The organism is Streptomyces sp. NPDC006476 (genome assembly GCF_040612015.1).
Taxonomy (GTDB): domain Bacteria; phylum Actinomycetota; class Actinomycetes; order Streptomycetales; family Streptomycetaceae; genus Streptomyces; species Streptomyces griseorubiginosus_B.
In genome coordinates this window covers 1-54699 of the sequence record NZ_JBEXPK010000018.1, presented here as the reverse complement: position 1 = coordinate 54699, position 54699 = coordinate 1, and the positions used below count along the sequence as shown (strand labels likewise).

The following is a 54699-nucleotide window of genomic DNA, read 5'->3' as shown; positions in this document are numbered from 1 at the left end:
TGGTCGCCCGGGCGCCGGCCGACACCAGGCAACTGCTGGAGCGGCGTGCGGACCCCGCGTACCGACCGGAGGTATTCGGCGCTTTCGGAGTGCGGTCCGTCTCCGAGCCGGGTGCCCGCTGGGCGCTGGAGCGGGGACTGCTGGTCCAGGGGCGTTACGACTACGGCCCCGCGCACATGCCCGCGGAGGTGGCTCTCGCACTGCGCGGGCCGGGCTGGCACGCTCCGTTCGACCCCACACCGCCCGTCCCGCTCCTTGCCCCCGTCACCCCGGCGGAGGTCGACAGCGAGGCGGCCTCCGCGGCCACGGCGTTCGCCGCACACGCCGCCTCGGTGTTGTCGGTGTGCGCGACGGCTCCGCCCGCCCGGTTGAAGTCCGGCGGTGTCGGAGCCCGCGAACTGGCCCGGCTCGGCAAAGCGGCACGCTGCGAGGACACCGTCGTGCGCCTCACCCTGGAAACGGCGTACCAGGCCGGACTCCTGGCCCGTGACGGTGACCGGGTCACGACGACGGACGCCTACGACACCTGGGCCGAGGCGGAACCCGCAGAGCGGCTACCGGTGTTGCTGCACGCTTGGTGGACGCTTGGACTCACTCCTTCGCAGACCCGGGACGAGGACAACAAGACGCTGGCAGCCCTGGCCGGTACTCACTCCTGCGTCGGTTGTCTCCAGGCCCGGCAGGGGCTGCTCACCGCCGCTTCCCATCTGCCGGCCGGGCAGGGCGCGAAGGACGCGGCCGAACTGGGCCCCCTCACCCACTGGTCACGGCCTCTCGCCGAGGTCCTGCCGCAGGACACGACACCGTTCGCCACCGCGATCCGGGAGGCCGAGCTGCTCGGCGTCCTGGCTCGCGGAGCGTTGTCCCCGATCGGCGCCGCCCTGCTGGCCGACAGCACCGAAGAACTGGCCACGGCCTGCGATCGGCTGCTTCCCACCGCCACCACAACGGCCCGCTTCGGCAGCGACCTGACCGCCGTCGTCACCGGCACACCCGCCGCACGTCTGGTCACGCTCCTGGACTCGGTCGCCGAGCGGGAGACCAGTGGTACAGCCTCGACGTGGCGGTTCAGCCCGGCAAGCGTCCGCCGCGCCCTGGACGCCGGCCGCAGCCCGGACGCCATCCAGGCCGACCTCGCCGCCGTAGCCGCCAACGCGCTGCCCCAGCCCCTGGCATACCTGATCACGGACACCGCACGCAGCCATGGACGAATCCGCGTCACCTCGGCCGCCTGCGTCATCCACGGCGAGGAACCCGCCCTTCTCACCGAGATCGCCGCCCATCGCAAACTCGCCAAACTGGGCCTGCGGCACCTCGCCCCCACCGTCCTCGTCAGCCGCACCCCGCTCGAGAAAACCCTCACGGCACTGCGCGCCGAGGGATACGCGCCCGTGGCGGAGGCGGCCGACGGAACCGTGCGCGTCGAACGACCCCGCAGCCACCGGGCCACGTCGTCGGTACCGACCCAGCGCACAGCGATCGGCGGACCCGGTGTCCGGTCCCGCACGACTGCCGCCCCACAGCGGGCCGAACTGACCGCGCTTGCCACCCGGCTGGCGGACGCGCCACTCGCCCAACCCGCCCCGGACCCGCGCAACGACGCCCCCTTCGCCACCGATACCGAAGAGATCATCGCCGGGCACGCGACCCACCTCTCCCACACCGACGTCCGCCAACTCGCCCACGCCGTCGACAACGACACGGCGATCACCATCGATTACGTCGCCGCCTCGGGCAGCCGCACGATCCGCACTGTCAGCCGCCTCGAGCTCGACCTTCCGTATCTGTACGCGTGGTGTCATCTGCGCGACGACGAGCGGGTGTTCACACTGTCCCGCATTCACGGGGTGATGCCCCCGGCGTAGTGCCAGGCGGCGGAAACCGGGCGCGATCGACTGCACCTACTGAAGCCGCCACTTCTGGTTGGCGGCGCCTGTGCAGCTCCAGATCTGCGCTCGGGCGCCGTTCGCCGAGGAGTTGTCGGTGACGTCCAGGCACTTGTTCGCCGCGGTGTTCACGACGTCCCCGGTGGCAGAGTTGTACGACCACTGCTGGGCACCGGTGCCATTGCAGTCGTACAGCTGCACCTTGGCCCCGTCCGAGGTCGACGCGGACGTGACGTCGAGGCACTTGCCCAGGGCGCGGACCGACCCGTCGCCCTGGACAGTCCACTGCTGGGCTGCGGAGCCGTTGCAGTCGTAGAGCTGGATGGCCGTGCCGTTCGCGCTCGAACCGCCCGCCACGTCCAGGCACTTGCCGGCCAGGCCCACGAACGAGCCGCTCGTGCCGCCGCCGCCGGACTGGGTGCCGTTCCAGGTGAAGGTGGCCGAGGTCTTGCCCGGCAGCGAGTAAGTGGCGTGCTGCGAGCCCCAGTTGATGGTCACCGTCTTGGCACTGGAGGCGTCGTTGTAGGCGATCAGCGCCTTGGAGCCGTCGGGGTTGCGCCAGGCCACGTTCGGCACGCTCGTGGACGCCGTGGAGGCGATGCGCTGAGCGCCGGGCCGGACGAACTTCGTCAGCTGGCCCATCGTGTAGTACTCGATGGTGTAGTCGACGGTCCCGCCGGCGCCGTCGCCGTTGTGCACGGTGATCAGTCCGGTGCAGGTGCCGCAGCCGCCGTTGTGCGGGCCCATGTTCTGGTCCACCGCGAGAGACCATTTGGTCACCGACTTCGCCCAGTTGCGGGTGTAGTCGATGATGTTGTTCATGTCCTCGCGCTGCTGGTTGGCGATCCAGGTGCCGCCGGAGTGCTCGGTGCCGAACGCGTCCAGGCTCGGGTACTGGTTGTGCACGGCGCTCTGCTTGGAGACGTCCCCGCCGTAGCCGTGCCAGGCGATGCCGCCGAAGTTGGGGTGGTTGCGGATCGCGGCGTCGTCGACGGACGCGGCCGCGTAGGAGTCGTAGACGTCCCAGTTCCAGTCGTGCGCGAGGACCTTGGTGGGCAGGCCCGCGGACTGCAGCTTCGGCAGCAGTTCGCTCTTGAGGAAGTACTGGATGCCGGAGGCGTTCCAGCTCATCGACGGATAGCCGGAGCAGCAGGTGGGCTCGTTCTGCGGGGTGACGTAGGAGACGTTGACGCCTTGGCTCCTGTACGCCTGGAGGTACTTCACGAAGTAGTTCGCGTAGGCCCCGTAGTCCTCCGCCTTCAGCCAGCCGCCGTTGAGCGAGCCGCTGTCCTTCATCCAGGCCGGAGCCGTCCATGGTGAGGCCATGACAGTCAGAGAGGGGTTGAGCTGGAGAGCCTGCTTGGTCAGCGGGACGACGTCCGCGAGGTCGTGCGCGATGGAGAAGCTGTTCAGGTTCGGGTCGGTCTGCCCGGTCGGGACGTCGTCGTAGGTGTAGCCGTAGCGTGCGAGGTCCGAGGCTCCCATCGGATTGCGCAGGAACGACAGCCCGATGCCGTCCGTCGGCGAGAACAGCTTCTTCATGGTGGCGTCGCGTGTCGCCTGCGAGAGCGCGCCGCTGGAGTTCATCAGCCAGGCCGCGGTGTCCGTGAAGGACGCGCCACCGCCGGTGAAGGTCTGGTACCGGGTGTTCTCGTCGACGGTGATGTTCTCGCCTCCGCCACCCGTTCCGGACTGGAAGGCGAACGGCGCCTGCGGCTGAAGTCCGCGCGTGACATGGCGTCCGGCTGAGTCGTCGGTGGTGGTGAGCCAGGCGGTGACCTGTTCACCGGCCGCGTGCGCGGGGGGAACGAACGCGGTGAAGCCGGCCGCGGAGAGCACGCCGGCCAGCAGCAGCCGCAGTGCGTGTGGGGGTCTTCTCACGGGGGCATCCCTTCCTGACGGTACGTCCTGACGGGTCTGCGGGCAGAGTTAACTCATGACATGAACAAAGTGATGAGTGAACTGCTCGAGCCAGAGTGAACCAGAGCGGCAAGAAAAGGTCCATACCAAGAACCGAGGCCGCAGCCGTGTCCGGGCCCTCCACGATTTTTAGGTCAGGACGGCAACGGCCCCTGGCAGCCAAGCCGTCTCACGGCAGGAGAGGTCGGCGGCGCCGGAGTTGACGTAGGTCGGTCAAGGACAGTCGTAGGTGAAGTGGGCGGTGGCTGCGCGGGCGGCAGGGGCGAGGATGCGAAGATCGGCCTGGGCCGTGCGATGTCCCCGCCCTTGATACGTCCACCGCAGGTGCAGACGCGCGTGTGTCTGCCCGCGGACCATCACCTCATGCAGGACGCCGGACGACGTGCCGTCGCTTCGAACCCAACGGTAGGAGAGTGTGCCGGGACGACCGTTGGTGGTGACGAGGCCGACGACATCCGCGGTGTTGTCGCATCGCAGAACTGTCGGCCGGGCCGTGACCCTCACCCCGGTGACCTCAAGGGAATGCCCGAAGCGCTGCCAGGCCAGGAACGCCAGGACGGCTGCCACCACGAGCGCCGGCAGAACGTGTCGGCGCAGCTTCCGACCGGCGAGAGGGGGAGGCGACGACACAGTGGACGGTGTCTGCCCGGTCCGGTGGGCGACGGCGGCTGTCACACCGGGACCGAAACGCAGCACGCTCCCCTCGACGCGATCCGGCCGTACCGAGGGAACGCTCGCCGACGGCCGGTCGACGAGAGTGTCGCCCGACTCGGGGCGCTGGATCCAGTGGCTGGCAAGCACGGTGGCGCTGTATTCGCCGTCGGAGGAAGAGGAGGAGGATTCGACGACCGGTGCGCTGCCGTCAGCAGGGCCGAGGTGGAGGGTGGCGCTGTGCGCGTCGACGGGCGCGAGCACCCGGGTGGACTCCTCCGCCTCCTCCGGGGACGCGGAACCGGTGTCGTTCTGAGCGGTCATCGGATCTCGCACTGTCTGGTAAGGATCTGCTGGGAAGCACCACCGGACGCGGGCGCCGGACTGGTCGTGGCCTGAACGGTCCAGTAGCAGCCGTCGTTCTGGAAGGTGTGGTCGACGGTGATCGAGTACTGGGTGGCACCGCTGCGCTCGAAGGTCTGGGACGTACCGTCGGCAGAGCCGGGCTGCCCACTGGTGCTGCCCGTGAGCCACGAGACTGTGACGGACAGCGGTCCGGTCCCGTCCGTGGTGACGGTGATGGTCGCGGTGGCGGTCGTGGGACCTGTCTGCTGGAAGGCCGACACCGCGACATCCTTGACGGCGGGGCCGGCCGGCGTGGTGGCGGTGGTGACCGTCGGTGTCGCTGTCGTCGACGTGGTTGCCCCGCCGGGCGTCGTCCCGTCGGTGGGAGGCGTGGTGGCGGAAGTCGGGGGCTCACCGGTCTCGGTGGTCGGCGCGCCCGAGGGCGAGAGGCCGGGGGACGAAAGGCCGGGTGACGGCGACAGGTCGGACGGCATGGTGGGCGTTGCGGGCGCTCCGGTGGGTGCCGCCGAGTCGGTACCGGACTGCGCTGCGGTGGTGGCCAGAGCCTCAGCGGTTCGTTGCGCGGCGCCTGCTTGGGCCTGGTGGATGCCGTACGTGAGCAGGATGCCCAGGAGTACGACGGCGCCCGAGACGAGCATCCCGGCTCGGCCGGGTAGCCACGACCGGGTCCAGTGGTGGCGTGGGGGCTGAGTCAGGACCGTGCGTGCGGTGTCCGTGGTGCTGCGGGGGGCGCGGGCCGAGGGCAACAGCAGTGCCAGCAGGGCCACCAGGGCAGCGAGCCGGGCCCGGCCGCGTTCCTCCCAGTCGGCACCGTAGGCGGCACCTGCGACCGTCTCCAGTTCTCGCACGAAGGTATCGGCGTCCGCCGGCCGCTCCTCCGGTGCCTTCGCCAGACCGCGACGGACCAGTTCACGGACCGCTTCTGGAACCTGTTCGACAGGGACGGGTGCGTCGACGTGCTGCAGGGCGAGTTCGGCGATGTTGTCGCCCGAGTACGGTTTGTGGCCCGTCAGGCACTCGAAGAAGGTCGCAGTGGCCGCGTACACGTCCGCGGCGCGAGACGCGGGGGCGCCTGTCCACTGCTCGGGAGCCATGTAGGACGGGGTCCCGGCCACGCCGGCGCTCGTACCGGCATCCACCGCGATTCCGAAATCGACCAGCTTGGACGATCCGGCCGTTTCGACCAGGACGTTCTCGGGCTTGTAGTCGCGGTGGACGACCCCGACGCGGTGCGCGTCGGCGAGGCCGAGCAGCGACCCCTTGAGAAGAACGAGTGCGGCCTCGGGATCGAGCGGTCCCTGACGGGTCAGCAGCGTTCGCAACGAGACGCCGTCCACCAGTTCCATCACAATGGCGGCACCGTCCGGACTCTCCACGTACTCATAGAGGCCGGTCACGTACGGGCTCTGCAGCCCACCAAGCAGACGCGCCTCCGACCGGAACTCGTACACGAAACCCGGCCGGGTACGCAGAGACTCACTGAGGTACTTCACCGCGACCGGCACGCCGGTCTCCGCGTGCACGGCCAGCACTACGCGACCGCTCGCTCCCGCCCCGAGCTCAAGAGACTCGGTGTATCCGGGCACCACCCACGTGCTCACATCATCCCCCCGGCCGGTGTACCGCGGTACGTGACCGACTCCGCAGCGCTGGAACCTTGGATTGAGAGACACAATTTCAGCCACCGCGGTTGCCGGCACAGGACCTTACTCCTCCCCCGGTCCACGCATCCCGCCTCACGAGCCAAGTACAGAAGGTGGAATCCCGGCGGCGGCAGCGAGGGTGTCGCGGAGGGGCTGCCGTTTCACGAGCTCAGACAGCAGGTTTCCGGGGAGCGGCTCAGTGCTGTGATCCGGATTCCGCCGCGGGCAGCCCCTCCGGCGCCGTGCCGTCCGTGACGCTCAGCTCCTGGGCCCCTACGACGGACAGCAGTTGCAGCTGTTCGGCTCCGCGGCTTCCGGGCGGGGCGGTGAACCACAGCAGCCGTTGCCGTCCGTCCTCGCTGAGGAGGTTGTAGCAGTCGAGTTCGATGACGCCGAGCAGGGGGTGGATGATCTTCTTGCGGTCCATTCGACGCACCGCGACGTCGTAGGTGTCCCAGAGCGTCGAGAACTCCTGGCTGCGGCGGCGAAGGACGGCGATCATCTTCGCGACCTCCGCGTCCCGGCCGCGCCGGCCGGCTGCCGCCCGGAGGTCGGTCACGAACACCCGGGAGTGGTGCGGGTGATCCTCGGGCGGGTGGATCTCGCGTGTCCGCGGGTCGGTGAACCAGCGGTAGACGAAGCTCGCCGTCGGCCCGCGGTGGGCGGGGGACCCGCCGAGCAGGTTCCGGGCCAGGTCGTTTTCCACCAGGGTCTCGTGCAGGTCGGTGATGACGCGTGCCGGTGTGTTGGAAAGGCGGTCCAGCAGGCCCAACAGCGCGGGCTCTACATGGGCCGATGGTCCGTGCGTCGACCGGGGGATCGGCCGTTCGGCGAGGTGGAACAGGTGGTCGCGCTCATCGCCGTTCAGGCGCAGTGCTCTGGCGAGGGCGGCCAGGGTCTGGGCCGAGGGCTGCACGCCATGCCTGCCGCCGCCGCGTTCCAACTCGGTGTAGTAGTCGGCCGACAGCCCTGCGAGCTGGGCGACTTCCTCGCGGCGCAGCCCGGGGACGCGCCGGCGCGGGCCGTGGGGAAGACCGACGTCGGCGGGGCGGATGCGGTCGCGGCGGGTCCTGAGGAAAGCACCGAGTTCGGGAAGGTTCACCCCTCCATGGTCGTAGACGCGCAGGACCGTAGCCAGGGGGTGGCAACCCCTGGGTGGACGCAGCCCTGGTTGAGGGTGAGGAAGGAGGCGATCGTGGAGGACGCAGCAGGGGCGACGGCAAGCACCTCGTCGCCCTCGCGCCTCCACCACCCCTCTCGCATCGATCACAGGAGTCAGCCATGCCCACCCGCACGTCCCTCGACCGGACCGCCAACCCACCCCGTGTCGCGATCGTCACCGGCGGCTCGCGTGGCATCGGCCGCCGGACCGTCGGTCGGCTGGCCGCCGACGGGTACACGGTCGTGGTCGGCCATGCCGGCAACCAGGAGCAGGCCGAAGCCGCCGTGAAAGAGGTCGTCGAGGGCGGCGCCCAGGCGATCGCGGTGCGCGCCGACGTCGCCGACGAACGCGCCGTCGCGGCCCTGTTCGATCTGGCCGAAGCGGAGTTCGGCGGTGTCGACGTCGTCGTGCACGCGGCCGGGCGGGCTCAGATGGCGCCGATCGCCGAGTTGGACCTGGCCGTTCTGGACGACCTGCTTCGCACCAATGTTCGCGGCACCTTCGTCGTCGTTCAGCAAGCCGCCCGCCGGGTGCGCCCCGGTGGCGCGATCGTGATGTTCTCCACGTCCGTGGTGGGGCTTGCGTTCCCGGCCTACGGCGCGTACTCCGCCAGCAAGGGCGCGGTCGAGGCGCTGACGCCGATCCTGGCCCGGGAACTGCGGGGACGGGACGTCACCGCGAACACCGTGGCACCCGGCCCCACGGCCACCGACATGTTCCTGGACGGCAAGGACGAGGAGACCATCGCCCGCCTGGCCGCCCAGCCCCCGCTGGAACGGCTCGGCACCCCGGCCGACATCGCCGAGGTCGTCGCGTTCCTGGCCTCCCCTGCGGGCCACTGGATCAACGGGCAAGTCGTCCGCGCCAACGGCGGAATCATCTGAATCGCCCTCAACGACCCACCCCCATGGGCGATTTGGGCAAGCGCCTCGCCGTGCTCACCCTTGCGGCGCGACGCGACCGAGGTCGCTGAAGCCGTCGTAGCGACTGGTCGCGACGAAGCACGGCACCGGGCCCTGCGCACCCGCATAGACCCCAGCCGAGACGGCAACGAAGTCGTCTCCGCGGTGGCCGACCGCCTCCGCGCGGACTTCTTCCGCCGGCATCGGACTGGACAGCCTGCTCACCGCGGGCAGCTCCCTGCAACACCCAGTTGAGAGAAGGAACGACCAACCATGCCCTTCGCGAACTTCAAGGTCCCCGAAAAGACCCTCACCCCGAAGCAGAAGGAGGAGATCGTCAGCCGGACCACCGAGCTGTATGTCGAGATCTACGGCGAGCGCGCCCGCAACAACACCATGGTTCTGGTCGAAGAGGTCGCCGACGGCGGCTGGGGCATCGCCGGCAACGTGCTGACCCTCGCCCTGCTCGGCGAGGCGGCACCGACCGACACCAGCGGAGCCTGACCGAACCGGCTGGGTCGCTGAGATCAGCGAAGCCCTGATGTGTCCCCGTACCCGATCGGCCGACAGTGTCACCCGGGTACGGGGACGGGGCACGATCGCGGTCAGCCCCAAGTCGAGCCGCTTGTCCCTGCCACGCGAAAGGTTGCCGGTGGCGGCTCCGGGCGCGTGCTGTTGCGCCCGGCAGGAGGGGGAGTCGATGTTCACCGTTCCCTCCTGCCGGGGCACTGCGTCGGTACCTCGACGATTAACCCACTCATTCCAAGAGCTCCCTTGCCGGTTCCTTGCGGGCGGCGTGTGGATCGTGGGGCTGTCGCCTGGGCCGGAGCTCCCTGCCGTATCGGCTGGGTAAACCGCTGTCGGGCAAAAGGATCAAGATGTTAGAACTACCGCCGTGCACAGGACTCTGGAGTTTCCCGTTCTGCTGCGGCTGATCGACTAACGCGCAACCGCCTTCCGCGCCGCGATCGCCGCCGCGCCCATCCTCGACCCGCCGGTGCCGACCTGCCCGGGGTGGACGCTGTCCGACCTGGTGCAGCACATCGGCGAGGGCCGCCGCCGCTGGGCCGCCACGGTCGCCGCTGGGCCGGACGCCACGTCCAGGACCCCGGCCCAGGTGACGCGGTCGCGCCGCAGGAGCGCGAAGCCGTGCCGGCCTGGCTGGCCGCCTCGACCGAGCTGTTGCCGGCGGCCCTGCGGCAGGCCGGTCCGGACCAGGGCTGCTTCACCGGCTGAGGCAACACGCAGACGCCGCACACCGCCGGTGGCGTCGCCCGGCACCAGGTCCAGGAGATCGCGGTGCACACCTACGACGCCCAGCTCACCGTGGGCGAGCCGCTCCCACTGCCGGTCGAGGTGGCCGCTCCTCGCCTGACGGCCGACGGTGACGGTGCGCGGACCACCCGGCTGCCCGCTGCCGCCGAGGACCCCGACGCGGCAGGCGTCTCCGTTCGCGGCACGGCCAGTGACCTGGTGCTCTACCCGTACGACCGCATTTCGGCGGACTCCCTGCACTCGACGGGGACCGGCAGCTGCTGGACCTGCTCCGCGCCTGGGAACCGGAGGACTAGGCGCAACGGCACTCCACCGCGCACAAACCATCCGCTGCATCGCGAACGGTCTCGTACCGAACGGTGGCGGTTTCACCGGATGATCGATCCCAAGGGTCGGCCGCGCGCATGAGACGAGGGAGTCCACAGTCAGGTTGTGACGCCGGACATGGGCTCCCTCGCGACGGCACTCTCCGTCAGGAACGACGACGTCGTGCGGGATTCGCCGCAGCTCGCCTCGCGCGGCGCCCGGAGCTTTACTCCACTTCTGCTACCACACCGTCCGCGTCCATGAACCAGCTTCCGGTCTCAACGCCGTACACCTTCTTGTCGTCGAGCCACTTCCAGGACATCTGCTGCAGCATCTGGTTGGGCCGGCGTTCCCAGACCGGCTGGTGGTCCCAGCCCTCGACCCGGATCATCAGCTTGTCGGCGCCCGGAATCGCCTGGTAGAGGTCCGGAACCGAGAAGTGCAGCACGGGCCCCAACTCCACAGCCGTATTGGCCGTCTTGTCCTGGTCTCCGTAGACGATGCACACCGGCACAGCGGTGCCGAGCGTGGAGCCGTACGGTACGGTGCTCGAGTTCCAGCCCCACCAGTAGGAGTTACGCCACCGCATGACACCTTCCGGTGCCCCCGCGGTGTTGCCGCCCCACTTCTGGCCGACGCTGTCGCAGTCCATGATGGACTGCCACACGTGGCCGGCCAGCTCCTTGTCGCTGATGGTGGCCTGCAGGCTGGCCTTGCTGGTCAGGTTCATCGGGAAACCGAAGACCGCGGCCGGCTTGGACTCGGGCTGCTTGGGCAGGCCCGTGCCGGGAGGTGGATCGAAGGGTGCCTCGGGGTGCGTCGACCAGCGGCCGGCCGGAGGGAAGATGGGCGCGAGAAGGAACATGCTCGCCACGTCCCCGGGGTGCTGCAGCGCGTACGGGCCCATGACGAACGAGGCCGCGGACCAGCCGATGAAGGAGACCTTCTCGTTGTTGCACCGCGCCCTGATGAACTTGACGACCGTGGCCAGTTCGTCCCATTCGCTCTGGGAGTTGCCCAGTTGGTGCGGGTAGGGCGCCGTCGGGGAACAAGTCCCGGTGCCGGGATTGGTCTCCAGCAGGCCCCGCTGGGCGGGGTTGGCGTTGCACGGCTCGTCCATCTTCGGGCGGGGGGAGAGCCCGGAGCCTTGGAGGTCCATGACGTAGACGTCGTAGCCGTTGCCCGCCAGGAACTGGGCCCAGCTGTAGCTGGTGTCCGGGTGCGTGGAGCCGCCCTTGGGAGGGAGCACGAGGTCGAAGCCGGGAAGGGCCGGAACGCTCCTGCCGTGGAGCATGAGGACCGGCTTGGGGGTGCCGGCGGGCCCGGTGGCCTTCTTGTATTCCCGTACGAAGAGCTCGATCTCTACGTCGACGTTCGCCGGGACGGTCGATTTGTGCTTGACCTTGTGGTCAAAGGTATCCAGTTGCACCATGGTCGCCTCCGATGTCTGTTCGACCCGAGGAACGGTTGTTCCCCAGGGGTTGTCAGCATCTCCGCGTCCCGCGGGCCGTACAGGAAGCACGATGGCGTGGCGCACGGATAGTGACTGATCGGGTGGGCGCCGCTCCTCCGATCGGCGGGGCGCACCCAGGGGGTGCACGCCACAGACTGCGCTGCCAGTCCAGTCGGCTCGAAGGCCAAGCCGAACCACCAGGGCCAGGCCGCGGTCGCCTCGCCCACCAGCTCGTGGATCTCCTTCGCGGACAGCGCCATGCACAGCCGGCCTCATCTGTCCGCCCGGCGTGTGCCTTCTCGGCGGGGACGGCCTCCGTCCTCACATCCCGGTCGTACCGCTACCTGTGAGTCCCGGAGCCAGCGCTGGAACCCAAAAGACGGCAACGGCCAGAGCGATCGAGGCGACCCCCACAGCACGGGCCACAAGGCGGCCGGCCGGAGCGAGCTTCTCGGTGGTGATCACGGCGGTCAAGGCCACCATGGCCCACAGGTTCATCACACCGAACGCCGCCAGCAGCACCATGAGCGACCAGCAACAGCCCAGGCAGAAGGCCCCGTGGTGAGCTCCTGCGCGCAGGTCGCGCGAAGGCCCCGGGTACGAGGTGTAGCGCAACATCAGCCCGATCGGTGAGCGACACCTCGCCAGGCAGCGGTCTTTGAGGGGCGTGAGCTGGTAGACGCCGTTGACCGCGAACACGCCCGCGGCCAATGCGGTGCCCGCAGCGGCGGGAAGGCTCACCGCCAGTTCCAGACCGACAGCCAGCCTGTATGCCGGCAGCCCGGCCGCGGCCCAGACCAGCAGGTAGGCGACGGTGAAAACGACCATGCGCGGGGCCCGGTGCACGACGATGGTGCGTGCGTACAGCGCGGCGACGGGCGTGGTGGCGGGCAGCATCATCGCAGCCATCATCAGCGTCCACACGGCCAGGAAGGCGGGTAGGCCCAGGCCCATGGTGCCCGGCATCGCCTCCATGCCGCCCCAGCGCGCCACCACCCAGACCCAGGCTGCAGCCGCCACGACCAGCAGCAATCCGGCGGGGCCCACCCCGTGCCGGACGGTGACCGGCCGACCGGTCACGCCGACCACGTGAAGGGCGCCGCGTGTCCGTTGCCGCCGGAGAAGTCCCAGGACCGGCCGTACACGCCGTCGCCCGTCGCCCGGGTGGAGCGGGCAATGGTCAGCGTGCTGTTCACCGGGTGGAACATGCCGGTCAGGCTCATGACCGGACCGTCCTCGCCGAACTGCGGGGCAACCTGGTCCACGATCTCGACCACTACCTGCTGATGGTCAAGGCCAACCAGCCCGCCCTGCACCGCGCGCTGCGCTCACTGCCCTGGACCCAGGTCACCGCCCGGCACTACCAGCGCGGAAGCGGACACGGCCGCCGCGAGACCCGGGTGACTCGCATGCTGACCGTCACCGACCTGGGGCTGGACTTCCCCTACGCCGTCCAGGCCGCGAAGATCACCCGCTATCGCACCGACCTCAAGAGCGGGAAACGGACCAGGCAGACCGTCTACGCGCTCACCGATCTGTCCCACCTGCAGGCCTCACCGAAGCGCATCGGCAAGCTCGCCCGCTCGCAGTGGGCCATCGAGAACAGGCTCCACTTCGTCCGCGACACCGCCTTCAGGACGCCTCCCGGGTCCGCACTGACCACGGCCCGGAGATCATGGCCACCCTGGGCAACCTGGCAATCAACACCCTCCGCGACCACGGCCACACCAGCATCACCGCCGGCCTCCGCCACATCTCCTACGAGCCCTTCACCCGCCCCCTCGACCTCCTCGACATCCCGTGACCAGGACAGATGCAAGATCATCAGCACTTTGGCCTGGAGCACCTCGATGTCGCCGGCTGCCCGGAGATCGCGTCGGGGGAACGGGCGACGCTCGGTCGCATTACTTGTCGTAGGCGGACGGCGATGACCCTGCGTTGTTTCCAGATGTCGCCAACGACCGCCACCAGTCAGCGCCAGCCATCATCTCCCTGAGCTGGGTGTCGGTGAGGTCAGGATGAGCCTCGGCGGCGTGCGCCTTGATATGTCCGAACAGCTCCTCGTCATCCGCCCCGGTGAAATCGATCCTGCCGTGCGACGGATCTACGCAGTGGAATCCGCGCATTGCTCCTCCTTCACGAAGCGTCATTTGATTTTAGGCCACGATGGCGTTAACGCGCGCGCCCAGGGACATTCCCGCACGCTCGACCATGCATTACGTCTCCCTTCCTCCGTCCCGGGCCCAGTACCCAGGGATTTTCTCCTGATGATCTTGCATCTGTCCTGGTCACGGGATGTCGAGGAGGTCGAGGGGGCGGGTGAAGGGCTCGTAGGAGATGTGGCGGAAAGGCCAGCGGTGATGCTGGTGCGGACCCGAGAGGCGTCCTCGCCGAAGGCGGTGTCGCGGACGAAGTGGAGCCTGTTCTCGATAGTCCACTGCGAGCGGGCGAGCTCAGTCACCCCACCCCGGAGCCTCGGTGCATCGGCAACGGCCCGACGCCACCCCATCACACCACCGTGACCTGGGCGTCCACATGATCACAAAGACTTTGAATCAGCCCTGGCCCACCGGCCTGGCCGGAGAAGACCTTGCCCAGCGCATCCGCCTGGCCGTCGTCAGCCCCACCGTCGAGATACAGCGCCACCTGCCAGCCGCCCTCCGCCATGACCCGGGGCGCGTCGATGAAGACGGCGACGCTGCGGTCGGAGACGTCCACGCCGTCCACGTTCCCGCTGTCGACATGGAACGCGAGGGTCACTTGGCAGCGCTCGTGGTCGGCCGGTGCGGTGAGGCCCGAGGTGGTACACGGGCACACCACGTCGCAGTTGCAGCTTTCCAGATACGTGCCGTTCAGATTCCAGGGCATGGCTCTTCGCCTCCCTCTTTTGCGTCCCCCTCGGTAAGAAGATGCATCGGAAGAGTCCGTCCGTCCCGGTGCCGCTCTTCTCCAGGTTAATCTTCAGCAACCCCGGCGGCAGATCCGCTGCCGACGCAGCTCACCATCCACATACCGGGGAGTAAAAGGCACCCGCACCTTCTCGGGGGCCCCGGACGCCGGTCGGATTCGCGTGTTGCTACCTCCCGTGGGTGGAGGGCGCCGAGGCCGCCGCGCGGCGTCCGCTCCGGCGTCCGCAACAGGCAGCGGTGCTGGGGAGCGTTAGGTGAAGGTGCGCATGACATGCCGGACCTGGGCCACAGTGTCGCCGTTCCCCCCGAAGTGCGCGAGCACGCTGAGGTGTTCACGCAGGTGCAGCAGCGGCATGCGCTCCCGCCAGCCGTCGGCCGGCGGAGAAAGCTCCTCGTACGCACGGAAGAAGCGGTCCGGCGGAGGATCGCAGCAATAGATCATGCTCAGGTCGGACTCGGCCCACATCCAGCACACCGCCGGATCGATGAACACCGGTTCGCCGGCCGCGCTCGCAACGACGTTGCCGCGCCACAGGTCGCCGTGGTTGAGCACGCTCGGGGCCTTGGGGACGAGGTAGGGAAGGCGCTCGCAGATCCGCTCCAGTCCCGCCAGGTCGGACGGTTCGAGGGCACCGCGGACCTTGGGCTCGCGCAGATAGCGGCGGATCCTGCGCTCGGCGAAGAACTCGTGCCCGTCCGCTGTCGGGCCGTTCTCCTGCCGCAGCAGGCCCAGCCATCCGTCGCTGTCCCAGCCGAACCCCTCCCCGCGCACCGCATGGAGTTCGGCAAAAGCCCGGCCTGCCGCCTCCCAGAACTCATCGGTGTCGGGCCGTGGCCGCAGCGCCTCCATGAGGAGGTGCTGCGCGCTCACCTCGAATACCTGGGGTGTCCGCACCCCCGCCCGCTCACGGAGCACTTCCAACCCCTCCGCCTCCCGCCGGAACAAGTCGGCCGGCGCGTCAAGGGCCCCTTTGAGGACGTACGGCGTTCCGTCGGCGAGCGTCAGGCGCCAGACGTCGTTGACCGCGCCGCCCGACAAAGACTCGGCCTCGACCACGCTGGGGACGACCGCGCTGGGCAGGCTCTTCCATCGCGCGTTCACGAATCCAGTTGCCACCGGGCGTCTCAGAGGATGGAAGAGGTGCGGAGCATTACGTACATGGTCCTGTCGTCCGGGACGGTCATGCCGAAACTCTGCCCGAGGCCGACACGATGCTGACTGCGGTGAGCGAGTGAAGGCCATAGTCCACCAGGGGCCGGGTCGCAGTCCAGCGGACCGGGACCCGGAATCGGGCCTCGAACTGGCACGGAGTGGTCACGGCTGGAGCCGTCCTGTGCGAGCAGGGGCAAGCAGGCGGCCGAACCGTGTCTTCCTCAGAGCACGAGATGGCGAGGCGTAGCACGGGATGCGATCCGGCCAGTCTGCCGCCTTCCCGAACCGGTGCGCGAGACAGTCACATGTGCCGGCCGAGCTGTACGCACGTGGCGTCTGAGTCACCATCTGCGGGTCAGTTGCGTCGGCTGTCGCCGACGGAGCCGGTGGACGGGGCGTTCGCGGTGGCCACGATGGCCTGCAGTGCGGCTACGTGGCCTTGGAAGGCGGCTCGACCGTCTGTGGTGAGGCGGGCGCGTACACGGCGTCTGATGGAGCGGTCGACGGTGACGTAGCCGGCCTGCTCCAGCGTCGAGAGCTGTTTGGACAGTGCGGAGTCGGACAGTCCGAGTTGGCCGCGGATGTAGCCGAAGTCGGCCCAGTCGACAGCAGCAAGCAGGGAGACGATGGACAGTCGGGTGCTGGGATGGATCAGCTCGTCGAACCGTGGCGTGGTCATGATGCCGCGCCGGTCCGTACGGCGCGGCGGCGTGCCGCGGCCAGCAGCAGCGGCCCGCCCAGCACGAGCATGACCGCGGCCAGGACGGCCGCCCCGGTGACCGGGTGACGCGCGTCGTCGGCGTTCAGGATGAGAGCTGCGGCGATGGTGACTCCGACCAGCGCGACCAGACTGCCCAGCACCCAGACTGCCAGCCGTGGGCCGGCGATGTCAGCACGCACGCTCATCTGGCTGTTGCGGTGCCGTCCGTTGACCACCCGGGGCGCGATCGAGGAGTGCGCAGCCCCGAAGGCGAGGGTGACCAGTGTGGTCACCAGCGGATGATGTAGGTCGGCGATCACGCCGAGCGCGAGCCAGCCCGTGGCCAGGCCCGCCCAGTACCAGCGCGGCACGTCGATCTCGTCGATCACCCTGCGGCGGGCTCGCTCTACGGTGTCCAGCGCGGCTCGTGCCTGCTCAGGTGTCAGCTCGTCCATGACGCCTCACTTTCCTGCCTGGAAAGCTCAGTTTTGGCTTTCCGGACAGGAAAGTCAATACTGTCGGCCGGGGGCCAGGGACGGGGGTTCACACGGCCAGACATGTGGCACAGCCCCCGGACGGGTCAGCCGACTCGGGCCGGAAACCCTGGAGCGCCGCACGTCCACTCCCGGATGGGCAGAGGCTTTGGACCGTCCCGGAATCCGCAGACCGAGCAGACCTGAGAGGACGAGAAAGCGCGGTCCACCTTGGCGAAGGTACGGCCGTACAGAGCCGCCTTGTACTTCAGCACGCCGACGAACGCGGACGGCACTCTTAGACGTCCGATCAGGACGGCCCGTTACCTGCCGCCCGTTGTGGTTCACCGTCCGCCCTGAAGGGCCCCCGAAAAGTACGGGGCGGCCCACCCTCGAAAAGCACGTGCGGTTGGCGATCGCCGCGTCCCGTCGTCAGCGGTGCTTCGAATGAAGGTCCAGCATTGTCGGGGAGGCGGTGGGATCGATGGCGCGGACAATGCGCCGGCCGATGTTCTCGAGCTGTCTGACCTGCGCCTTGGTCAGCGGGTCGAAAACGAGTCGGCGTACTTCCGCGACGTGGCCGGGAGCAGCACTGACGATCTTCTCGTATCCCGCGTCGGTCAGGGTGGCCAGGGTGTAGCGCCCGTCGGCCGGATCGGGCCGGCGGTGCGCGTATCCCTTGCGTTCGAGGCGGGTCACGACCTGGGAGAGGCGCGAGAGCGAACCCTCGGCGAAAGCTGCGAGGTCACTCATGCGCAGTTCCCGCTCCGGCGACTCCGACAGCGCCGCCATCACCCCGTACTCGAAGTGCGTCAGCCCTTCCTCGCGCAGCTGCGCGTCCAGCGCCTGCTCCAGACGCCGCATGACGCCCACCAGAGCGAGCCAGGCATGACGCTCCTCCTCGTCGAGCCAGCGGGGTACCTCGTCAGCAGGGCTGTTCGTCATGCGCCCCAATGTACCGAGGCTTCACGCTTGAAGTCATCCGCCCAGGCTTTCACTTGAAGTCATTGACGCTACGGTTTCGCTTAAACCTTGAAGTGACTGCCCGGGGTGCCGAGCAGCATCGCAACCTTCAGGAGTCACCGTGAAATTGCTCGTGCTGGGCGCGACCGGACGTCTCGTAGGCAGGCCATGACAGGCGTCGCCGCAGTGATCAGCACACTTGGCTCGACCGGCGGATCGGTCGTCACCGACACCACGCTCGCCGTCATCTCCGGTGCCGCCACCACCGGCGTCACCCGCTTTGTCGAGTTGTCCTCCTTCGCCGTGCTGCGCGAGCGTCTGAGCGCGCCCGCCAAACTCCCCGCCACCGGCGCCGTCAAGCTGCTGCCTGAATCAGCCACCTTGCGCATGGGCGCCACCATCAGCCGCGCCGATGTCGCCGCCCGGCTGCTCACCGCCACCACCGACGGCACTGCCGGACGCCGATCCGTCGTCATCGCCGATTGACCTGGCCCACTCCCCCGTCCCTGCCCCTGCCCCTGCCCCTGCCCGATACCCCTTCCGGAGGACTCCTTGAGCCACCAACTCGCCACCCGTCCGGCCCGCCCCAGCGGCCTTCTCGTCACCGGCGGCCTGATCGGCACCGCGGTCGTCGCCGTCGCCCTCAACGCCGTCGTCGCCACGACGGCCCACGCTGCGGGCGCCTCGCACGATTTCCAGCCCCTCCAGCTGTCCGCCTACGCGCCCCTCACCGTGTTCGGTGTCCTGATCGGCGCTGCCGCCTGGGCGGTCGTTCGAGCCCGTTCGGCGCGCCCCGCACGCCTGCTGCGCACCCTGGTGCCCGTGGTCGTGCTTCTCAGTCTGATCCCGGACGTCATGGTCGGCGTCTCCGACAGCCGGGCCGGCACCAGTTGGGGGGCCGTCGTCGCCTTGATGGTCATGCACGTCGTGGTCGCCGCCGTCGCCGTCCCGGCGTTCCACCGACTTCTTCCGCTTCCTGCCGCGCAGGAATGACCCCCTGCGCCGCGAAAGGGCGCAAACCCTCACCTGGTCGTACGGCAGTCAGCAGAGACCGTACGATCACGGCCTCTCACCTCTCACCCCTGTCCTGGCCGCCGGCCCCGGCCAGGGTTTCGGAGGGCGCTACGCCGAAGCGACGGCGATAGGCGGCGGAGAAACGGCTGAGGTGAGTGAAGCCCCACCGCCCGGCCGCCTCGGTGACACCGGTGGCGCCCGTGAGGAGGTCGGTGTGGACGCGGTCCAGACGGACGTTACGCAGATACGTCATCGGCGTCACGCCGATGTGCTCCCTGAACCCTTCCTGGAGGCGGCGGGCGCTCACGCCCGCCGCCTGGGCCAGCTCCCCGAGGGTGAAGGGTGTCTCGGGGTGGGCGTCGACCAGGTCGACAGCCTTTCGTACGGTCCGTGGGTAGGCGGGAGGCTGGGGACGCAGCAGCTCGTCCGTGTAGTTGTGCGTCTGAGCCAGCAACAGGCCGCTGACGAGGAGGCGCTCCAAGTGGTGCTGAACCGGAGGCCGGCCGATGAGCCCGTCGGCGCTGTCGGACTCGGCCAGCAACAGGTCCAACGTGTTGCGCCAGCTGCGGCCGGGCGCGGACGTGAGGTCGAAGCCGAACGCGAAGTCCAACGGAGCCTGGAAGGGGCGGCCCAGGAGAGCCTGGAGTTCGGCCTCGACGAGTCTCCGGTCGATCTTGATCCCCAGATGACGCGCACCGTCGCCGCAGCTCATCAGCCTGTGCTGGCGCGTCGGCGCGAAAACCATGGCGTCGCCGGCGGTGGCTGCCAACTCCTGGCGTCCCGTGGTTGCTTCGATGGCACCTCGCAGCACGACGTTGACGTGGTAGTGCGAGGGCGTGCGTCCGGGATCGACGCGTGTGCGCTGGCCGAAGGTCATCAGGCCGAGGGTGATGTGCTCGGTGCGCGTGCCACGCAGCTCGCCGCCGGGGCCGTCGGCGCCCGACAGCGGGGTGACGTCCGCCGGGTAGAACAGCTCGTTGAGGCGTTCGCGGAAGTCGGCGAAGCCTGAATCACGGCACAGCACGTGGCTCGCCAAAGGTGCGCGGCCCATGGCGCCATTGTCGTCCCGCCCAACCTCCGCAACAAGGGGTGATCCACGGTGCCCCTCCTGGGCCGTGTCCCCGGTCGGCCGTCACACGTCGCGTGATTCGGCTGCCGGTCGCGCTCCGCGGATATCGCCCCGGCCGACGCCTTCCTAGCGTTTCTTTCTGAACGCCCGAGCCAGCGCTGGAGGTAGGTCATGCCCGGTACCGACGAGGCGGCGAAGGCCATCACGGCCGCCGCCGTGGACAGTTTCCGCGACACCCCGGACCCGCGGCTGCGTGAACTGCTCCAAGGGCTCGTCCGCCATCTGCACGGCTACGTCCGCGAGTTGCGTCCGACGATCCAGGAGTGGGAGTACGCCGTGGACTACCTCACCGCAGTAGGGCAGAAATGTGACCCCACCCGCCAGGAGTTCATCCTGCTCTCCGACGTGCTCGGTGTCTCCATGCTGGTGGAGACCGTGAACGAGCAGGGCGGCGGCACCGAGAGCACGGTCCTGGGGCCCTTCCACATGGTGGAGTCCCCCCAGCGTCGGAGCGGGGACAGCATCGATCTGCTGGGCCGCGGAAGGTCCTGCGTCGTGTCGCTGCGTGTCACATCGGCGGACGGCACCCCTCTGACCGGCGCGAACGTCGACGTGTGGCAATGCACCGAGGACGGTTTCTACGATGTGCAGCAGCCCGACGTGCAGCCACCGGGCAACGGGCGCGGCCTCTTCCGTACCGACGACGAAGGCCGGGTCTGGTTCCGTACCGTGGTGCCGAGCCACTACCCCATTCCGACCGACGGCCCCGTGGGAGTGCTGCTCGACGCCACCGAGCGGCACCCGTACCGGCCGGCCCACATCCACTTCATCGTCGAGGCCGACGGCCACCGGCCGCTGACGACGCACATCTTCGTCGCCGACGGCCCCTATCTGGACTCGGACGCCGTCTTCGCCGTCAAAGAGAGCCTCGTCGTCGACTTCTCGCAGGTCGACGACGCGGAAAAGGCCCGTCAGTACAAGGTCACCGCCCCGTTCCGGCTGGCCGAGATCGACATCACCGTCGAGCCCGACCCGCAGAAGGACGCACGGTGACCACCCCGCCCACCTTCGCCTACCAGGCCCTCCCAATGCGCGTGATGGGCCTCGACGCCCTCGACCGGCTCGCGGACGAGATCGACCACGTCGGACTCGAGCGGGTCATGGTGCTGTGCTCGCCCGGCCGGCGGGAACTCGCCGAAACCGTCGCCGCCCTCCTCGGCAGCCGAGCGGTGGCCCTGCACCCCCACGCCCGGATGCACGTGCCCACGGAGTCGGCGGCCGAGGCCCAACGGCGCGCGAAGGAGGTGAACGCGGACGGCTGCGTCGCCGTCGGCGGTGGCTCGGCGATCGGCCTCGGGAAAATCGTCGCCCTGAAGTACGGCCTACCGGTCATCGCCGTACCGACGACCTACGCCGGGTCCGAGATGACCCCGGTATGGGGTCTGACCGAGAACGGTGTCAAACGCACCGGCCGGGACCCGCGCGTCCTGCCCGTGTCGGTGCTGTACGACCCGGCGCTCACCCTCGCCCTGCCGACGGCCGTCTCGGCGACCAGCGGCATGAACGCGATCGCGCACGCGGTGGAGGCCCTGTACGCCCCGGACGCCTCCCCCGTCATCGACCTGATGGCCGAGGAAGGCGTACGTGCGCTGGCCGCCGCGCTCCCCGACATCGTCGCCGACGGCGCCGACCTCGACGCCCGCGCCCGTGCCCAGTACGGCGCCTGGCTGTGCGGCGCCTGCCTCGGGGCCACCACGATGTCCCTGCACCACAAGCTCTGCCACTCCCTCGGCGGCACCCTCGACCTGCCGCACGCCCCCACCCACACCGTCGTACTCCCCCATGCCCTGGCCTACAACCAGGAAGCGGCGCCCAAAGCGGTGACCGCGCTCGGGCGCGCCCTCGGCACCTCCGCCGACCCCGCCGCGTACCTGTGGGACCTCGCCGGCCGACTGGGCGCACCGCGGTCCCTGCGGGAACTCGGCATGGCCGAGGGCGACATCGACCGCATCGTCCAGGTCACGCTGGCCAACCCCTACGCCAACCCCCGCGAGGTCACCGCGGAAGGGCTCGGCCGGCTCCTGCACGCCGCCTGGTCCGGACGCCCCCCCGCCTCCTGAGGGCACGTCCAGCCAGGCGACGGATGCCGCCGATCGTCGCGAGCACCCGGCCTGGCAGGATTGGCAGCAACGCCGAACTGAAGAACGCGATCGACTACTTACCGGGACTCTTGCAGAAAGCCCCGCCGTTCACGCCGGGGATGAGTGCATATCAAGGCTGCTCTGACGTGCACGTTAGAGCGGACGTTTTTGCTGTTCGATGTACTGGCGGACGACTGCCAAGGGTGCTCCGCTGCTGGAGTACAAGGCGGCCCTGTACGGCCGCACCTTCGCCAGGCCTCGTACGCGTCAATCCCACCCGTCCCGAAACCCCGGCCGACCTCGACGGCCGAGGGCTGCCCGTCCCTGTCGGTGCCGAACACCTGCTCGACGCACTCGCCTTGCCGCACCCGACAGCCGAGCCCACCCAGGCACCTGAGCACGGCGTTGCGCGACACACGACGTGGTACGGGCGGGCTCCTGGACGGCATCGGATCGCATCGGATCGCCGCCGGGTGGGCCGAGCCGTCAGCAGGTCAGGTCTGCCTTGGAGATGCGGCCGTGGACGCCTTTGACGATGTCGACCACCTGGGAGACGTGGAAGTCGGCGGCCGCGCTGAGGTAGGCCAGGCCGACGGGTCCGGGGATGCCGAACCGATCGGTGAGCAGGGTGAGGGCGTCGCGTACGGCGTTGCGCAGGGCCTCGTCGAGGTCGTGGTCGAGGCCGAGGACGATGTGCTCGGTCGCGGTCTCCGCGAAGGGGGCGCGCAGCCGGGCGGCCAGGGAGCGGGTGGCTTCGTCGCGGTGGACGGTGAGGCGGAGGGTTGCGCGCAACGGCGCTTCGAACGCGGTGAGGGAGACTTCGCCGTCGCCTTGGGAGAAGTGGGGGTCGCCGACGTAGAAGAGGGCGTCGGGGACCTGGACGGGCAGGAAGAGCCGGGCGCCGGTGCCGAGGTGGCGGACGTCGATGTTCCCTCCGTGCGGGCCGGGTGGGACGGAGTGGACCGGGGATTCCGTGGCCGGGGCCACCCCCATGATCCCCAGGAACGGCCTTAGTGGAAAGGCGAGTTGGCGGCCGTCGCCGACGGGCAGCCGTCCCCGGCCGTCCTGGCCGACCATCGCGACCAGGCTCGACGGCTCGCCCGGGGGTGTCAGCGGGTACTCACCCGGGAGGGCTCCCTTGCCGTGCCGGTTGCTGATCACTCCGTAGGGCGCGCGACGGTGCAAGGTCAGGACCTCGACCTCCAGGACGTCGCCCGGCCGTGCGTCCTGGACCGCCACCGGTCCGGTGACGACGTGCGGGCCGTGCAGCGCGGGCTCATGCTCGCGTGCGGAGGCGGCCAGTTCCACGGCGTCGTGCAGCAGACCGTCGTTGGGGATGCCGGCCCGGCCGAAGTAGGCGGCCGGGTCGCGGCCCTGGTCCTCCAGGATGCCCTCGTGGCTGATGGTGTCGAAGGTGACGGTCTCGCCCGTGCGGACGGTCAGCGCCGGTTTGGCGGTGGCGTTGGGCAGCAGGCCCCAGTGCACCCGGGAGGGGTCGGCGGGCAGGTAGTGGTCACCGTCGAGGGGGCCGAAGCCGGGCTGGAGGAGGTTCACTTCAGGACCTCCTGGAGGGCGTGCGAGGTGAGGGTGAAGCCGAAGCACTGGCGGACGTTGTAGAGCGTGGCGTCCATGCAGTACGCGGGCGAGGTGGTGGCCACCGCGTCCTCAACCAGGAGGACGTCGTAGCCGAGGCCGGCGGCGTCCATGAGCGTGGCCAGGACGCACTGGTCGGCGTTGACGCCGGCGAAGAGCAGGGTGTCGACCCTCAGGTTGCGCAGCACGCTGTCCAGTTCCGTGTCCTGGAAGCCGCTCATCCGGTACTTGGCGACGTGGAGATCGCCGTCCGCCGGATCGAGCCCTTCGACGATCGCGGCCGAGGGACTGCCCTGCTCCAGGACCCGGCCGCCCGGCAGCGGGGCCCCGATGCCACCCCCGGTGCCGTCGGGGTCGTAGACGTGCAGGACGCCGGGCGGGAGGTTGGCCCGGTCGGGGCGGTTGCCCCAGTTGAGCCAGATCACGGGGACGCCGACGGCGCGCAGGAGCGGCAGCAGGCCGGCGATGACGGGGATCGGGGCGCGAGCCGGGGTCACGTCGACCCCGATGGAGGCGAGCCAGCCGTCGGGCGAGCAGAAGTCGTTCTGCATGTCGACGACGATCAGCGCGGTGGCCGCGAGGTCGGTGGTCACGCTCTGCGGCAGCGCCTCGACGGTGACGGGGTGCGGGGCGCGGTGGGGGCGGGCCAGGGTGACGGCTCCCCCGTCGACCCGCCAGGCGTTGCGGGAGTTGGGCCCGATGAGACGGTGGACCTCAGGCATGCGCGGGGCTCGTCCTTTCGGTGATGAAGTCGAGCAGGGCACGGTCGGTGCCGCGGGCGCCCAGCGCGCACAGCCCCACGGGCAGGGAGCGCACCCGCAGCAGCGGGGCGACGACCGCCGGGAGACCGGCCAGTGATGCGAGGCAGGTCAGGCGGAGGGTGGCGGCGCGCACGGCCTCCACCTCGGCGGGCGGGGCGTCGGCGAGCTGGGCGGGGCCGCTCGTGGCGGGCAGCAACAGGGCGGTGCCGGGCGGGATGACGGCGTCCAGCAGCTTCCCCGCTTCCGTCAACACCTGTTCCGCCTGGGCGAGTTGGGCCGGGGTGACCCGGCGTCCGTTGTCGAAGCGGGCCGCCACGTCCGGGGCAAGTACGTCCGGGTGCGCGGTGATCCAGGCACCGTGGCCCTCCCACGCCTCCGCCGCCTGCACGGTCCGGAAGGCGTCGAACCAGCCCTCCACGTGCTCGGAGATCCCGGTCGACGCGCGGGTCACCGGCAGGGCCGACGCTCGACATGCCGCCTCGAAGGAGGACAGCACCTCGGGTTCGACGAGGGCCACCAGGTCGTTGTCGACGAGGAGTTGCGTCACCGGTGCGGAGGGCTCGTCGGTGGTCAGCAACGCCTGGGCCGCGGTGCGCAGGACGTGCGGATCACGGGCCAGGAGGCCGGCGGTGTCGAAGGAGGGCGCAAGCGCCAGCAGGCCCCCGGTAGGCGTGGCCGCGTGCGTGGGCCGCCAGCCGTACAGGCCGCAGTAGGAGGCGGGGACGCGGATCGAACCGGCGGTGTCGGTGGCCAGCCCCAGGTCGGCCCAGCCACGGGCCACGGCGGCGGCCGGGCCGCTGCTGGAGCCGCCGGTGATCCGACCGGGGGCGGCGGGGTTCACGGGGGTGCCGTAGTGCGCGTTGGCCCCGGCGAGGCTGAAGGCCAGTTCGTCGGTCTGGGCGATGCCGGTGAGTTCGGCGCCCGCGTCGAGCAGGCGTCGTACCGCGTCCGCATGTCGCTCTTCGGTGCGGGCTGCGGCCAGCCAGGCCGGGTTACCCGCGCCGACGCGCTGTCCCGCCACGGCGAACAGGTCCTTCACGGCGGTGCGGACGTGTGCCAGCGGGCCCCGGCCGCTCGACTTGACCAGCGGACCGGCCACGCGCCACACCGCCGGATCGGGGCGCTCGTCCGGCAGGGGTGCGGCTGTGCCGCTGACGTGCGCGGCGGCGATCCGCCACCCGGTGTCGGTGTGCTGCCACACCTGGGTCTGCAGCCCGCGCGTGCCGTCCTGCCGCCGTGTCTCGGCGGTGACGACCGCGACCCGCGGCCCCGGGCATACGACGTGCACCCGCTCCACGACCCGTGCCGGGGCCCCACCCCGACCGCGCCGGAAATCGGCGATCGCGGCGTGGCCCACCAGGACGGTGTCCCCTTCGGCGCGCAGGGTGTCCGGCCCGTGGAGGAACCAGTGGTCCAGGCCCGCCAGGTCGTTGGCCATCAGGGCCCGTTCGTACGCCCAGAAGGCGGCGAGAAGATCATTCGTGGGTGGAGTCACGGTCACGATGTTCCCGCGCGCAGCACGGCGAGGTCCTGCTCATCCAGCGTGGCGGCGGGTCCGCGTTCGATGAGGTCGGCGAAGCCCTCGTCGGGGGACATCACGGTGACCGTGTAGAGGCGTTCGGTGGCGGAGGTGTTGAGGATGCGGTGCTTGGAGCCGGCGGGCAGCACCAGGACGTCGCCCGGAGCGAGGTCGCGCTCGTGCTCGTCACTGGCGGCACGGCCATGGCCGGCGAGGACCAGGAACGTCTCGACCGACTCCGGGTGCCAGTTGAGGGGCTGGGCGCCACCGGGTTCCCACACCTCGAAGACGACCGTGGTGGGCGAGCCGTCCCGGGGGCCGGTGAGGACGGCGAGCTTGACGGTGTCGCCCGCCGTGATGTGGTGGGCGGTGATGTCGCGCAGGGGGGTGTGCAGCGGGGGGTTGGCCATGGCGGGTTTCCCTAGCGGGTGGTCGGGCGGTCGGGGCGGAAGCGCGCGCATTCGCGCAGGGCGGCGGCTGCCGCGGCGACGGAGGAGTCCACGAGTTTGCGGCCGAGTTCGGGCGTGGCCCCGGTGGGGTCGCCGATCACCCCGTCAGGGGTGGCGAAGTCGTCGCTGGTCCAGCCGAAGGAGACCGGCTTGCCGAAGCCGATGTGCTCGTACTCGGTGAGGTGTTCGGGGACACTGCGGCGGGCCCGCGTCATGTCGACCAGGTCGGGGTGGAGGTGGAGCATGGCGGCGGTCTCCTTGAGGCCGCCGTGTACGCCCATGCCGAGTTCGGTGGCCGGGGAGGCGCCGCCCTGGTCGGCGGGAAGCGAGGCGTGCAGCAGGAAGGTGCGCAGGCCGTGCCGGGTGCGCAGTTCGCGCAGGGCGACGCCGAGCAGGGCGCTGTTGCCGCCGTGGGCGTTGAGGAAGGCGAGACGGCGGACGGGGCCCGCGGCCAGCGAGCGGCCGATGTCGTCGAGGACGGACAGCAGGGTGCGGGCGGTGAGCCACAACGTGCCCGCGGACCAGGCGTGTTCGTCGGACTTGGTGTAGGCGAGTCCGGGCAGCAGGGTGATGTCGCAGCTCTCCCCCGCGAGCCGTGCGGCGCCTTCGGCGACGGCCTCGGCCATGTAGTAGTCGGTGGCCACGGGCAGATGGGGGCCGTGCTGTTCGATCGCGCCGACCGGCAGCACCGCGACGGTGTCCTCGCCGAAGCGCGCGATCTCGGGTCCGCTCAGGTCGATGAACCTGGTGAAGGTCATGCGTCCTCCTCCGAACCGGCGGGAATCTTGCCCGGGTTGAGCAGGCCGAGCGGATCGGCGGTACGCGCCGTGTCCCGGACGAGGTCGAGGCGGCGGTCGACGTACCAGTTGTGCGGGCTGTGCACGCCGACGCCCAGTGCCTGCAGGGCGGCGATGCCGTCGTAGACGGTCGTCTCGTCCTGGTAGCGGGCCATGAGCATGCCGACCGTGCCGGATCGCATGCCCTCCAGGTGGAGCACGGTGTCGGGGAAGACCTTTTTGATCTCAGTGGTGTCGCCGAGCAGGACGTCGCCGGCGACCTCCAGGTGGAACCAGCCGTCCTCGGCCTTCATCAGGTGGTAGGTGGGGTGGTTGAAGGACATGGAGCTGATCAGGGCGGGACCGTCCGGTGCGGGCCGGACCTCGCGCACCTGTCCGCTGTACGACGCGACGATCGCCCGTGCCGCGTCGACGGCGTTCTCCTCGATGATCGCGCGCAGGCTCAGGGCCGTGGGGTCGAGGGCGGGGTCGGGCTGGTAGACTCGCACGAGCCGGGCCTCGTCCAGCGACGCCAGGCGCGGCGCCGGTTCGAGGTGGACGAGTGCGGAGAGCGCGGCGGTGGCGGAGTGCCAGTCGGTGAAGGCGGCGAACAACCCCGTCCAGGTGCGGGCCGGTTGAAGGCGCACGGTGGCGGTGGTGATGATGCCGGTGGTGCCGTAGGCGTGGATGTAGGGCAGGGTGTCCGCGTCCCGGACCGTGAAGGGGGTGGCGTCGGCCGTGCAGGGCGCGACGGTCAACTCGGTGACGAAACCGTCGCTGTTGGTCTTGTGCACCAGCGAGCCGGTGCCGCCGCTGCCGCCGGAGAGGAAGCCGCCGAGCGTGGTGCCGAAGGTGGACGGGAACATCCACAGCTCCTGGCCGAGCGTGCGGGCGTGGGCCTCCAGGTCGGACATCTTCGCCCCGGCCTCGGCGCGGATCCAGCCGTCTCCCGCGGCGAGGATGCGTCCGCAGCCGGTGAGGTCGAGCACGGCGCCGTCCGACAGCGGGATCGCCTGGCCGTAGTTGCCGGTGCCCTTGCCGCGTGGGGTGAGGGGGATGCGGTGGCGGTGGGCCAGGGCGAGGAGGTGGGGGATCTGCTCGTGCGCGGTGGGGCGCAGGACGACCTCGGCGTGACCCGCGGGGAGTTTCGCCGAGAGGATGGGCGACATGTGGGCCCAGTCGCAGGAGGCCTTCTCTCGTGCGGCCGGGTCACGGATCACCCCGTCGGCGCCGAGGAGTTCGGCGGCCTCGGCGCAGAACTCCTCGATACCGGGGGTTGCCTGACGCTGCGTCGGATCCGGGGTGGCTGCGGCGCCTTCGTCGGCGACGAGTTCGGTGAGTGCGGTCAGGTTCGCGGTCGTCATCACTTCAGTCCGATCGAGGGGTCGATGAACTCGTCGGTCGCCAGATCACGGGCCGTCAGGCCCGGCTTGACCTTGGCGCCGCTCTGCTGGACGAGGGGCGTGAAGGTCATCAGGGCGGAGGCGACGCGCTTCATGTCGAAGCTGCCGAGGCTGCCGTCGGCCTCGTTTCCGAGGATGCCCAGCTTGACCATCTGCCGGGCGGCGAAGGTGCCGGTGCCCTCGGAGTAGACCCAGCCGGTGTTGTACTGCTGGACCAGGTCGCTGATGAGCTTGACGGTCGCCGAGGGCTTGGCCGCGAAATCGGCCGCCGACTGCTGCAGGACGGGGACGAGCTTCTTCAGGCAGGGGCTGAGCGACGCCAGTTCGCCGCTGCGCACGGACAGGGACTCCGGGTAGACGTTGAAGCCGACGTCGGAGAGCAGCTGGTACTTGATCGGCTTCTTCCAGGCCGCCACTTCGTGCTGGTAGATGTACGGCTCGGCGGTGGCGAAGCCCTGCTGCGCGATGCCGGGGCTGGCGACGAAGCGGGCGGGTGCGCCGTCGTAACTCCCGTCCAGCTGGCTCTTCTTGATCAGGCCTTTGGAGACCAGTAGCGCGGCGTAGGTGCTGCCGTTGACGTAGACGATCTTCTCGTTCGACTTGCCGATGTCGGCGATCGTCTTCCAGTCGGGGTGGGTGGCCGGGTCCCACATCAGGACCTGCGGGCTTTTCTTCATCAGTGCCGCGACGGCCGTGACCGGCTGCTTGGCGGACGCCGAGATGGCCACGTCGGTGGTGACCGTGCCGAGGGTGATGCGCTTGTCGACGTACATCTGCGAGGGGACGCTCTGGTAGCCGATGGCGGAGCCGCCGGCCCGGATCTGGATGTCGACGCCGGTATCCTTGCCGCCGATGACCAGCGGTCCGGTGACCCGCTTCTTGTCGCTGTCGACGCTGTAGCCGGGGCCGACGAGGTTGTAGAGCGGGCCGTGTTCGGCCTCGGGCTCCCAGTCGACCTGGACGACGACCGTCTTCGGGCAGACGCCGGCCAGGCGCTGAGCCGCGGGGGCGGCCTGGAGCTTGGTGGCGGAGCCGGTCGCTGCCGTGGAGCCGCCGCCGCAGGCGGTGGCGGATACCAGGATGATTGCGGAGGAAACGCCCGCGACGGCGACGCGTCTGGTGGATGTGGGCATGGCTGAGCTCCCTGTGGGACGGGGCGGGGAAGGAGAGCGGGGGGTTACGGCCGGTCGGCCGAGGCGTGCCAGGATCCGACGGCGAGCCGGGCGATGAGGGTGAAGAGGGCGAAGACCGCCACGCCGAACAGCGAGGCGAGGATGATCGCGGCGAACAGGTCTTCGGACTGCAGCCGGGAGCGGTAGACGTCGAGCAGGGTGCCGATGCCGGGCTCGCCCTGCTTGAAGAACATGTCCCCGACGATCGCGCCGATCACGGAAAGCCCGGAGGAGGTGCGCAGACCGGTGAAGATCGACGGGAGCGCGGCCGGCAGTTCCAGCTTGCGCAGGCGGGACCAGCGGCTCGCGCGCTGGAGGGTGAACAGGTCGTGGTGGGTGCGGTCGACGGACTGGATGCCGAACAGGGTGTTGGCGATCATCGGGAAGAGGGCGATCAGAACGCAGACGACCACCCGGCTGGTGAAGCCGAAGCCGAACCAGAGGCCGATCAGCGGCACGATCGCAAGGATGGGCACGGTCTGCAGGATCACCGCGTACGGATACAGCGAGCGTTCCAGCCAGCGCGCCCTGCTCATCAGCACCGCCACCGTCACGCCCAGCGCGGAGGCGATGAGCAGTCCGACGAGCGCGACCTGGGCGGTGAGCCACAACGCCTGGAGCATCGGCTGCAGATGGGTCCAGTCGAGGAACGACACGGTGAGGACCTGGTCGGGCGGCGGGACGAGGAAGCGTCGGGCAGGGCTGAGCAGCAGATAGGTCACGGCGTACCAGATGCCGACGGCCGCAGCGAGGGATCCGAGCGGGGTGAGCAGTGCGGCGGGCCGGATCCGGCGGCGCCGGGCGGTGGTCGCCGACCCGGCCTTCGGCGGCGGGTTCGTCACGGGAACGGCCATGTCGGCACGGGTGGTGATGTCGGCGCTCACTGGGATCCTCCTCGCAGAGCCGCCGAGACCTCGCCGGCGATCCGGCCGAACTCGGGGTCGTAGCGCAGCTCTGCCGGACGGGGGTGGGGGAAGGGGACGTCGAAGGAGGCGGTGACACGGCCGGGCCGCGCCGACATCACCACGACCCGGCTCGCCAGGAAGACGGCCTCGGTCACCGAGTGGGTGATGAACAGGGCGGCGAAGCCGGTCTCGGCGTAGATGCGCTGGAGTTCCTCCTGCATGCGCAGGCGGGTCATCTCGTCGAGGGCGCCGAAGGGCTCGTCGAGCAGGAAGAGGGAGGGTCGGGTCATCAGGGCGCGGGCCAGGGACACGCGCATCCGCATGCCGCCGGACAACTGCCTGGGCAGCTGCTTCTCGAAGCCCTCCAGCCCCACCAGCCGTAGGGCCTCCTGGGCTCGTTCCCGGCGTTCGGCCTTCGGCGTCCCGGTGAGTTCGGCGGGGAGTTCGACGTTGGCCAGGACGCTGCGCCAAGGCAGCAGGGTCGGGTCCTGGAAGACGTAGCCGACGGAGTCGACAGGGGCGTGGACCGTGCCTCCGGTGGCGGCGTCCAGGCCGGAGGCGAGGCGGAGCAGGGTGGACTTGCCGCAGCCCGAGGGGCCGACGACGGCGACGAACTCACCGGGCGCGACGCGCAGTTCGACGCCGGTGAGGGCGGTGGTCCCGTTGGTGAAGTGCTTGTCGACGCCCTCGAATCGCAGCGTCGCGTCGAGCGTCTTCTCGGCGGTGATCGGCACATCAGCTCCCTTCAGTGCCACAGTCAGGAATGTTGATAGCATGAACATTGATTGTTTCCGGCCAGTGTCCTGGCCGTATCTGTTCGCCGTCGTGATCCGGGTTGTTCGTCGCGATACGGGGCGTTCGCCGTAATACGGAGCATTGGTCGTGGTACGGGGCGTTCGTCGCGATCCCGATCAGAAGAACTCGCGGTGCACCGACGTACGGCTGACCAGCCGTCCGCCCGCGAAGACCAGCCGGTCGGGGCAGGACGCGCCGAGAACCTCCGACACCGAGTCCGCCCGCACCGCCAGAAGATCGGCCACAGCGCCCTCGTACGGCCCCGCCGCAGGCAGCCCGAGCACCGCGCGGGCACCCGCCGTGACCGCGTGCAGCGCCTCGTCCGGCGTGAGGTGACCGACCGTGACCAGCAGCGACGCGGTCTCCAGCGGGTCGGCTCGGCCCACGGGGTTGAAGGGGTCCCGGACGTTGTCGCCCCCGGCCGCGACCTGTACGCCCGCGTCCAGCAGTGCCCGGACGGCGGTCAGCCCGCGCGGTGTACCGGACGGGTGTCCGCGGCCCTGGAGGTAGAGGTTCGTCAGCGGCAGGGCGACCACGCCGATCCCCGCCGCCGCGACCTCCTTGGCCGTGCGCATCGCCTCGTCCGGTTCCACCATGCCGAGACTCACGCAGTGGCTCGCGGTGACACCGGCTGCCAGGCCGCGCTCACGCACGCTCCGGGCGAGCAGGCGCAGGTCGCCCGCGTCCGGGTCGAGGGTCTCGTCGGCGTGCAGGTCGACACCGACGTGGTGTTCGGCGGCGATGCGCAGGGTGCGCGCCAGCGACGCGGCGGGGTCGACGGACAGGTGCGGGCAGTCGCCCAGCAGGTCCGCGCCGAGGTCGAGGGCCTCGTGCAGCAACTCCTCCGGGGCGTCCACGTGGAGCACGGCGATCTGCAGCCGTACGCGTCCCCGCAGTTGCTTCCGCAGCCGGAGCAGGGCCCGCAGACCGCGCAGCGGATCGCCGCCCGCGGTCAGGAGGTCCACATGGGACCGCACCGCCGTCACCCCGTTCGCGCACAGATCGTCGACCGTCTTCGCGGCCCGCCGGAAGACGTCCTCCTCAGTGACGCGCAGAGTGTGGGCGCGCCAGGCCTCGACGGCGCCGAGCAGGTCGCCGGCCGGTGCGCCCACGCGGTCCCAGGTCAGGGCCTTGTCCAGATGGGCGTGCGGTTCGGCGCCCGCGGTCATGAGCAGGTAGCCGGTCAGGTCGAGTTCGTCCGGAACGGGCGACAGCAGACCGGCCGGTGCCACGCGGGCCACGAGCCCGCTGTCCGGGTCGAGCAGGACGTCACGGACGTCTCCACCCGGCAGCCGTGCGCCGCGCAACAGCAGTGGTGGCATGTCAGTGGTCCGTCCCGTGCGGCGCGGTGAGCACCGCGAACCCGTCGAAGTCATGCCGTCGTACGGCGGCGCCGAACATGTCGGTCGAGGCGTACGGGCGGGTTGTGCCGTCCCGTACGGCCGCGAAGGCGTCGGCGACCCGGGCCACGAAGTCCGACGACTCCCGGTGGCGCAGGTTGTGGCCGAGCAGGGCGGTGGTGACGGGCAGCTCGGCGAGACGGCGCGTGGAGCCCGCGAAGTCGCGCACGTCGGCGCCGGGCACATGGGCGAAGAAGGTGCCACTGATGAGAGTGTCCCCGGCCAGCAGCAGCCCAGTGGCCGGCTCCCACAGACAGATGCCGTCCGGTGAGTGCCCTGGGGTGTGCAGGACGTTCAGGCTCCGGCCGCCCAGGTCCAGTACGTCCCCCTCGCGCAGCAGCCGGGTGGGGCGTACGGCCTCGATCCGCCACTCGGCCAGGTCGGGCACCGGCCGCACCTCGACGCGGGAGTCGGTCAGGAAGAACCCGCCGACGTCCACGGCGTGAAACTCCTCGTACCGTTTGCGGAGGTCGTGCGCGATGTGCGCGTACGACTCCAGCCACTCGTGCGGGGCCGGAGCCGTGTGCAGCGCGGCTCCGTCGGCGTGTACGGCGATGCCCGCGGCGTGCGCGGCCAAGGAGGCGTTGCCGCCGCGGTGGTCGAAGTGATGGTGGGAGTTGACGACGAGGAGCGGCAGCCGGGTCAGCTGCCGGACCTGCTCACCGATGTCGGCGATGCCCATGCCCGTGTCGTAGAGGAGGGCCAGCTCGTCGCCGAGCAGGAGGTAGCTGTTGACGTGGCCGGGCTCGGCGATGACGAAGGCTCCCGGACCCGTCTCGGCGACCTGGAACCAACCGGGGCGGCTCACGCGGCACCGAGCGCGTGGTACCGGCGGTCGTGGTGCACGAGCGCGGTCGGTCCGCCCGTACCGGTCACCACGTTGTCGACGGCCGCGACGATCAGATGGTGGTCACCGGCCCGAAGGTCGCGTACGACACTGCACAGCACCGTGTACGAGCTGTACGCGAGCAGCATCGGCAGCCCGCTCCCCTCCTCGGCCGACCACTCGATCCCCGCGAACCGGTCCACGGTGCGGTCGGCGAAGCGCCGGGAGACGTGCTCGCCGCCGGAGTGCAGGATGTTCAGGGCGAACCTGCGGCCGTCCAGCAACGCGGGCAGTGAACGGACGCCGCTGCCCACCCCGATGGCGAGCAGTTGCGGTTGCCGGCTCAGACTCATGACGGCGGTGCTCGTGAAGCCGACCGGGCGCCCCTCCCCGGTCAGAGCGGTGACGACACAGACGCCTCCGGCCAGGGCCGCCATGGCGTCGAGGAAGGCGGAGTCGGGCGGGGAGACGACGGAACGGTCGGATCTGGCCGCGGCCATGAGGGCTCCCTGGAAGCGAGGAATGTTCATACCATCAACATTCAGGGTAGGACCCTCGTGTTTCACCGGCGTAAAACCCTCCGCCACCGCCCCTCGCACCCCAGCGGCACACCCACCTCCACCCTTTAGGATTCCTGCCATGCCGGCCCGAACCGCCAACACCACGCCTCCCGCCGCAGGAGAGACGGACGCGCTGCTGCGCGCCGAACTCGGCGGTGCGATCCGGAAACTGCGCAAGGATCGCGGCCTGACCCTCGTCCAGCTCGCCGAGCGCGCCGGGCTCTCCCACCCGTTCCTCAGCCAGTTGGAGCGCGGGTTGACCCGGCCCAGCATGCCCTCCCTGCACCGGATCGCCCGCGCGCTCGGCACCACCCAGCAGGCGCTCATGGCCACGGCGGCTCCGCACACCGACGGCGGGGCCGACACCGTCCACCTGGTGCGCGCGGGCGCGGGCCTGCCCGTGAGCAACACCGGCGGCACCGCACGGATGCTCGGCACGCCCGCCTACTCCTTCCATCCCGTGGAGTACACGGGGGTCGGGGAGGTGTTCGCCGACTTCTACGACCACCCCGGTGACGAGTTCGTCTACGTCATCGCCGGCGAGATCGAGATCGAACTCCGGACGGACGGAGCGTCCGGCCTGCACAGGCTCGGCCCCGGGGACAGCATCTACTACCCCGGCGGCACCTCACACCGCTGGCGCGCCGTCGGCGACGGCTCACAAGTCCGGCTGCTCACCGTCCAGAACGCGACGGGCGAAGCCGATCACCACGGTTGAGCCTCCGCACACCGGACATGCCGACCAGACAGACCTGCAGCGCTGCCCGGCACCAGGGGCGGGGTGCCCGCTGGACGATCAGCAGCGACACTCAGGTCCGGCAGCCCTCGCGCACAGCGAGCACCCACGCCGACTCCTGGCAGGGTTCGACCAGGCCGGCGTCCTCTTCTGCAACCAGAACTTCGCCGACTATCCCTTCGTCGTCCCGGACGGGCCGTTCGATCCATGGACGCCTCCACCCTGGATGCTGCTCTCCTACAAGGCGCAGGCCACCGCCTCGTCCGCCGCCCCCGGCCACACCCCGGCATCCGCTGTCGACGAGGACATCCGCACCTGGTGGGCAGCCGGGAGCCGCGAACCCGGCCAGTCCCTCACCATCGACCTCGGCGTGAGCAAGACGGTGAACGCGGTGCGGGTCAACCTGGCGGATCACGAGCTGGGAGCCGTCGCCCCGCAGGTCCCCGAAGGAGCGGACTGGAACCGTCACATCTGGCGCGGCATCCTTCCCCGTCATCAGCCGGCGGAGACCCTGGTGGAGGTCTCGCAGGACGGCCAGCGATGGACCGTCGTACGCGACAGCCGGGAGACGGACGTCGATGCCCGCACGCATTCATCGCGCTCGACGCACCCCTGCGCGCCCGCTACATCCGGGTCACCGGCGGCCGCATGCCGTTCGACGGCGTTTTCGCGGTCAGCGGAGTACGCGTCTTCGGGACGAGTGACGGCGCGTCCCCGAGCCCGGTCCGTGCCCGGGCCCGCCGCGTCGACGGCCGCACCGCCAGGATCGAATGGGACGCCACCAGCCGGGCCACCGGCTACAACATCCGTTACGGCCGCCATCCCGAGAAGCTCTACCACAGCTGGCTGGTGTACGAGCGGACCTGTCTCGACCTGCGCTCGCTCAATGCTGACGGAGTACTGGGTGGCCGTGGACGCGTTCGGCGTAGGCGGCATCGCACCCGGCGAGACGTTGCAACTCAAGAGGACACCCATCGCAAGATCGTCCTGATCCCCAGACCGGGGCCCGAGACGGCAACCCCCACCTCTGGGAGACCGAGCGGGTGAGCCGGGAACAGACCGTCCCGTCCCAGCGGTTGCATCGGCAGAGAAGACGGCACGGCACGGGCGGGAACCACAGAAACCGCAGGCCCGTGTGCCCCGCCAAGATCCTGGCACCGGCAGCGTGGCACGCGTGCCACGCTGCCGGAAGACGACGTAGCTCTGCAGGAGGACTGCTTCATGACGGACCGGCCTTTGACACTCATGGCTGTGCACGCCCACCCCGATGACGAGGCCACCGGCACCGGAGGAGTCCTGGCGCGATACGCGGCGGAAGGCATCCGCACGGTGCTCGTGACCTGTACCGACGGCGCATGCGGTGACGGACCCGGAGGCGTCAAGCCGGGTGATCCCGGGCACGATCCGGCGGCCGTCGCCGCCATGCGCCGCGAGGAACTCGAGGCGAGCTGCGACATTCTGAAGGTCAGCGATCTCGAGATGCTCGGCTATGCAGACTCCGGGATGATGGGCTGGCCGACCAACGACGCCCCCCATTCCTTCTGGCGGACCCCCGTCCAGGAAGCCGCGGGCCGGCTCGCCCAACTCATGCGGCACTACCGGCCCGATGTGGTCGTCACCTACGACGAGAACGGCTTCTATGGCCACCCCGACCACATCCAGGCCCACCGCATCACCATGGCGGCGTTGCAGCTGACCGAGCTGACTCCGAAGGTGTACTGGACCACGGTGCCCCGCTCGGCGATGCAGCGGTTCGGCGAACTCATGCGCGAGTCCGGTCAGGACATGCCGGAGCCGGATCCCGCCGAGGCCGCTGCCATGGCCGAGATCGGGCTCCCCGACGACGAGATCACCACGTGGGTGGACGCGACCGCGTTCAGCGGCCAGAAGTTCGACGCGCTGGCCGCGCACGCCAGCCAGGGCGAGAACATCTTCTTCCTCAAGATGGGCCAGGAGAGGTTCGGCGAACTGATGGGCACGGAGACCTTCCTGCGCGTCCAGGACCCGACCGGCACGGCCGCACCCGAGGACGACCTCTTCGCCGGACTGCGCTGACCTCCCCGGTCCGACCGGCCCGCGAAGCACATCGAGTCGACCACGACCACACGGGCCGGTCGAACACTGGGCACACAAGCATTGCCGTGGTCCACGGGCGGCCCGGCCATCGCCGTCAGGGTGCGTAACCATCCGTACGGTGCGTCGGGTTCTGTGCCTGGTACTGAGAGGGATACGGGGTGGCGGAGTCGTAGGCCCCGGTCCCGGCGAACGCCCGGTTCGGTTCCTCGTCTCCGACGATCAAGTCGGGGTCGAACATGACGATCACGGCCGCCACCAGGAGGACCACGAGCGGGCCGGCGAGCATCGCCAGGAGGAACGAGATCAGGTCGGTGGACGACTGGGACGTGCCACTGGCCCCGGTGATGTGGACGGAGACCGCGGCCATCCCCGTGTAGTGCATTCCGGTGACGGCCACTCCCATGACCAGGCTGGCGCCCAGGCTGGACCAGAAGGTGTGGATGGAAACGGCTGCCCACAGAGCCGCCGTGGCCGCCGCGATCGCGATCACGACGGACAACGCCACCGTCGTCACGTCGTAGTGCAGGGTCCCGTCCGTGTGGACAGCGTCCATCCCCAGGTAGTGCATGGCCGCGACTCCGAGTCCGGTGATCGTCCCCGCGAGGGCCAGGTTCGCGGGTGAGCCGCCGCGGTAGCCGACGAGGAACACACCGACCGCGACGACCGCGATGGCGACGGCGAGGCTCAACAGGGTCTTCGGTGTGTCGTAACTGAGCGGAGCGCCCTGGACGCTGAATCCGATCATGCCGATGAAATGCATCGTCCAGATGCCGGAGCCGATCGAAATGGCTCCCAGTGCCAGCCAGCCGGCTCTTCGCTGCGGGCGGCGCAGCGAACGCGTCGCGCATCGCAGCCCCAGTGCCGCGCCGAGGCAGGCCATCAGGTAGGCGGCAACGGGAGTTACGGCGCCGTAGTGGAAGTTGGAGACGGTGGCGTTCACGACGGTTCCTTCCTGCGGGACGGCACGCCGCCCAGCAGGCACGACGTCGACTACGACGTTGCAGGGCGAGGACGGTCACAGACCTGCCCAGCGGACAGGAACGGAGCGGACGGGGCCCCGCGAGGCGTGCGAGGCACGGGGAACCGGTCGATCAGATCAAGCCACCTGGCCGAGTTCTGCATGATTCAACCACGTCGTGCACACAGAACCTACACATCAGAGGAAACGGTTCTCCCACTTGATACGTAGGCATGGGCCAGCCTGGGCGACCTAGCGTCCGCCTACTTGCTCTCGGTGCTGAAGGCGTCGGTGCTGTGGCTGATCTGGTCCTGCAGGGCCTGCCAGCTTCGTGCGTCGGCGCTGAGGACGTCGTGCAGGTAGGCGGAGACGGCGTCGGCGACGAGGGCGACGCGGGCGGGGTTTTCGTCGGTGGTGTCGTTGGCGGCCTCGCCGGAGATTCCGCCGAAGAGGTGCTCGGCCTCGGCGATGGTGAGCAGTCGCTTCGGGCCCGGGCTGAGGTGGTAGGCATCGGTGAACCATTCCGGTCCGCGGGTAGTCATCACCGACTGGTCCTTTCCGCCGGCGATGACGAGGGCGGGGGCGGTCATGCCGGAGAAGTCCGGGCGCGCGAACGGGAGATACGTGAGCGCGAAGGGCGTCAGGGCGTCCCCGGCACCGGCCGCCGCGATGAGCGCGCCCGCCTTGACGGCGGGATGGGCGAAGTCCTCGCCCGGGTTGCCCTCGGTGTCGAGGACGCGGGCGCCCAGGAGGGCTCCGGCGGTCTGTGCCCCCCAGGAGTGCCCGACGACAGCGAGGCGATCGCGGTCGACGCGCGCGGCCAGGCCGCTGACCTGGTCGAGGATGTCACCGAGGCCGTCCAGGACACTGTGCAGATCGGCTATGCGCACGCGCCAGATGGTGGCGAAACGGGGATCGTCGAAGCCGATGCCGTGGCGGCGGGAGTCGAGATGGGTGGGCTGCACCACGACGAACCCAGCAGCGGCCCAGCGGTCGACGAGGGGCTCGTAGCCGTCCATCGACCAGGCGTTGCCGTGGGAGAAGACGATGACGGGCAGGTCTCTCCCGTCGACCGGCGCGGTGACCTTGACCTGCAGGTCGATGCCACGGTCGGTGGTGGGAACGGTGATGGGCTTGACGGCGATGACCTGACGGTCGAGCGTGGCCGTGGGGCGGCTCTGGCCGGAGTGAAGTTCCATGGCGTCGACGTTAGGAAGCCGATAGGTACCAATTGGTAACCTTCGGCTCGTGAACATGACCGTAGCCGACCTGGCGAGCGCGGCAAAGGACCTGGAAGCGGGCACGGTGTTCCTCGCCGACTGCCCCGCACGGCTGGCGATCGAGATCATCGCCAACAAGTGGTCCGTCGTTGTCCTGTTCGCTCTCACCGGCGGACCCAAGAGACACAGCGAACTCGTCACGCTGTCCGGCGGGATCTCGCGCAAGGTACTGACGCAGACCCTTCGCCGCCTGCAGAGCAACGGCCTGGTCGACCGGCAGGTGTACGCCGAAGCGCCGCCACGGGTCGAGTACAGCCTGACCGCGCTCGGCCAGACACTCCAGGAGCCGATCGTGATGCTGACCGAGTGGGCACGAACCAACGGCGAAGCCGTCGTCGACTTCCGGGAGTCGGCAGCCGCCAGGTCAATCAACCTGGGTGCCGGATCTCATGGTGCGTGAGTGCGAGCAGCGCAGGATTCCGTCCCGGGGACGGGGCAGGGGTGCAGATCGCCACCGTCTGATGAGGTTCGGCGCTCACGGGACCACCGTCAGCACGATCTTGCCTTGGATGTGGCCCTGCGCAGCGCGCGTGTGTGCGCGGCCCGCCTCGGGCAGCGGGTAGGTGCTGTCCACCCCGACCTGGAGCCCGCCCTCGTCGAACAAGCGCCCGATCTCGGCGAGTTGGGGGCCGTTGGAACGCACCTGAATGTTGGAGACGGTGATGCCCAGACGCGCCGTCACTTCCGGGTCGTACTCGGCGAAGAACACCGGAAGCATGGTGCCGCCGCGCTTGAGCACGGTCAGGAAGCGTGAGCTGTCCGGGCCACCGACGGTGTCGACGACGAGGTCGACGCCGCCGACCACGTCCGCGGCCTGCGTCGTGGTGTAGTCGATGAACTCGTCGGCGCCGAGCTTGCGCAGGAACTGCTCGTGCCGGCCCGAGGCCACCGCGATGACGTGCGCACCCTTCCACTTCGCCAGCTGTACGGCGAAATGGCCCACTCCACCGGCGGCTCCGTTGACCAGCACGGTCATCCCCGGCGTGATCGGCACCGGCCGGTGCACCTTGCCGGTGAAGGGAGACGGCACGTCGTGGCCGAGATCAACGAGGTACTGCCAGGCCGTCAGCACGGCCATCGGCGCCCCGGCCGCCAGCACGTGGTCGATACCGGCCGGCTTGTGCGCCAGGTCCGAAGCCGGCGCGGCCACGTACTCGGCGTACGTCCGGCCGTCGAATCCGGGGAACCGCAGCATGCCGAAGACCTCGTCACCGACGGCGAAACCCGCCACGTCCGCAGCGACCGCCTCGACCACGCCCGACATGTCCGTTCCCGGGATCAGGGGGAATTCAAGCGCCGGCCTCATCTCGGCCGGCATGACCTTCATCCCCTCACGCAGGTACCAGTCCGGCGGGTTGATGCCCACCGCGTGCACCCGGACGAGTACCTCGCCCGAGCCGATCTCGGGAACCGGCACCTCGTCGTACCGCAGAACTTCCGGCCCGCCCGCCTCATGGAACTGGATCGCCTTCATCGCGCCTGTCGCTTTCTCGGGGAAACGTTGCTCCTTCAGTCAATCCTCGGGACGGCACGGCCGTCCAAGACCCGTTCGGCAACCCGGCCATTCCGAAACGGAATGATGCGTACCCTGCAAGGGTGAACGATCTCGGACAGGACCTGGAACTGCGGCTGGTGCGTTACTTCACTGTGGTGGCAGCACACCAGCACTTCGGAAGGGCCGCCGCAGACTTGCACGTGGCCCAACCGGCGCTGAGCCGCCAGATCCAACGGCTCGAGAAGTATCTCGGCACACGCCTGCTGGACCGCACCCCACAGGGCACCCGGCTCACTCAGGCCGGCCAGACGTTCCTCCCCCGGGCCCAGGCCCTGCTGCGCGCCGCACGCGAGGCCGAGCTGGCCGTGCGTGAACAAGCCCGGACCGAACGAATCGCCATCGGCTACGTCGAAGACCTGGTGATCACTGCGGCCGTACGGGAACTGCGCCTGCGGCACCCGGACGCCGAGATCGCCACCCGGCATCTGAGTTGCCGCGAGGTCGGGGCACTGTCGGACAAGCGCGTCGACGCCCTGATCGCGCGGACCCCTCTGCCGCTCGCCGACGACGACGTGGTCACCACCCCCCTGTACGAGGAGCCCCGGATGCTCGTGGTCCCGCGCGGCCATTCCTGGGCCGACCGCGCGTCGGTGACCGCGGAAGAACTGGCCGGCGAAGAGGCGGCACCGTGCGCGTTCGAGACCGCGGGCTGGACTTCCTACCGGATCCTCGGGGCCGGCGTACCGCCGATCGAGAGCTACGAGGACAAGCTCGAACTCGTCGCGAGTGGCGAGGCGATCGCCGTGCTACCGGTCGGCGACCGGCGCAGCTCACTGCGTCCCGACCTCGTCACCGTCCCGGTCGAGGGCGCTCCCCCCAGCCAGGTCGTCCTGGCCAGCCGCAAGGGCGACCCGAATCCGATGATCCGGAATCTCCAGCTGGCTGCCAAGGCCGTCCTCACCGCCCCGGCCGCCTGACCGGACGAAGTCGGGCATGACCATGGGCGGCAGGTTCAGGAAGGCCTCCGAGCAGAGATCGGGTACATCGGCAGCGAGCGCCGCACGGAGACGAAGAATCCGTAGGGCGGAGCTGAACGGCAGGTCAAGTCGGGCGGGTTCCAGGCGGGCTCACCCTCTTGTCGCCAGCAGCCCCTCCACGACCGGACCGGCCAGGGCCTCCGCCCTCGCGAGGCGGTCCGCCTGCTGCATGTGTCTACGCCAAGAACCAGGAACTGCTGGTCCAGGCCCCGGCTACGAAGGCAGCGCCCGCCGTCACCGGCACCTACGACCACCGCCCGGTCAGGCAACACCTACATCGAGATCGCCGACGGCAAGTAGCGGGATGCGTCGATGGCCTCGGCCCCCGTCGGGGGCGGCGAGGCCATCGACAGACAGCGCGGCTGCGCGGGGAAACTACGGGAGCGTGATGCCGCATCGCTCCGCGAGTTCGTCGGCGCCGATGCCGTACGTCTCCCTGATCCGTACGCCTTCGCTGCCGACGTCGAAGACGCCGTGGTCGGTGTAGACGCGGCTGACGCAGCCGACGCCGGTGAGGGGGTAGGTGCACCGCGGTACGAGTTTGGGCTCGCCGGAGCGGGTGAAGAGGGTCATCATCACGTAGACGTCCTTGGCGCCGATGGCGAGGTCCATGGCGCCGCCGACGGCGGGGATGTCGTCGGGCTTGCCGGTGTGCCAGTTGGCGAGGTCGCCGTTGAAGGCGACCTGGTAGGCGCCGAGGACGCAGACGTCGAGGTGTCCGCCGCGCATCATGGCGAAGGAGTCGGCGTGGTGGAAGTAGGCCGCGCCCGGCAGTTCGGTGACCGGGACCTTACCGGCATTGGTGAGGTCGGGGTCGACCGCGTCACCCTCGGCCTTGGGGCCCATGTTGAGCATGCCGTTCTCGGTGTGCAGCACCACCCCGGAGTCGGCCGGCAGATGATCGGCGATCTTGGTGGGCTGCCCGATGCCGAGGTTGACGAAGGAACCGGCCGGGATGTCGCGGGCGATGACGGCGGCCAGTTCGTCCATCGAGAGGCGGTGATCGATGGTCGTGGTGGTCATCGTGCCCCCTGGACGGTGTAGTGACGGGCCGTCACCTGGACGATCCGGTCGACGTAGATGGACGGGGTGACGACGGCCTCGGGGTCGAGCTTCCCGGCCTCGACGACCTGCTCGACCTGGACGATGGTCGTCGTGGCGGCCGTGGCCATGACGGGTCCGAAGTTGCGGGCGGTCTTGCGGTAGACGAGGTTGCCCAGGGTGTCCGCGACATGCGCGCCGATCAGCGCGTAGTCGCCCTTGATCGGGTACTCCAGCAGGTACGTACGGCCGTCGATCTCCCGCACCTCCTTGCCCTCGGCCAGCGGCGTGCCGACCGCGGTCGGGCAGTAGAAGGCACCGATGCCGGCACCGGCCGCGCGCATCCGCTCGGCGAGATTGCCCTGCGGGACGACCTCCAGCTCGATCTTCCCCGCTCGGTAGAGGTCGTCGAAGACCCAGGAGTCGGCCTGGCGCGGAAAGGAGCAGAGCACCTTGCGCACCCGGCCCGCGGCGAGCAGCGCGGCCAGGCCGACGTCGCCGTTGCCGGCGTTGTTGGACACGATGGTGAGGTCCTTGGCGCCCTGGCGGATGAGCGCGTCGATCAGGTCGAACGGCATGCCGGCCAGCCCGAAGCCGCCGACCAGCACGGTGGACCCGTCCTCGATCCCGGCGACCGCCGCGTCGGCGTTGTCGACCAGCTCCGCCCGGCTCACTGGGCCGCCTCCGTGGCAGCGCAGTTCTCCAGGACGACGGCCAGGCCCTGGCCGACTCCGATGCAGATCGCGGCGACGCCGTAGCGCTGCCGCGTCTCGCGCAGCACCTTGGCCAGCGTGGCGAGGATGCGGCCGCCCGAGGCGCCCAGCGGGTGGCCGATCGCGATGGCGCCGCCCTTCTGGTTGACGATGGCGGGGTCGATCTTCCAGGCGTCCAGGCAGGCGAGCGACTGCACGGCGAAGGCCTCGTTCAGCTCGACCGCGCCAACCTGGTCCCAGCCGATCCCGGCGCGGGCCAGCGCACGGTTGGCGGCCTCGACCGGGGCGTAGCCGAAGGACTGCGGCTCCAGCGCCATCACGCCGCGGCCGGCGATACGGGCGAGGGGATCGGTGCCGATCGCGGCGGCGGCCTTCTCACTGCCCAGCAGCACCGCGGACGCGCCGTCGTTGAGCGGGCTGGCGTTGCCCGCGGTGATGGTGCCGCCCTGCTCCGGTGTGCGGAAGACCGGCTTGAGGCCCGCCAGCACCTGCGGTGTGGAGCCGGGCCGGATGCCCTCGTCGCGCGTGAGGTCGACGCCGTCGACCGGCGCCACCAGATCGTCGTAGAAGCCCGACTCCCAAGCGGCGTGAGCGAGTTGGTGGGAGCGGGCGGCGAACTCGTCCTGGCGCTCCCGGGAGATCCCGAACCGTTCGCGGAGTTGCTCGTTGGATTCGCCGAGGCTGACCGTCCACTCCTTGGGCATCCTCGGGTTGATCAGCCGCCAGCCCAGCGTGGTCGAGACAGCGGTGACGTCGCCCGCCGGGAACGGTTTCGCCGACTTGGGCAGCACCCAGGGTGCGCGCGTCATCGATTCCACGCCCCCGGTGAGGACCACCTCGGCATCGCCGGACTCGATGGTGCGGCTGGCGGTCATCGCCGCGTCGAGGCTCGATCCGCACAGCCGGTTGACCGTGGTGCCGGGCACACTGACCGGGAGGCCGGCGAGCAGCGCGGCCATGCGGCCGACGTTGCGGTTCTCCTCACCGGCGCCGTTGGCGTTGCCCCACACCACGTCGCCGATCGCGGCGGGGTCGAGACCCGGGACCCTGGCGAGCGTCGAGGTGATCGCGGCGGCGGCGAGGTCGTCCGGGCGGACGCCGGCCAGCGCGCCGTTGAAGCGGCCGAACGGCGTCCGGGTCGCGGCATAGATGAAAGCGCTCATGTCAGTGACGCTAGTCCTGGGCCGCGATATTCTGAAGTACGCATATCCGAGCCGATTGATATGAGTGAGATATGGATCTGCGTCATCTCCGGTACTTCGTGGCGGTGGCCGAGGAACGGCACTTCGGCCGTGCCGCCGAGCGGCTCCACATGGCGCAGCCCCCGCTGTCCCAGCAGATCCGGCAGCTGGAGGCCGAGCTCGGCGTCGAGTTGCTGCACCGCACCACGCGCCGTGTCGACCTGACCGAGGCCGGCCGGGCCTATCTCCAGCGGGCGCGCGGCATCCTCGCCGATGTCGACGAGGCCGCCCAGCACGCACGGCTCGTCGCCGCCGGTTCGGTCGGGCACCTCGCGATCGGGTGCGTGGGCTCGGCGACGTACAGCCTCCTGCCCGCGCTCTCGCGCCGACTCACGAAGGAACTGCCCGGTGTCGACTTCTCCTTCCGCGGCGAGATGCTCGCACCGGACCAGGTGGAGGCGCTGCGCACCGGCGCGATCGACGTGGCGCTGCTGCGTCCGCCGGCGGCCGACCTCTCCCTGACCGTGCACACCCTGCGCAGGGACCGGCTGGTGGTGGCCGTACCGGTCGAGCACCCCCTCGCGCGCCGGAAACGCCTGCGCGTGACGGATCTCGCCGGCGCCGACCTGATCGTGCACTCCGCCGACCGCCGCTCCGTGATGTACGACGTCGTGCTGGGTCTCCTGCGGGACGCCGGTGTCGAGCCGCACCTGCGTCACGAGGTCGGCGAGACCTCGACGCTGGTCACGCTCGTGGCCGGTGGCCTCGGCGTCGCCGTCGTGCCCGAACCGGTGACGGCGCTGGCGCTCGACGGTGTCGCCTACGTGCCACTGACCGGGGCCGACGCACGCGTGGAGCTGGCCGTCGCCCACCGTGCCGACCGCTCCGAGCCGCACCTGGTGCGCACGGTGGGAGTCATCCGGACGGCGGCCTGAGAACGAGGGGCCCGGGGCGCGCACGGCGTTCGGGCAGGAGCCCTACGCCACGATCTTCGCGACCGCGTCGCCCGCCTGGTTCGCGATCCGGTCGTCCGTGGTGTCGTCCGCGCCGCCCACCCCGATGGCGCCGATGACCTCCCCGTCGGCCGTCACGATCGGCACGCCGCCGGCGACCGGCAGGAGGTTGGAGTCGACCAGGTGGGGAGGCGCCACCCGCATCTGAGGGGACGCGGCGAAGGCCGCGAACTTGGCCGTCGGGACACCGCTGACGGCGGAGGTGTAGGCCTTGCGTCGCGCGGTCTCCACACCGAGAAGGCCGACGCCGTCATCACTGAGCAGGACCTTCGTGACGCCACTGCGGTTGACCACGACGGCGCACACCTTGTACCCCTCGGCTCTTCCCGCTTCCAGAGCGGCAAGCGCGGCACCGTGGGCGATCTCGTAGCTGAGCGGCTCTCGCATGGAGCGGTTCCTTCCCTCGTCGCGGGTCCCGATCCCTCGCTGCTCGTCCAGCCTGCCGGGGCGGTCCGGGACACGCTCGCCCGCGACGGCCGGCTCAAGACCACCGACCTGGACCTGCTGGAGATCAACGAGGCGTTCGCCGGGGTGGCCCTGGCGTCCGTCCGGGAGCTCGACGTTCCGCCGGAGAAGGTGAACGTCAACGGCGGAGCCATCGCCCTGGGCCATCCCGTGGGCATGACCGGCGCCCGGCTGGTGCTGACCCTCGCCATGGAACTGCGGCGACGCGGCGGCGGCACGGGTGCGGCGGCCCTGTGCGGGGGCGGCGGCCAGGGCGACGCACTGCTGCTGCGCGTCCCACCGCAGGTCTGACAGCCCTTCCCACCCATCGAGTACGAGACTGAGCTGACGACCATGACCGACCTCCTGCCCCCGACCAGGCGACCCTCGTCGTGGCGGACCGCACCGACGCCGCCGACGGTGTCGTCTGCCTCACCCTGCGCCGCCCCGACGGCGGGCCGCTGCCCCCGTGGACCCCGGGAGCCCATATCGACCTGTCTCCTGGACAGCACTCTGATCCGTCAGTACTCCCTGTGTGGACGTCCGGCCGACCGTGACGCCTGGCAGATCGCCGTGTTGCGTGAACCGCACGGCCGGGGCGGTTCGGCCTACGTCCACGAGCACCTCAGGAAGGGGACCGAGGTACGGGTGCGCGGCCCACGGAACAACTTTCCGCTGCGGCCGGCGCAACGCCATCTGTTCATCGCGGGCGGCGTCGGCATCACGCCCCTCCTGCCCATGATCGAGGCGGCGGACGCCGAGGGGTGCGACTGGCGTCTGCTCTACGGCGGCCGCACCAGGAGCTCGATGGCGTTCCTCGACCGCCTGGCCCCCTACGGAAAACGCGTCCTCGTCCGCCCGCAGGACGAGTTCGGTCTGCTGGATCTCACGGACTTCCTCGGTGAACCGCGGACGGGCACGTTCGTGCACGCCTGCGGCCCCGAGCCCTGCTGCGTGCCCTGCAGGAGCGGTGCGCCGCCTGCCCTGACCGCCGCCCTCGGCCCGGAACTCGCCGCACGCCGTGCCGGCCTGGTCTCCGCACAGCTCCTCGGCCTCGGACTCACCCGCTACCTCCTGCGGCTCCCCGCAGTGACCACCCTGACGCCGGACGAGATCGAACGCGGCCTCGCCCCGGCCCTCCGGGCCGTCCTCGACCCGGATTAGGCGCAATGCAGGCTGCCAGGACGCCGGAGCCGAGCGGCGCTGTTCCAGTGCCCGCTGCGTCTCAAAGGGCCCGATGGGGCAGGTCGCTCTCTGGAGGGCGGTGTGCCGGCTGCGAGTTGTTCCCGTCCAGAAGTCGTGTCCGCCAGAGGGTGAGGCCGTTGGACAGGTCGGTGTCCGCGGGCGTCAGTCTGGGGAGGCAGCTGTCGATGTAGTGGAGGTAGAGGGGGACAAGGTCGGCATGGAGGAGTTCGGTGAGGTGCTCTGCCGGACCCGGCTGTCCGTGGCGTGCGCGCGTCGCGGCGCGGACGAGTTCGCCGGCGACCGGTGAGGGATGGGCGAGGTGATGGTGGATGGCGTCGTCGGTGGATCCGGGATCCCCGGTGGCGGCGGTGTAGAGGAATCGGAGAGGGAGCAGAACCGCCTTGGTGAACCGTCTGATGTCGCCCGCCAGGCGCGCGGGGTCGTGGAACTCGGCCAGGACGGGGCCTGTGGCGAGCGTCTGCAGCGCGAAGCGGACGCTGTCGGTCACCAGCGCGGCGGTGCCGGGTTGTTCCACCTCCTGACGTATGTCCTCACCCATGAGCAGCAAGCCGCTGTTCTTGAGGTCGAGCCGGTCGACAGCCGGGAACCTGCCGTCGTCCCGGTTCGCGCGCAGGGCCGGCAGCGAGCTCCAGAACACCGACAGGCGTTTGTGGGCGCCGTCCCTCGCCTGGAGCTCGTGGGTGACATGGCGGATGATCCGGTCGTCGTCGTGTCGGCGGTCGGTCAGGACGAGTCCGAGGTCGATGTCGCTGACGGCGGGTGCGAACCCTCCGTGCGCGAGGCTTCCCAGGGCGTAGGCCGCGATGAGGCGGTCGGCAAGGGTTCGCCGGAACTCCTTCGCGCAACTCTCGGCGATCGTGGCGGCAGAGCCGGAGTCAAGGGCCTCCTGGGGAAACATGCTCATACCGGGGCGGTGGTGTCGCGGCGCGCGAGTTCGGCGATCCGGTCGGAGACCATGGTGATGATCTGCCAGGCGTGGTCGAGGAGTTCGGTGACATCACCGAGCTGCCACTCCTGGCGCTCGGCGAGCAGCCGGTAGCCCATCTCGATGTGCTCCTGGTCCGCTTCGTCGTGCAGGGCGAAGTAGGCGTTGCCGGGGAACGCCAGGGAGCCTGCGTTGCTGAAGGTGAGGCTGCCGGCCTCCAGTACGAGGTGGGCGAGGACCACGCGGTGCAACCCGGGCAGGGTGCGGAACTGCTCGACGAACCAGGCGGCTCCGGCTTCGACGACGGGGTCCCATCCGGCCGTCCGGCCGGTGGGGTGGCTGTCGGCCAGGATGTCATCGTGGCCGATCTCCTCTTGTCGGTGTTGTACAGCGAGTTCCTTGAGTTGGGGGTCGGTCTCGAACTCGGCCCGGACACTGATCATGCGCTGGAACGCCTCCGACCACGGTGCCAGGTGTGTCAGCACGGCGTCCTTGGTGGCTGCCGGTGTCGCGGGGTTCTCCAGCAGGAGAATCAGGTCGCTGCAGCGGTATGCGCGGACGTGCTGTTCGTTCCTGTCGGCGACTTCCCGTAGAGGCGCGGGCATGGTGGTCATCGGGAGGCGTCCTCCTGGAGGGTTGTGCGCGGTGGTCGTTGCGACGGGCTGGGCTGTGCGGCCGGCTGAGGGTAGAGCGGAAACCTGAAGTAGACACATACGTCGCCGTCGTGACCGAGCGAGCGGTAGCTGACCAGTTCCTGCAGGCCCCTGCTCTGGCTCAGAGGCCGCGGCGCCACGGCGTGCAGCAGGGCGCGGTGACGTTGCGGGTCAAGGCCTTCGTGCACCATCAGCGCCCCGATCCTGGCCGCGGCTTCCGCGTCGGATCCGGTGAAACTGGACACCCGGAAGTAGGTGGTCGACTCGTCGGCACGGAGGGCGTCGGGCCGGAAGGCCAAGCAGGTCAGCGGGGCTTTGCCGGCGGCTTCGGGGTCCGTGCCGAGCAACGTCCGGAAAGCCGAGCGGGCTCTGTGCGGATCATGGGCCCGGGCGAGCGCGGCCATCTGTTCCAAGGCCGCGACGCTGCTGGTGTGGTTGCGGTAGTAGACCTTGGCTCGGGACCGGGCGCTGGAGTCCAGGTCGAGGGCGAAGAACTCCAGTTCGCGCTCGACTCCGTCCATCTGTGTCCCTCGGGCCACCCGTGCACAGGTGTCGGCCCACGCGGTACCCATCGCGAGGCGTTCCATCGCCTCACCCACCAGGGAGTAACGTTCCGGCATCGGCACGGCGTACAGGCCGAAATAAATCTTGAAGGCCGGGGGGTGCCCTGGTCGCCAGGCCAGGGAGTGCCACACGGGCACGGGCACTGCCCCTTGGCCGGTGCCCGGCATGAACACACCGGCCACCTTCCCGTAACGGTCCAGACCAACCGCCGGCTCGGCGGCCAAACGGTCCGTCAGCGCCACCGCGGCGGCCTGGTTGGAAACCGCGGTGATGGGCCTGGAGGCGCCCAGTGTCTCGAACAGGATGCGCAGTTCAGGTCTCCCCCGGGACCACTTCACGGACATCTCGGCGGGGAAGCCGTCCTCGGCGACGTACGAGGGGAAGGGGCTTTCCTGCCCGACGGGCAGGTCAGCCCATGGCCGCAGAAGATCCTGGACCTGGTCCGTCACAGGCCCGCTCGTTGACCGCGGCAGACCAAGCCCGTCGCACATCTCGATCCAGCGTTCGCGAAGGAACCCGCCGATGGAACGGCCCTCACCCAAGAAGATGCTGTCCACTCCCCTGTCCGTTCTCCCAGCGTGCTGTCTCCTCCACACCGGCATGGGCCACCCATCGCAGGCAGCACAAAGGCATCAGCAGTGAGGACATCTACAGGAAACGCACGAAAAGACCGCCGATATCGACAGACCGCACCGCGCCTCTGCCGCGAGCACCACTCTCCAAGCGCTGAAGCGCACGGTCCAACTTTTCGACGAGCATCGAAATGGTGGACCTCGGCAGGGAACGCCAGCTATCGAGTGCGGCGTTGGTCCTGGCGGCGTGCCGGATCGGCGCCGAGGAGTGCGGCCCCACCGGCCCCACTCCGCTCACCGGAACCACTTCAGGAGAAATCTGCTGCGGTGATCCCGTCGGGATGTCCGGACGGCCACTCCACCAGCTCGAGCTGGTAGCCATCCGGGTCCGTGAGCCACGACGTCATCGGGCCGTGAGGGCCGCCCGGGTACTGGACAAGTCCCGGCTGCAGGCCGGCCTCGATGAGCCGCTCCCGGGTGGCCGCGAGACTCTCCACCTGGATCGCGAGGTGCTCGAAACCGCTGCCCACGTCGACCGGTCCGCCGCCGGGGCGGTGGACCAGTTCGAGTGAGGCCACCGGTTCGTCGGGGAACTTGAGGATCACGAGACGAGCCCCGTCGCCGACCTCGACCCTGCCCAACTCGCCGTAGCCCACGGCGGTGTAGAAGTCGAGCGAGCGGTCCAGATCGGTGACACGGTAGGAGACGAAGAGCGTCTTCATGCGTTCTCCCCGGGTCGGCGTACCCGGTAGCGAAGGTGGGTGACGTCGGTGTCCTCGAGTCGTCGGACGAGGTCGAGTTCGATGTGATCACCACCGAGGTGGTCGAAAAGTCGTCGGCCGTCCCCGAGGAGCACCGGAACCAGGTGGATCTCCATCTCATCCATCTGCCCGGCTCGCAGCAGGGCTTGGGCCGCCCCCGCCCCATGGACCATGACCGGCCGGTCTCCCGCAGCCGCGCGAGCCCGGCGGGCGCACTCCTCGACATCGGTGACGAAACGTGCATGCCCAGGCGGTACATCCCCATCATCCACCTGGTGGGTGAGGACGAAGATCGGCACCCCGTCATGATGATCGCCCTGCCAGCGCCCGGCGAGTTCAAAGGTGCGACGACCGGAGATCACCGCACCGGTCGCCTGCGCTTCGCGATAGACCTGACCGCTCGGTCCGTCGGATTCGCGCTCGTCGAGCCAGTTGAAGAGCCGTCCACCGGCACGCCCGAGTTCCTGACCCGGCCGATCATCCGGGCCGGCGATGTAGCCGTCGAGCGACATCGACATGTACAGCCGAATCGGACTGAGCATCCTGGGCTCCATCTCTCCTCCGTGAAAACGACCCTCACCGCTTCCTGTCCGAAGACGGGGCGGCCATGTCACAAGGAAGACTCCAGCCAACCAGCGAACTCATCGGCCTGACGCGCCGACAGGCAGTAAGCAACGAGCTCGTGCAGGGACCATCACCCGGGCCATTGGCGAAGTGCGGCCCCTGTCGCCGAGCGGGGGTTTACGGCAAGACAACACCACTTCGGCAGACGTGACCCTTGCCTGGCGGGACTGCCCGCAGGATCGGCAGACCGAGACCGCCCTGCCGACTCACTGCGCGACGCGTCACACTTGCCAGCCACTTATCGAAAACGTATTGTCGAAAGTGCGTTTTCGATCCGCGGCACGGGCCGGCGACTTGGACGACGGGAATCACTGATGACTAGGCAGGTACCGGCCTCCAACCGGCGCAAACGGCTGACACAGGAGCGCGAGCGCGAGATCCTCGACGTCACCTTCGACCTGGTCGCGGAGGTCGGCTACGAGCAGGCGACCGTGGACGAGGTGGCCAGGCGGACGCAGGCGAGTACGGCCACGCTGTACCGGCAGTGGGAGAACAAGCCCAAGCTGGTGATCACGGCGATGATGGCGCGCAAGTACCCGCCGCTGCCGCACATCGACGCCGGCAGCCTCCGCGATGACCTGGTGGCGCTGGCCCGCATGATGCCTGCACCGCACCCCAAGGGCGCCCCGACGCTGGGAATCTGGCAGGCCATCATGTCCGACCCGGCCCTCGCCCAGGCACTGCGGGACGTCCTGTTCGCCCCCTACCTCGACGCGCTGCGTACCATCCTGGCCCGGCACGTCGAGCGCGGAACGATCCGTCCCGACAATCCGGCTCTGGCGCACTCCGAGATGTTCCTGATGGGCACCGTCTTCGTGGAGAAGCTCTTCACGGGCACCGAGGCCGACGCCGACCAGCTCATCGCGGTCATGGACGCCGTGCTGTTGCCGGCGCTGACCAGTTAGCCGCAGCTGATCCCTTTCCTCATCTGGCCGGCGTCCCCTGGACAGGCCAGTACAAGGACGAGAAGACAAAGGAAGTTGGCCGGCCATGAGCAGCACTTCGACCGATACCGTCCTGGTCACTGGAGGCTCCGGGTTCCTGGGCTCCCGTGTGATCGCCCAGGCACTTGGTGAGGGCTACCAGGTCCGCACCACGGTGCGGACCGCCAGCCGCGAGGCGCAAGTCCGCAGGGACGTGGAGGCCATGGGCGTGGACGCGGGTGAGCGGCTCGTGTTCGTGGTGGCGGACCTGACCGCGGATGAGGGGTGGGCCCGGGCGGTGGCGGGCTGCCGCTACGTGCTGCACACCGCCTCCCCCTTCCCGGGCGGCGAGCCCGACCACGAGGACGATCTGATCGTCCCGGCCCGTCAAGGCACGCTGCGCGTGCTGCGTGCCGCCCGCGACGCGGGGGTCGAACGCGTGGTGGTCACCTCCTCGTTCGCCGCCGTCGGCTACGGCAGGCCGGCCACGAAACGGCCCTTCACCGAGGACGACTGGACCGACCCGGACAGCGACATCCCCGCCTACATCAGGTCCAAGGCGCTGGCCGAGCGAGCCGCCTGGGACTTCGTCGAGCACGAGGGCAACGGGCTCCAGCTCGCCACCATCGCCCCCGTCGGCATCTTCGGCCCCGTCGTCGGCAGCGACCACTCCTCCTCGATCAACATGATCACCGGCCTGTTCAGCGGCACCATGCCCGGCGTACCCCGCCTGTACTTCGCCGTCGTCGATGTCCGGGACGCGGCCGACCTGCACCTCAAGGCCATGACCGACCCCAGGGCAGCCGGCGAACGCTTCATCGCCGCCGCCGGCGACGCCGTCTCGCTGCACCAGATCGCACTCGCCATCCGCGACCGGCTCGGCGACGCCGCCGGTGCGGTCCCGACCACGGAGCTTCCGGACGAGGTGGTACGCAAGGCCGCCGAGGCCAACCCGGCGCTGAAGGGCGTGCTACCCAACCTCGGCAAGGTCCGACATGTGAGCAACGACAAGGCCCGCACCGTCCTCAACTGGAGCCCCCGCACCAGCGACGACACTGTCGCCGCCACCGCCGAAAGCCTCCTGGAACTCGGCCTGCTGCCCGTCGCGCATCCCGCATAGCTCCGTCCCGCCAACGGAATTGCACCAACTCATGAACTTCTCGACGGAGGAAACATGCCAAAAGCGATTATATTGAACGACTTCGGCAGTCCTGACGTGCTGCGATGGGCTGACGTCCCGCTTCCCGAGCCCGGCGAGGGGCAGATCAGGGTGAAGGTGAAAGCCGCGGGCATCGGCCCGACCGACCTCGCCCTGCGGTCGGGCCGGCTCAAAGCCTTTTCGCTACGCCGCAACGCCGTACTCGGCTTCGAGGTGGCCGGCACGGTCGACGCGGTCGGACCCGGAGTCGACGGAACGCAGATCGGCGAAGAAGTGGCGGCACTGCTTTTCGACCTTGGCGGATACGCTGAATACGCGCTTGCCTCGATGTGGGTCCACAAGCCACCTTCCGTCGCGTGGGCGGCCGCAGCCTCCCTGCCGGCCTCAGCGGAGGCCGCAGCGGGGGTTCTGCGGCAGCTGGCGGTGAAGGCGGGCGACACACTGCTCGTGCTCGGTGGGGGCGGGGCCGTCGGCTTGATCGCAACGCAGTTGGCTGTCGCTCAGGGCATTAAGGTGATCAGTGCCGTAGGCGCGCGGGACGATGCACTGGTCACATCCCTGGGTGCCACGCCCGTACGCTACGGCGCGGAGCTGGTGGACACGGTCCGGAGTGTCGGGGCTGTCGACTTCGCGTTCGACGCGTCGGGCAAGGGAGTGCTGGCGGACGCCATCGCGTTGACCGGAACCGCCGACCGCGTCATGACCTTGTCCGACCCCGCTGCGGCGGACTTCGGTGTCACACTGTCACATCCCAGTCCGCAGCGGGCTCCTCACGCGCTGGAGGACACCATGTCCATGCTGGCGCGGGGGCGGCTCCGGCTGCGGGAGTACACAACCATGCGCATGCAGGACGCCAGCGAGGCGCACCGTGTGCTCGAAGGCGGTCAGATGCACGAGCGTGTCGTACTGACCCTCTGATCGCATCCCCTTCCGTGGGAGCAAGGGAGCAAGGGAGCGAGCACGGCTTCCCTGAGGTTGTGTAGGGCTGCCGTGCTCGCCGGGGTGTTCAGAGCGGGACGTTAGCCGTCAGCTCCAGGGGGAGGCGGTGAGCCAGCTGGTGTCCTGGGCCCATGAGGATGCGGAGTCCCAGGCGTTGGAACCGCCGTTGCTGGCGATGTAGACCGTGTAGTTGTAGTGGCGGATGTACTTGGTCGGGTAGTTGACGGACTGGAAGGAGTGGCCGACCCCGCTGT

At 69.7% G+C, this 54699-nt stretch carries 59 protein-coding genes and 4 pseudogenes (1 of these 63 only partly in view); 22 read left to right on the top strand and 41 right to left on the bottom strand.

The window, feature by feature from the left end; translation table 11 throughout:
• Positions 1-1865, top strand: partial view of a helicase C-terminal domain-containing protein gene (locus ABZZ74_RS21440; protein ID WP_356767163.1) — the 3' portion only. Its footprint begins 553 nt before the window's first position; only the last 1865 of its 2418 coding nucleotides appear in the window; its start codon lies off the left edge, out of view; the stop codon is at positions 1863-1865.
• A gap of 36 nt (positions 1866-1901) precedes the next feature.
• Here the strand turns inward: ABZZ74_RS21440 and ABZZ74_RS21435 are convergent, their stop codons facing one another.
• The 4 genes from ABZZ74_RS21435 to ABZZ74_RS21420 all read right to left on the bottom strand — a co-directional run bounded on the left by ABZZ74_RS21435 (position 1902) and on the right by ABZZ74_RS21420 (position 7568).
• A complete protein-coding gene (locus ABZZ74_RS21435; protein WP_356767161.1) occupies positions 1902-3767 on the bottom strand; it encodes a ricin-type beta-trefoil lectin domain protein in 1866 nt (621 codons plus the stop codon).
• A gap of 252 nt (positions 3768-4019) precedes the next feature.
• Positions 4020-4781 (bottom strand): hypothetical protein, encoded by a 762-nt coding sequence (locus ABZZ74_RS21430; protein WP_356767159.1) that lies wholly within the window; start codon positions 4779-4781, stop codon positions 4020-4022.
• Positions 4778-6424: a serine/threonine-protein kinase gene (locus ABZZ74_RS21425; protein WP_356767157.1), complete on the bottom strand. Its 1647-nt coding sequence runs from the start codon at positions 6422-6424 to the stop codon at positions 4778-4780. Before ABZZ74_RS21425 ends, ABZZ74_RS21430 begins: the two co-directional genes overlap by 4 nt.
• Before the next feature lie 238 nt (positions 6425-6662).
• Positions 6663-7568 (bottom strand): helix-turn-helix transcriptional regulator, encoded by a 906-nt coding sequence (locus ABZZ74_RS21420; RefSeq protein WP_356767155.1) that lies wholly within the window; start codon positions 7566-7568, stop codon positions 6663-6665.
• A 179-nt stretch (positions 7569-7747) separates the two neighbouring features.
• On the opposite strand from ABZZ74_RS21420, the gene ABZZ74_RS21415 reads away from it, so the two are divergent.
• Positions 7748-8512, top strand: a complete 765-nt coding sequence (locus ABZZ74_RS21415; RefSeq protein WP_356767153.1) for an SDR family oxidoreductase — start codon at positions 7748-7750, stop codon at positions 8510-8512.
• A gap of 54 nt (positions 8513-8566) precedes the next feature.
• Here the strand turns inward: ABZZ74_RS21415 and ABZZ74_RS21410 are convergent, their stop codons facing one another.
• The gene (locus ABZZ74_RS21410) at positions 8567-8755 is read right to left on the bottom strand and encodes a hypothetical protein (RefSeq protein WP_356767151.1); all 189 of its coding nucleotides are present in this window, start codon (positions 8753-8755) and stop codon (positions 8567-8569) included.
• A gap of 48 nt (positions 8756-8803) precedes the next feature.
• Here ABZZ74_RS21410 and ABZZ74_RS21405 point away from each other — a divergent pair, with 48 nt between their 5' ends.
• The gene (locus tag ABZZ74_RS21405; RefSeq protein ID WP_356767149.1) at positions 8804-9034 is read left to right on the top strand and encodes a 4-oxalocrotonate tautomerase family protein; all 231 of its coding nucleotides are present in this window, start codon (positions 8804-8806) and stop codon (positions 9032-9034) included.
• 493 nt (positions 9035-9527) lie between these two features.
• Entirely contained in the window at positions 9528-9905 is a 378-nt protein-coding gene (locus ABZZ74_RS21400; RefSeq protein WP_356767147.1) for a maleylpyruvate isomerase N-terminal domain-containing protein, read from the top strand.
• A gap of 432 nt (positions 9906-10337) precedes the next feature.
• On the opposite strand, the gene ABZZ74_RS21395 is transcribed toward ABZZ74_RS21400, so the two are convergent.
• The 3 genes from ABZZ74_RS21395 to ABZZ74_RS21385 all read right to left on the bottom strand — a co-directional run bounded on the left by ABZZ74_RS21395 (position 10338) and on the right by ABZZ74_RS21385 (position 12841).
• Positions 10338-11543 (bottom strand): alpha/beta fold hydrolase, encoded by a 1206-nt coding sequence (locus ABZZ74_RS21395; protein WP_356767145.1) that lies wholly within the window; start codon positions 11541-11543, stop codon positions 10338-10340.
• 342 nt (positions 11544-11885) lie between these two features.
• Positions 11886-12653 (bottom strand): DUF2182 domain-containing protein, encoded by a 768-nt coding sequence (locus tag ABZZ74_RS21390; RefSeq protein ID WP_356767143.1) that lies wholly within the window; start codon positions 12651-12653, stop codon positions 11886-11888.
• Complete coding sequence (locus ABZZ74_RS21385; RefSeq protein WP_356767141.1) at positions 12641-12841, bottom strand: hypothetical protein; 201 nt, start codon at positions 12839-12841, stop codon at positions 12641-12643. Before ABZZ74_RS21385 ends, ABZZ74_RS21390 begins: the two co-directional genes overlap by 13 nt.
• Before the next feature lie 398 nt (positions 12842-13239).
• On the opposite strand from ABZZ74_RS21385, the gene ABZZ74_RS21380 reads away from it, so the two are divergent.
• A complete protein-coding gene (locus tag ABZZ74_RS21380; RefSeq protein WP_356767139.1) occupies positions 13240-13368 on the top strand; it encodes a hypothetical protein in 129 nt (42 codons plus the stop codon).
• Positions 13369-13468: 100 nt separating this feature from the next.
• Here the strand turns inward: ABZZ74_RS21380 and ABZZ74_RS21375 are convergent, their stop codons facing one another.
• The 7 genes and pseudogenes from ABZZ74_RS21375 to ABZZ74_RS21345 all read right to left on the bottom strand — a co-directional run bounded on the left by ABZZ74_RS21375 (position 13469) and on the right by ABZZ74_RS21345 (position 17744).
• The gene (locus ABZZ74_RS21375) at positions 13469-13690 is read right to left on the bottom strand and encodes a hypothetical protein (protein ID WP_356767137.1); all 222 of its coding nucleotides are present in this window, start codon (positions 13688-13690) and stop codon (positions 13469-13471) included.
• Positions 13691-14072: 382 nt separating this feature from the next.
• A complete protein-coding gene (locus tag ABZZ74_RS21370; protein ID WP_356767135.1) occupies positions 14073-14432 on the bottom strand; it encodes a DUF1326 domain-containing protein in 360 nt (119 codons plus the stop codon).
• Positions 14433-14723: 291 nt separating this feature from the next.
• Positions 14724-15575, bottom strand: a complete 852-nt coding sequence (locus tag ABZZ74_RS21365) for a fructosamine kinase family protein (protein ID WP_356767133.1) — start codon at positions 15573-15575, stop codon at positions 14724-14726.
• A gap of 406 nt (positions 15576-15981) precedes the next feature.
• The gene (locus ABZZ74_RS21360; protein WP_356767131.1) at positions 15982-16305 is read right to left on the bottom strand and encodes a transcriptional regulator; all 324 of its coding nucleotides are present in this window, start codon (positions 16303-16305) and stop codon (positions 15982-15984) included.
• Positions 16302-16781 carry a hypothetical protein gene (locus ABZZ74_RS21355; protein ID WP_356767129.1) on the bottom strand — a complete coding sequence of 160 codons (480 nt, stop codon included), beginning with the start codon at positions 16779-16781 and terminating at the stop codon, positions 16302-16304. Before ABZZ74_RS21355 ends, ABZZ74_RS21360 begins: the two co-directional genes overlap by 4 nt.
• 158 nt (positions 16782-16939) lie before the next feature.
• Positions 16940-17089, bottom strand: a pseudogene (locus tag ABZZ74_RS21350) (zinc ribbon domain-containing protein); the annotation flags it as partial.
• 142 nt (positions 17090-17231) lie between these two features.
• Positions 17232-17744: a MarR family transcriptional regulator gene (locus ABZZ74_RS21345; RefSeq protein ID WP_356767127.1), complete on the bottom strand. Its 513-nt coding sequence runs from the start codon at positions 17742-17744 to the stop codon at positions 17232-17234.
• A 204-nt stretch (positions 17745-17948) separates the two neighbouring features.
• On the opposite strand from ABZZ74_RS21345, the gene ABZZ74_RS21340 reads away from it, so the two are divergent.
• On the top strand, positions 17949-18248 hold the full coding sequence (locus ABZZ74_RS21340) for a hypothetical protein (protein WP_356767125.1): 300 nt from the start codon (positions 17949-17951) through the stop codon (positions 18246-18248).
• 66 nt (positions 18249-18314) lie between these two features.
• Positions 18315-18755 (top strand): DUF6069 family protein, encoded by a 441-nt coding sequence (locus ABZZ74_RS21335; RefSeq protein ID WP_356767123.1) that lies wholly within the window; start codon positions 18315-18317, stop codon positions 18753-18755.
• A gap of 76 nt (positions 18756-18831) precedes the next feature.
• On the opposite strand, the gene ABZZ74_RS21330 is transcribed toward ABZZ74_RS21335, so the two are convergent.
• Entirely contained in the window at positions 18832-19827 is a 996-nt protein-coding gene (locus ABZZ74_RS21330) for an AraC family transcriptional regulator (protein WP_356767121.1), read from the bottom strand.
• A gap of 189 nt (positions 19828-20016) precedes the next feature.
• Here ABZZ74_RS21330 and ABZZ74_RS21325 point away from each other — a divergent pair, with 189 nt between their 5' ends.
• Both ABZZ74_RS21325 and ABZZ74_RS21320 read left to right on the top strand, forming a co-directional pair.
• The gene (locus ABZZ74_RS21325) at positions 20017-20898 is read left to right on the top strand and encodes a dioxygenase (RefSeq protein WP_356767119.1); all 882 of its coding nucleotides are present in this window, start codon (positions 20017-20019) and stop codon (positions 20896-20898) included.
• Positions 20899-20933: 35 nt separating this feature from the next.
• A complete protein-coding gene (locus ABZZ74_RS21320) occupies positions 20934-21965 on the top strand; it encodes a maleylacetate reductase (protein ID WP_356767384.1) in 1032 nt (343 codons plus the stop codon).
• A 507-nt stretch (positions 21966-22472) separates the two neighbouring features.
• Here ABZZ74_RS21320 and ABZZ74_RS21315 read toward each other — a convergent pair.
• The 12 genes from ABZZ74_RS21315 to ABZZ74_RS21260 form a co-directional block, all read right to left on the bottom strand.
• The gene (locus ABZZ74_RS21315; protein WP_356767117.1) at positions 22473-23540 is read right to left on the bottom strand and encodes an acetamidase/formamidase family protein; all 1068 of its coding nucleotides are present in this window, start codon (positions 23538-23540) and stop codon (positions 22473-22475) included.
• The gene (locus ABZZ74_RS21310) at positions 23537-24301 is read right to left on the bottom strand and encodes an isochorismatase family cysteine hydrolase (protein ID WP_356767115.1); all 765 of its coding nucleotides are present in this window, start codon (positions 24299-24301) and stop codon (positions 23537-23539) included. Before ABZZ74_RS21310 ends, ABZZ74_RS21315 begins: the two co-directional genes overlap by 4 nt.
• The gene (locus ABZZ74_RS21305) at positions 24294-25835 is read right to left on the bottom strand and encodes an amidase (RefSeq protein WP_356767113.1); all 1542 of its coding nucleotides are present in this window, start codon (positions 25833-25835) and stop codon (positions 24294-24296) included. Before ABZZ74_RS21305 ends, ABZZ74_RS21310 begins: the two co-directional genes overlap by 8 nt.
• A 2-nt stretch (positions 25836-25837) precedes the next feature.
• Positions 25838-26269 (bottom strand): cupin domain-containing protein, encoded by a 432-nt coding sequence (locus ABZZ74_RS21300; RefSeq protein WP_356767111.1) that lies wholly within the window; start codon positions 26267-26269, stop codon positions 25838-25840.
• Between the two features lie 11 nt (positions 26270-26280).
• Positions 26281-27066: a creatininase family protein gene (locus tag ABZZ74_RS21295; protein WP_356767109.1), complete on the bottom strand. Its 786-nt coding sequence runs from the start codon at positions 27064-27066 to the stop codon at positions 26281-26283.
• Positions 27063-28448 (bottom strand): FAD-binding protein, encoded by a 1386-nt coding sequence (locus ABZZ74_RS21290; RefSeq protein ID WP_356767107.1) that lies wholly within the window; start codon positions 28446-28448, stop codon positions 27063-27065. The genes ABZZ74_RS21295 and ABZZ74_RS21290 overlap by 4 nt, the downstream gene beginning before the upstream one ends.
• Positions 28448-29620 (bottom strand): hypothetical protein, encoded by a 1173-nt coding sequence (locus ABZZ74_RS21285; RefSeq protein ID WP_356767105.1) that lies wholly within the window; start codon positions 29618-29620, stop codon positions 28448-28450. Before ABZZ74_RS21285 ends, ABZZ74_RS21290 begins: the two co-directional genes overlap by 1 nt.
• A 44-nt stretch (positions 29621-29664) precedes the next feature.
• Positions 29665-30543, bottom strand: coding sequence for an ABC transporter permease (locus ABZZ74_RS21280; RefSeq protein ID WP_356767103.1), 879 nt, complete (start codon positions 30541-30543; stop codon positions 29665-29667).
• Complete coding sequence (locus ABZZ74_RS21275) at positions 30540-31298, bottom strand: ABC transporter ATP-binding protein (protein WP_356767101.1); 759 nt, start codon at positions 31296-31298, stop codon at positions 30540-30542. The genes ABZZ74_RS21280 and ABZZ74_RS21275 overlap by 4 nt, the downstream gene beginning before the upstream one ends.
• A gap of 177 nt (positions 31299-31475) precedes the next feature.
• Positions 31476-32681 carry an amidohydrolase family protein gene (locus ABZZ74_RS21270; protein WP_356767099.1) on the bottom strand — a complete coding sequence of 402 codons (1206 nt, stop codon included), beginning with the start codon at positions 32679-32681 and terminating at the stop codon, positions 31476-31478.
• A gap of 1 nt (position 32682) precedes the next feature.
• Positions 32683-33567, bottom strand: coding sequence for an MBL fold metallo-hydrolase (locus ABZZ74_RS21265; RefSeq protein WP_356767097.1), 885 nt, complete (start codon positions 33565-33567; stop codon positions 32683-32685).
• Positions 33564-34085 (bottom strand): flavin reductase family protein, encoded by a 522-nt coding sequence (locus tag ABZZ74_RS21260; RefSeq protein ID WP_356767095.1) that lies wholly within the window; start codon positions 34083-34085, stop codon positions 33564-33566. The genes ABZZ74_RS21265 and ABZZ74_RS21260 overlap by 4 nt, the downstream gene beginning before the upstream one ends.
• A 139-nt stretch (positions 34086-34224) precedes the next feature.
• Here ABZZ74_RS21260 and ABZZ74_RS21255 point away from each other — a divergent pair, with 139 nt between their 5' ends.
• From ABZZ74_RS21255 to ABZZ74_RS21240, 4 genes and pseudogenes are all read left to right on the top strand, one after another.
• Positions 34225-34863 carry an XRE family transcriptional regulator gene (locus ABZZ74_RS21255; RefSeq protein WP_356767093.1) on the top strand — a complete coding sequence of 213 codons (639 nt, stop codon included), beginning with the start codon at positions 34225-34227 and terminating at the stop codon, positions 34861-34863.
• 244 nt (positions 34864-35107) lie between these two features.
• Positions 35108-35281: pseudogene (locus ABZZ74_RS21250) on the top strand (discoidin domain-containing protein); the annotation flags it as partial.
• Positions 35282-35421: 140 nt separating this feature from the next.
• Positions 35422-35928, top strand: coding sequence for a hypothetical protein (locus ABZZ74_RS21245; RefSeq protein ID WP_356767400.1), 507 nt, complete (start codon positions 35422-35424; stop codon positions 35926-35928).
• Between the two features lie 174 nt (positions 35929-36102).
• Positions 36103-36936 (top strand): PIG-L family deacetylase, encoded by an 834-nt coding sequence (locus tag ABZZ74_RS21240; protein WP_356767091.1) that lies wholly within the window; start codon positions 36103-36105, stop codon positions 36934-36936.
• A 115-nt stretch (positions 36937-37051) separates the two neighbouring features.
• Here the strand turns inward: ABZZ74_RS21240 and ABZZ74_RS21235 are convergent, their stop codons facing one another.
• Together ABZZ74_RS21235 and ABZZ74_RS21230 are read right to left on the bottom strand one after the other, a co-directional pair.
• On the bottom strand, positions 37052-37897 hold the full coding sequence (locus tag ABZZ74_RS21235; protein WP_356767089.1) for an MHYT domain-containing protein: 846 nt from the start codon (positions 37895-37897) through the stop codon (positions 37052-37054).
• A 281-nt stretch (positions 37898-38178) separates the two neighbouring features.
• Positions 38179-39114 carry a chlorophyllase gene (locus ABZZ74_RS21230; protein ID WP_356767087.1) on the bottom strand — a complete coding sequence of 312 codons (936 nt, stop codon included), beginning with the start codon at positions 39112-39114 and terminating at the stop codon, positions 38179-38181.
• 55 nt (positions 39115-39169) lie between these two features.
• Between ABZZ74_RS21230 and ABZZ74_RS21225 the strand changes: the two genes are divergently transcribed.
• Entirely contained in the window at positions 39170-39595 is a 426-nt protein-coding gene (locus ABZZ74_RS21225; protein WP_356767382.1) for a helix-turn-helix domain-containing protein, read from the top strand.
• A gap of 75 nt (positions 39596-39670) precedes the next feature.
• On the opposite strand, the gene ABZZ74_RS21220 is transcribed toward ABZZ74_RS21225, so the two are convergent.
• Positions 39671-40669 carry an NADP-dependent oxidoreductase gene (locus ABZZ74_RS21220; RefSeq protein ID WP_356767085.1) on the bottom strand — a complete coding sequence of 333 codons (999 nt, stop codon included), beginning with the start codon at positions 40667-40669 and terminating at the stop codon, positions 39671-39673.
• Positions 40670-40791: 122 nt separating this feature from the next.
• On the opposite strand from ABZZ74_RS21220, the gene ABZZ74_RS21215 reads away from it, so the two are divergent.
• On the top strand, positions 40792-41667 hold the full coding sequence (locus tag ABZZ74_RS21215; RefSeq protein ID WP_356767083.1) for a LysR family transcriptional regulator: 876 nt from the start codon (positions 40792-40794) through the stop codon (positions 41665-41667).
• Positions 41668-42102: 435 nt separating this feature from the next.
• Here the strand turns inward: ABZZ74_RS21215 and ABZZ74_RS21210 are convergent, their stop codons facing one another.
• Genes ABZZ74_RS21210 through ABZZ74_RS21200 form a run of 3 tightly spaced genes read right to left on the bottom strand, consistent with a single transcriptional unit; the run spans position 42103 to position 44644 of the window.
• The gene (locus ABZZ74_RS21210) at positions 42103-42750 is read right to left on the bottom strand and encodes a 3-oxoacid CoA-transferase subunit B (RefSeq protein WP_356767081.1); all 648 of its coding nucleotides are present in this window, start codon (positions 42748-42750) and stop codon (positions 42103-42105) included.
• Positions 42747-43442, bottom strand: coding sequence for a 3-oxoacid CoA-transferase subunit A (locus ABZZ74_RS21205; protein ID WP_356767079.1), 696 nt, complete (start codon positions 43440-43442; stop codon positions 42747-42749). Before ABZZ74_RS21205 ends, ABZZ74_RS21210 begins: the two co-directional genes overlap by 4 nt.
• Positions 43439-44644 (bottom strand): thiolase family protein, encoded by a 1206-nt coding sequence (locus ABZZ74_RS21200; protein ID WP_356767077.1) that lies wholly within the window; start codon positions 44642-44644, stop codon positions 43439-43441. The genes ABZZ74_RS21205 and ABZZ74_RS21200 overlap by 4 nt, the downstream gene beginning before the upstream one ends.
• 71 nt (positions 44645-44715) lie before the next feature.
• Between ABZZ74_RS21200 and ABZZ74_RS21195 the strand changes: the two genes are divergently transcribed.
• Positions 44716-45597, top strand: coding sequence for a LysR substrate-binding domain-containing protein (locus tag ABZZ74_RS21195; RefSeq protein WP_356767075.1), 882 nt, complete (start codon positions 44716-44718; stop codon positions 45595-45597).
• 42 nt (positions 45598-45639) lie between these two features.
• Here the strand turns inward: ABZZ74_RS21195 and ABZZ74_RS21190 are convergent, their stop codons facing one another.
• Entirely contained in the window at positions 45640-46062 is a 423-nt protein-coding gene (locus tag ABZZ74_RS21190) for a heme-binding protein (protein ID WP_356767073.1), read from the bottom strand.
• Here ABZZ74_RS21190 and ABZZ74_RS21185 point away from each other — a divergent pair.
• From ABZZ74_RS21185 to ABZZ74_RS21175, 3 genes and pseudogenes are all read left to right on the top strand, one after another.
• Positions 46030-46431 (top strand): annotated as a pseudogene (locus tag ABZZ74_RS21185) (acetyl-CoA C-acyltransferase); the annotation flags it as partial. The gene ABZZ74_RS21190 and the pseudogene ABZZ74_RS21185 sit on opposite strands and share 33 nt — an antisense overlap.
• Positions 46432-46511: 80 nt before the next feature.
• Positions 46512-47099 (top strand): annotated as a pseudogene (locus ABZZ74_RS21180) (ferredoxin reductase); the annotation flags it as partial.
• The gene (locus ABZZ74_RS21175; protein WP_356767071.1) at positions 47074-47283 is read left to right on the top strand and encodes a hypothetical protein; all 210 of its coding nucleotides are present in this window, start codon (positions 47074-47076) and stop codon (positions 47281-47283) included. The pseudogene ABZZ74_RS21180 and the gene ABZZ74_RS21175, both read left to right, overlap by 26 nt.
• Before the next feature lie 61 nt (positions 47284-47344).
• Here ABZZ74_RS21175 and ABZZ74_RS21170 read toward each other — a convergent pair whose 3' ends face one another.
• From ABZZ74_RS21170 to ABZZ74_RS21150, 5 genes are all read right to left on the bottom strand, one after another.
• Positions 47345-48229, bottom strand: a complete 885-nt coding sequence (locus ABZZ74_RS21170) for a hypothetical protein (protein ID WP_356767069.1) — start codon at positions 48227-48229, stop codon at positions 47345-47347.
• Positions 48226-48864: a hypothetical protein gene (locus ABZZ74_RS21165; protein ID WP_356767067.1), complete on the bottom strand. Its 639-nt coding sequence runs from the start codon at positions 48862-48864 to the stop codon at positions 48226-48228. Before ABZZ74_RS21165 ends, ABZZ74_RS21170 begins: the two co-directional genes overlap by 4 nt.
• Positions 48861-49916 (bottom strand): tryptophan dimethylallyltransferase family protein, encoded by a 1056-nt coding sequence (locus tag ABZZ74_RS21160; RefSeq protein ID WP_356767065.1) that lies wholly within the window; start codon positions 49914-49916, stop codon positions 48861-48863. The genes ABZZ74_RS21165 and ABZZ74_RS21160 overlap by 4 nt, the downstream gene beginning before the upstream one ends.
• Before the next feature lie 431 nt (positions 49917-50347).
• Positions 50348-50761 (bottom strand): VOC family protein, encoded by a 414-nt coding sequence (locus tag ABZZ74_RS21155; RefSeq protein WP_356767063.1) that lies wholly within the window; start codon positions 50759-50761, stop codon positions 50348-50350.
• Positions 50758-51342, bottom strand: coding sequence for a dihydrofolate reductase family protein (locus ABZZ74_RS21150; protein WP_356767061.1), 585 nt, complete (start codon positions 51340-51342; stop codon positions 50758-50760). Before ABZZ74_RS21150 ends, ABZZ74_RS21155 begins: the two co-directional genes overlap by 4 nt.
• Before the next feature lie 396 nt (positions 51343-51738).
• Between ABZZ74_RS21150 and ABZZ74_RS21145 the strand changes: the two genes are divergently transcribed.
• The 3 genes from ABZZ74_RS21145 (at position 51739) to ABZZ74_RS21135 (ending at position 54424) form a co-directional block, all read left to right on the top strand.
• Complete coding sequence (locus tag ABZZ74_RS21145; RefSeq protein WP_356767059.1) at positions 51739-52329, top strand: TetR/AcrR family transcriptional regulator; 591 nt, start codon at positions 51739-51741, stop codon at positions 52327-52329.
• Between the two features lie 85 nt (positions 52330-52414).
• Positions 52415-53467: an aldehyde reductase gene (locus tag ABZZ74_RS21140; RefSeq protein WP_356767057.1), complete on the top strand. Its 1053-nt coding sequence runs from the start codon at positions 52415-52417 to the stop codon at positions 53465-53467.
• A 72-nt stretch (positions 53468-53539) separates the two neighbouring features.
• Positions 53540-54424 (top strand): alcohol dehydrogenase catalytic domain-containing protein, encoded by an 885-nt coding sequence (locus ABZZ74_RS21135; protein WP_356767055.1) that lies wholly within the window; start codon positions 53540-53542, stop codon positions 54422-54424.
• Positions 54425-54532: 108 nt separating this feature from the next.
• Here ABZZ74_RS21135 and ABZZ74_RS21130 read toward each other — a convergent pair.
• Positions 54533-54699: AbfB domain-containing protein (locus tag ABZZ74_RS21130; RefSeq protein ID WP_356767380.1), on the bottom strand; the 167-nt coding region annotated here is incomplete at its 5' end.

Coding starts and splice junctions, on each gene's coding strand:
- ABZZ74_RS21430 (WP_356767159.1), bottom strand. CDS start 4,781: ATGACCGCTCAGAACGACACCGGTTCCGCGTCCCCGGAGGAGGCGGAG.
- ABZZ74_RS21415 (WP_356767153.1), top strand. CDS start 7,748: ATGCCCACCCGCACGTCCCTCGACCGGACCGCCAACCCACCCCGTGTC.
- ABZZ74_RS21405 (WP_356767149.1), top strand. CDS start 8,804: ATGCCCTTCGCGAACTTCAAGGTCCCCGAAAAGACCCTCACCCCGAAG.
- ABZZ74_RS21395 (WP_356767145.1), bottom strand. CDS start 11,543: ATGGTGCAACTGGATACCTTTGACCACAAGGTCAAGCACAAATCGACC.
- ABZZ74_RS21380 (WP_356767139.1), top strand. CDS start 13,240: ATGGCCACCCTGGGCAACCTGGCAATCAACACCCTCCGCGACCACGGC.
- ABZZ74_RS21375 (WP_356767137.1), bottom strand. CDS start 13,690: ATGCGCGGATTCCACTGCGTAGATCCGTCGCACGGCAGGATCGATTTC.
- ABZZ74_RS21370 (WP_356767135.1), bottom strand. CDS start 14,432: ATGCCCTGGAATCTGAACGGCACGTATCTGGAAAGCTGCAACTGCGAC.
- ABZZ74_RS21360 (WP_356767131.1), bottom strand. CDS start 16,305: ATGACCACGCCACGGTTCGACGAGCTGATCCATCCCAGCACCCGACTG.
- ABZZ74_RS21355 (WP_356767129.1), bottom strand. CDS start 16,781: ATGGACGAGCTGACACCTGAGCAGGCACGAGCCGCGCTGGACACCGTA.
- ABZZ74_RS21345 (WP_356767127.1), bottom strand. CDS start 17,744: ATGACGAACAGCCCTGCTGACGAGGTACCCCGCTGGCTCGACGAGGAG.
- ABZZ74_RS21330 (WP_356767121.1), bottom strand. CDS start 19,827: ATGGGCCGCGCACCTTTGGCGAGCCACGTGCTGTGCCGTGATTCAGGC.
- ABZZ74_RS21325 (WP_356767119.1), top strand. CDS start 20,017: ATGCCCGGTACCGACGAGGCGGCGAAGGCCATCACGGCCGCCGCCGTG.
- ABZZ74_RS21320 (WP_356767384.1), top strand. CDS start 20,934: ATGCGCGTGATGGGCCTCGACGCCCTCGACCGGCTCGCGGACGAGATC.
- ABZZ74_RS21310 (WP_356767115.1), bottom strand. CDS start 24,301: ATGCCTGAGGTCCACCGTCTCATCGGGCCCAACTCCCGCAACGCCTGG.
- ABZZ74_RS21300 (WP_356767111.1), bottom strand. CDS start 26,269: ATGGCCAACCCCCCGCTGCACACCCCCCTGCGCGACATCACCGCCCAC.
- ABZZ74_RS21295 (WP_356767109.1), bottom strand. CDS start 27,066: ATGACCTTCACCAGGTTCATCGACCTGAGCGGACCCGAGATCGCGCGC.
- ABZZ74_RS21290 (WP_356767107.1), bottom strand. CDS start 28,448: ATGACGACCGCGAACCTGACCGCACTCACCGAACTCGTCGCCGACGAA.
- ABZZ74_RS21285 (WP_356767105.1), bottom strand. CDS start 29,620: ATGCCCACATCCACCAGACGCGTCGCCGTCGCGGGCGTTTCCTCCGCA.
- ABZZ74_RS21270 (WP_356767099.1), bottom strand. CDS start 32,681: ATGCCACCACTGCTGTTGCGCGGCGCACGGCTGCCGGGTGGAGACGTC.
- ABZZ74_RS21260 (WP_356767095.1), bottom strand. CDS start 34,085: ATGGCCGCGGCCAGATCCGACCGTTCCGTCGTCTCCCCGCCCGACTCC.
- ABZZ74_RS21255 (WP_356767093.1), top strand. CDS start 34,225: ATGCCGGCCCGAACCGCCAACACCACGCCTCCCGCCGCAGGAGAGACG.
- ABZZ74_RS21245 (WP_356767400.1), top strand. CDS start 35,422: ATGGACCGTCGTACGCGACAGCCGGGAGACGGACGTCGATGCCCGCAC.
- ABZZ74_RS21240 (WP_356767091.1), top strand. CDS start 36,103: ATGACGGACCGGCCTTTGACACTCATGGCTGTGCACGCCCACCCCGAT.
- ABZZ74_RS21230 (WP_356767087.1), bottom strand. CDS start 39,114: ATGGAACTTCACTCCGGCCAGAGCCGCCCCACGGCCACGCTCGACCGT.
- ABZZ74_RS21225 (WP_356767382.1), top strand. CDS start 39,170: ATGACCGTAGCCGACCTGGCGAGCGCGGCAAAGGACCTGGAAGCGGGC.
- ABZZ74_RS21220 (WP_356767085.1), bottom strand. CDS start 40,669: ATGAAGGCGATCCAGTTCCATGAGGCGGGCGGGCCGGAAGTTCTGCGG.
- ABZZ74_RS21210 (WP_356767081.1), bottom strand. CDS start 42,750: ATGACCACCACGACCATCGATCACCGCCTCTCGATGGACGAACTGGCC.
- ABZZ74_RS21200 (WP_356767077.1), bottom strand. CDS start 44,644: ATGAGCGCTTTCATCTATGCCGCGACCCGGACGCCGTTCGGCCGCTTC.
- ABZZ74_RS21195 (WP_356767075.1), top strand. CDS start 44,716: ATGGATCTGCGTCATCTCCGGTACTTCGTGGCGGTGGCCGAGGAACGG.
- ABZZ74_RS21190 (WP_356767073.1), bottom strand. CDS start 46,062: ATGCGAGAGCCGCTCAGCTACGAGATCGCCCACGGTGCCGCGCTTGCC.
- ABZZ74_RS21170 (WP_356767069.1), bottom strand. CDS start 48,229: ATGAGCATGTTTCCCCAGGAGGCCCTTGACTCCGGCTCTGCCGCCACG.
- ABZZ74_RS21165 (WP_356767067.1), bottom strand. CDS start 48,864: ATGACCACCATGCCCGCGCCTCTACGGGAAGTCGCCGACAGGAACGAA.
- ABZZ74_RS21155 (WP_356767063.1), bottom strand. CDS start 50,761: ATGAAGACGCTCTTCGTCTCCTACCGTGTCACCGATCTGGACCGCTCG.
- ABZZ74_RS21150 (WP_356767061.1), bottom strand. CDS start 51,342: ATGCTCAGTCCGATTCGGCTGTACATGTCGATGTCGCTCGACGGCTAC.
- ABZZ74_RS21145 (WP_356767059.1), top strand. CDS start 51,739: ATGACTAGGCAGGTACCGGCCTCCAACCGGCGCAAACGGCTGACACAG.
- ABZZ74_RS21140 (WP_356767057.1), top strand. CDS start 52,415: ATGAGCAGCACTTCGACCGATACCGTCCTGGTCACTGGAGGCTCCGGG.